This window comes from Methylobacterium crusticola (genome assembly GCF_003574465.1).
GTDB classification, from domain to species: Bacteria; Pseudomonadota; Alphaproteobacteria; order Rhizobiales; family Beijerinckiaceae; genus Methylobacterium; species Methylobacterium crusticola.
This window is the reverse complement of sequence record NZ_QOWC01000024.1, coordinates 1-55,410: the sequence shown is the minus strand read 5'-3', so window position 1 is coordinate 55,410 and position 55,410 is coordinate 1. Positions and strand designations below refer to the sequence as shown.

Below are 55,410 nucleotides of genomic sequence, written 5' to 3'. Positions count from 1 at the left end.
GAGGCCGGGCGCGCCGGCCGGCCGTTCGCGCCCGGCGGCCTGCTCTGGCGCCGGGACGCGCCCGAGGAGGCTCCCGGCTGGCCCGCGCCCGCGGCGGTGGCGCCCCTCGACCGCCGCAAGTTCCGCGACCCGGCCGCGACCGCGTCCGGCGAGCGGCGGGCCCGCGTGGCCCTCGGGGCCTTGCGCACGCTCTGGATCAATACCGGCACGCTGTGCAACCTCGCCTGCGCGACCTGCTACATCGAGTCGACGCCGCGCAACGACCGCCTCGCCTTCATCTCCGCCGCCGAGGTCCGGGCCTACCTCGACGAGATCGCGGCCGACCGCCTGCCCGTGCGCCAGATCGGCTTCACCGGCGGGGAGCCGTTCCTGAACCGCGAGGTCCCGGCGATGCTGGAGGACGTCCTCGCCCGCGGGCTGCCCGCCCTCGTCCTGACGAACGCCATGCGGCCGATGCAGCGCCGCCTGCCGGCGCTGGCCCGCCTCCACGACCGCTTCCCGGGGCGCCTCTCCGTCCGCGTCTCCCTCGACCACTACGCGCCGGACCTGCACGAGCTCGAGCGCGGCCCGCGCAGCTGGCAGCCGGCCCTCGACGGGCTGGTCGCGCTCGCCCGGGCCGGCATCCCGGTCTCGGTCGCCGGCCGCCTGTTCTCGGGCGAGCCCGAGGGCGTCGTCCGGGCCGGCTTCGCCGGGCTCTTCGCCGCCCACGGCCTGCCCGTCGCGGCCGACGACCCCGACGCGCTGGTGCTCTTCCCCGAGATGGAGGCGGGGCGCGACGTGCCGGAGATCACCGAGGCCTGCTGGGGCCTCCTCGGCCGCTCGCCCGACGCGATGATGTGCGCCTCGTCCCGGATGGTGGTGAAGCGGCGCGGCGCGGCGCGCCCGGCGGTGCTCGCCTGCACGCTCCTCGCCTACGACCCGCAATTCGAGCTCGGGGCGACCCTGGCCGAGGCGGCCGGCCCGGTCGCCCTCAACCACCCGCACTGCGCGCAGTTCTGCGTGCTCGGCGGGGCGGCCTGCAGCCGGGCGTGAGCCTGCGGCGGCGCGAGGGCCCCGGGCCGAGGGACGTGGTGCTGGTCGGCGCCGGCCACGCCCACGTCGAGGTGCTGCGGCGCTTCGGCCTGCGGCCGGTCCCGGGGGTGCGGCTGACCCTCGTCACCCGCGCGCGCCACACCCCGTATTCCGGCATGCTGCCCGGCCTCGTCGAGGGCCGCTACGGCTTCGCGCAGGCGCACATCGCGACCGTCCCGCTCGCCCGCTTCGCCGGCGCGCGCCTGATCGAGGACATCGCCACGGGCCTCGATCCGGCGGGCCGCATGCTCCTGCGCGCCGGCGGTCCCCCGGTGCCCTACGACCTCGTCTCCCTCGACGTGGGCTCGGCGCCGAACGCCGTCCCGGGCGCCGCCGCGCACGCGCTCGCGGTCAAGCCCGTCGACGGGTTCCTGTCGGGCCTCGACGCCCTGCTGGCGCGCGTCCGCGCCCGGGGCGGCGGCGCCCTCGCGGTGGTGGGGGCGGGCGCCGGCGGGGTCGAGCTGTTGCTCGCCCTCGAGCGGCGCCTGCGCGGGGAGATGCCGGCGGCGGACCTCGCCTTCACGCTGGTCTCCGGCGCGTCCGAGGTCCTGCCGGGCGGCCCGGACGGCCTGCGCCGCCGCCTCCTCGCCATCCTGGAGGCCCGCGGCATCGCGGTCGCGACCGGCGCGCCGGTGGCGGCCGTGGAGTCCGGACGCCTGATCCTGGCGCAGGGCGGCGTCCTGCCGGCCGACGAGGTCGTGTGGGCCACGCGGGCCGCCGCCCCGTCCTGGCTCGCGCGGACGGGGCTCCTCCTCGATCCGGAGGGTTTCGTCGGGGTCGACGCGCACCTGCGGGCGTGGGGCCGCGACGACGTCTTCGCGGCGGGCGACTGCGCCGCCTTCGCGGGCCGGCCGGTGCCGAAGGCGGGCGTCCACGCCGTCCGCCAGGGCCCGGTCCTCGCCGACAACATCGCCCGCCGCCTCGCCGGCCGGCCGCTCCGGCGCTACCGGCCGCAGCGCGGGGCGCTCGTCCTGATCGGCACCGGCGACGGCCGCGCGCTCGGCGCCCGCAGCGGGCTCGTGGTCGAGGGCGCCTGGGTCTGGCGCTGGAAGCAGCACGTCGACGCCCGCTTCATGGCCCGCTACAGCACCCTGCCGCCGCGCCGCCGCTCCGCCCCCGAGGCCTGATCCCCCGCCCGCCGCCCTGCCGCCGCCCGGTCCGCGTTTGGCGACGCGAACCCGCAGGAGGTGGCTGGACAGCCGGCCCCACCCTGACTATACCCCCGCCCAACGCCGCTGCCCCGCAGCCCGGCGCGCCCAGGTAGCTCAGTTGGTAGAGCATGCGACTGAAAATCGCAGTGTCGGCGGTTCGATTCCGTCCCTGGGCACCATCAACCCTCTAAGTGGTTGAGCCGCAAAGCGCATCAGCGAAATCAGTGACTTAGACTGCCCGAGTGGTACAAACGGGTGGTACAATGGCGCTGATGACGACGCGGCCCTTCAAGCATCCCAAGACCGGCGTTTATCACCTCCGACGGGGGGTGCCGCTCGATTTGCGCCTCCTTGTCGGCAAGCGCGAGGAGAAGCGTAGCCTCGGGACTAAGGATCCGATTGAAGCCAAGCGGCTGCACGCTGTTGCGCTGGCCGAGCTGGAGCGGCGGTGGGCGCACCTACGCGCGGGGCTTGGCCGCAACCAAGACGTACCCTTAGAACCGGAAGCGCCGCCAGCGCCGCGTAGCTTGAGCGAGCGTGAGGCGCATGAGCGCGCTGCTTGGATCTATGCCAACTGGCTCAATCGGCACCGCGAGAATCCGAGCCAGCAACGCTTTTGGCCAACCGACCTGTATGAGCATCTCTGGGCGGTTCACACGCCGCGACTCGAGATTCGAGAGGATGGCAAAACCACCGTCCGGAGCGTTCTCAATCTCGTACAATGGGAAAGGGTGAGCGAGCTGGAGGCTTGGTGTGTAGACCAAGCCGAGACTCTCCTGTTTGTACATGACATCGAGACCGATGAAGCCAGTAAGCTCAAGCTTGCTAAAGCCATCGCGGCTCAGGTGCAGCGAGCCAGCCTCACGCTTGCGGCTCTCGTGCGTGGTGAGCCTGAGCCGGATGCCGCGCCTTCAGCTGCATCCGCGCCTGCCCGTCGGCCAACCTCGAGCAGGATCACACTCACGGGCCTCGTCGAGGCGTGGTGGCAGGAGGCGCAGAAGGCCGGCCGAGCACGCTCCACCTATGAGTCGTACTCGGGCACGGTGCGAGCCCTGAGCGAATTCCTGAAACACGACGATGCGACGAAGGTGACGGCTGAGGACGTGATTGCCTTCAAGGATCACCGGCTCGCCAGCGTGAAGCGGAACGGGAAGCCGATTTCCCCAACCACAGTGAAGAACAGCGACTTGGCAGGCCTGAAGGCGGTGTTTGGCTGGGCGGTGGCGAACCGACGCCTGCCGGAGAACCCCGCTTCGGAAGTGACAGTGCAGAAGGTTGCCCGTGTCCGAACCCGAAGTCCCGATTTTACGCACGAGGAGGCGGCTAAGCTTTTGCGAGCAGCTTTGAACCACAAACGCGGAGGCGAGCGACCACAGACCTACGCGGCCAAGCGGTGGATTCCCTGGCTCATGGCCTTCACGGGTGCGAGGGTCGGTGAACTCGTGCAACTCCGGAAGCATGATGTTCGCAAGGCCAAGGTGGAAGGCCATCCCGACGGCGTGTGGGTGCTACGGATCACACCGGAGGCTGGAACGGTGAAGACGAAGCAGGCCCGTGAGGTGCCTCTACATCCGCAACTCGTCGAACTCGGCTTTCCCCAATTCGTGGAGGGTGTCCGTGAGGAGCGCCTGTTCCTGGTGCCTGATGATGATGGAAATGTATCTGGACGGCTTCAGGCTGTGAAGAACCGGCTGGCCGAATTTGCGCGCGAGCAAGTGGATGATCCAAACGTTAGCCCCAACCATGCTTGGCGTCATCGCTTTCGCTCTGTAGCAACCGACGCTGGGATATCGGGAAACGTTATAGATGCCATTTGCGGATGGTCGCCGCGCAGCGTTGGAGAGCGTTATGGCACCGTGCCGTTGAAGGCTCGGGCGGATGCGATTATTCAATTGCCGAGAATTGTAGTCTGATGTCAAATTTTAACGAGTCTCATTCCGAGTATAACCCGAAATTGCGGCTCAATTACTAGAGGGGATTTTTTTCGATTGCTATCGTGAGTGGGTCCGCATAGGTTTTAGCGCGTACGGCAAAAGTCGAGCCAAGCAGCATCACGGCCGAGCTCGCGACAAGGTGGAGGTGTGCTGGGCGGCGCTGCGAGTTGGAGAAGATTCCTATTCAGGGAGCGTAGATGTGTCGAAACTGGCCTGACAGGGGCATGTCTAAGGAGCCCTCGAGGGTTCGAAGCCCTCCGTCTCCGCCAGCGATTTTCCTAAACCCATGTGAGATATGAGAAAATCGGCTGGTGCGGGCCTTCACCCAACAACACGCCCAACATTCCTGATCGGTATAGGCTGGAACGCCAAGGAATGCTCTGACCAGTTGGCCAAGCGCCGCGCGGCGCGCCGACGCGCGAGGGGGCGAGCAGATCATGGTCGCGCATCAGGCGCAGCACGCGGTGCTTGGAGGTGCGCACGCCCTTGTGACGCAGGCGCGCCCAGACCTTGCGGTGACCCTCGCCGTGGAAGGGGCTGCCGGTGAGGGTGGCGCGGATCGCCTCCAGCAGTGCCGCATCCGGCATCGGCCCGGCTGGGCCGGGACGCCGCGACGGTTCGGACCGGGCGGGTGAGAGATGCCGGTGGACGGTGGCGCGCGACACGCGCCAGATCCGGCACACCCGGGCCAGCCGGTAAGCTGTGCCGCTGGACGGCGAGGCGGCCTGGCTCATGGCCGCGACCTCCTGCGGGCCAAAGGGCCGGGGCCGCGCGCCTCTAGAGCCGCGATCTTGGCCGCCAGCAACTCGCGCTCGCGCAGCATCTCACCGAGCTTGGCCTTCAACCGCCCGCTCTCCAGCGCCTCGCCATCGGTGGGCCGGGTCGCCAAGCTCGCCCCACCTGCCGCCAGGAAGGCGTCGTGCCAGCCCAACAGGGTCGCGGCGGTCACGCCCAGGCTGCGCGAGACAGTCTCCAATTCCTCACCGCGCAGTAGCCGCAGCACCGCATCGCGCTTGCGTTGCCGGGACATCCGTCCGCCGCGGCCCAGACCGGCCACGTCTGCACCAGCCCTCGTGTTAGTCGTCATCTTCCTCACCCCTGTCGCGGAGACCGTCCGCTACGGGGTGTCTCAAGCAATCGTGGGACGGAGGAGAATGGAGGTGACGTGACAACGAAGATCGACCCCACACGGGCCCAGGTGGATTGCCGCCCCGAGCCTTCGTCAACCAAGCTGTCACCGCCCGAGAACTTGCGTAGATCATGAACCACAAGCCTGGTCAACTCCAACCGACCCTACACAAATTTTTCAACCCGACATCGACGCGAGGGCAGATCCTCTCCACCCCAGACCTTGCCTACATCGATTGCGAAAACGCTCGGCAGCCGTATATTCGCTGCGTTTGTTAAGTTTCTCTCATCCGTTTGTTGTTTTGATAGATCGAACATTGATTCGCGGCGGGCAGGATAAAAAAAGGTGAAGCTGTGACACTGGAACGTGGGATATCGATGGGAGTGCCAGGGCTTCGTGAAACCGCCTTCAGCCGACGGAGATTCCTGCTCGCTGGACTGTCGATGCTCAGTGGCTGCGCAACGTTGCTGCCGCCGAAGGAGACTAAGCTTATCGTGCGGATCGGCACTGCGGCCAACGTCAATCCGTCGCTCACGGGCGTGCCATCGCCGCTGTTGCTGCGAGTCTACACCCTAAGAGCCGACACCAAGTTTCTTCAGAGTGATGCTCAGTCCCTTTATGACAACGATGCTGCTGTCCTCGGGACTGACTTGCTGAGCAAGCACGAGTTTCTATTGCCACCTTCTGCCAAAGACGGGTTCACCGCCACGGTACCCGCCGAGGCCTCGGTCGTAGCAGTGGTGGCCGGCTTCCGTCAGCTCGACATGGCGCAATGGCGAGGCGTGGCTCCGATTAAGTACGCCGACATTAATACTGCAACTATAGTAGCAACTGATGTCGCAGTAACGTTAACTGTTCAGACGGAGCCCAAAGCTTGGCCGCTCTGATGGGTAGTCGTCCTGATTCTCCTCGCGAACTGTCATGCTTGGGGAGAGTGGTCTCATGCGCTCGCTTGTCGATCACATAATCGACCACTTCGGCTCCGGCCGTCTCTCCTTCGCTGACGCCGTGATTGCCTTGCGACAGGGCGAGGGAGCACAGGTCGGGGCTGCAGCAACGATACTAGCCCTGCAACGGGCCATCGATGACCGTCGGCTACCCTATAGGATTGCCTGCCTATTACATGATGCGGTCCAAGCGTCGGTGCCTGCCTCTACATCCAGTGAGCGTTTGCCCGGTAGCCGCGTCGACGCTGCGGAAATTGATTGTCTGGTCGCACGTCTCCGGACCTTGCGACAGTCCCCTGAATTCCGTCCTGCATACGCAGAGGGGCGGATCGGGCAGGTGTTACGTAACCGCTTCGTGCTCGATGCCGAAATTGGGCATGGCGGGATGGGCGTGGTCTACCGCGCCGTAGATCGCCGCCGCCAAGAGCTCGACAGCATCTCGCCCTACGTCGCGATCAAATTGCTTGCCCCGCGCTGGGTAGGCGACAGGACAGCGATGCGGGCTTTAGAGGCGGAAGCGCGCCACACTCAGGCGCTCAGGCATCCCAATATCGTCGGGGTCCACGATTTTGATCGCGAAGGCGCCGACACTTTCATAGTGATGGAGAACCTTGTTGGCTACTCGCTTGATGTCATGTTGCTCCGCCATTTGGACTTCGCCGGTAGTGCATTGGCTCGTACTAATCTCACTCATTTTCTCGCCGGCCTCGCCGCTGCACACCAGCAGGGCGTAATTCACGCAGATCTAAAACCCTCGAACCTGTTCATCTGCACTAATGGTCAGCTTAAGATCCTGGATTTCGGCATCGCTGCAGTCCTTTCGGAGACCAGTGCTGACGACGCTATTGAGCGGGCCGTCACCCCTGCCTATGCAAGCCCTGAGCGGCTGTCCGGTCAATCCCGGTCTCTGCGCGACGATGTTTATGCCCTGGGCTGTCTGATACATTTGTTCTTAGCCGGCCGACATCCTTTCGATCGCGTTGATGCTGTTGAGGCGATGCGGCGGGGACTTGTTCCGTCCAGGATTGACGGATTATCGTCGGACGCGAACACGATCGTAGCCCGTGCTCTGTCATTCGATCCGGCCGTGCGGCCGGTCGATGCGCGCGAGGTTCAAGCCATGATCTGCTTCGCTTGAGCTGTAGGTTTGGCAGCCGTCAAGTCTCCACCCAGCCTTCCTCGAGCAGCCTTTTAATCCGGCTTAGGCCGGCCGTGAACGCGGCCCGGGACAATGGCTCGCCCGATGCTGGGCCTTGGCCTGGCGGCCCTAGTGTCTCGCAGCGGGGCAAGACCGCGGCAACCGACCGGCGGCATGAGACTGCCGCTTCGTCGGCGAGTGCTTCGGCGTCGAGCCAAGGCGCAGCTTGGTTGAGGACGATCAGCATCTGGGCCGGTCCGAGCCTTTCCAGCAGCGTGAGATCGGTACCAGCGCGACGCCGTGGCTCCGCGTGCAGCAGCACGAGTAGGCAGTCGGCGAGGGCCGCTGCCAGCAGCGCTTCCTCGCCGAATCCAGCCGGCGCATCGAGGATGAGCAGGTCGAGAGCCAAAGCCTCGGCTGCGTGGCACAAGCCTCGGGCCAGCCTACTAGCATCCAGCCCCTCGTTCAGGAGGCGGGCGATTTCCGCCGGCGCTGGGCTGGCTGGCAATAGGTACAACCCGCCCTTCTCCGGCAACGGGGCAGCGAAAATTCCACCGAGATCTAGTGTGACTCCGGCGATCCCGGTTCGGTGCCAGAGATAGTCATTCAGGCAGGCTGCTGCGTCGATTCCAAAATGCGCGTGCAAGTCTGGCGCCCGCAGGCAGCAGTCAGCGAGGCCCACCCGCCGACCGCCGAGCGCCAAGTGCGCCGCGAGATGGCTAGCAAGCGTGGTAGTGCCCACTCCGCCGCGATGGCTATGGACGGTGACGATGAGCGGCACAGCGCGAAGGAGGTCAGCGACGAATAGCCCACAACTCCATCCGTGTATCCGGGAAGTCTCCTGATAGGTGGACCGCAACACCGCCTGAGGTTGAAAGGCCCGCCCAGAGCGGGCTATCGGGCTTAAGCTCGAAGTAAACTGCGCCCGCATGGTAGGGAAGTTGGCGCGGCGCCACCGACAGTGGCTGCACCGAGATGCCGGGGAGCTGCACGTTCACCAGCTCGCGGATCTGCTCGACCGGACCGATCTTAATCAGAGCGGGTAGCGATCGCCGGATTGTTTCCTCTGGCATCGCTGCCTTGACCACCAGCACGAAGCCTGAATTTGTCAGTAGGGTCTTGTCAGGGATTACTCCGACGCGGATACCGTACTTGCGATCCTGCAGCGGGATTTGAACCGCAGATTGCTCAATCACGGCGCTCAAGGAGCGCCGCAGAGCCAGCATCACTCCGGCGAAGACGTGCTCCAAGTCGTCGTGCTGGTAGGCGACGAACTCGTCTGGGCGCTTGCGCAGGGCAGTGAAGGTCGCGAGGTCGCCTGCGAGGTCGAGGAATGTGGCGTAGAGCCGCTCCGGGTGCAACGACGGCAGCCGAGCAAGGTGGGCGAGCAGTGGTTCAGCCCGGTTGACGACTTGAAGCAGCAGGAAATCTGCGACCTCAGCAACGCCGTGATTTGCCGCGCCGCTCACTCGAGGGGCCAGTGCCTCGCCGCGGTGGTGTAGCATCGCCAGTACCTCGCCAACGAAGCCGGTCAGCGTGTCAGAGGCGGCCATCGCCATCACCGGCGGGATGTAGGCAGGGTCGAGCCGCGCCCGCTTGTCAGCGCCAACTTCGGCGATGCGGGCGAGACCGAGACTATGAAAGCCGCTGCGGTCGGCGCTCTCCAGCATCAGGCTAAGTCGCAGGCTCGCCGTGCGGATGCGGGCGCTGGCATTCGAGCCGCTGATCGCGTCGACGACCTCGATGTCGCCGCCGGCATAGCGAGCCGAGGACGCGAAGGCGCTGCCGACCTCGATCTCGGCCGCGCCCGGATGCTGCACCGGTAGGCAGAGGTAGACCATGGTGTCAGTTAGGCCAACCGCGAGGTCGAGCGGGGCCGGGTGCGAGAGGTCGAACGGCACGTCGAACGGCGTGCCATCCTCGAACACCCCGCCGCAACGCTCTAGCGAGAACTTGCCGAGGTCGAGCAGCGCCCGGTTGAGGCTCAGGTGCCGCAACCCCCAGGGAAATGGCGTTAGGCCCTCGGCACGCTGGCGCACGAGGCGCTCGGCATAGCGATCCTGCTGCTGGAAGTGCTGGGGCCGGAGAAACATGCCCTCGGACCAGACGACCTTGCCGGTGGTGCTCATTCCTCGTCTCCCGGCAGCGATAGGGCCCTGGCGCCGGCGGCCTGCTGGCCCGACGTCTGGTCGTGGGAAGGGAACGCCGCGGGGGCGGGGCGTTGGGATAGGGCATCGATCCGCTCCGCTGCCCGCTCCGCGATCAGCACGATGGCCCGGTTGGCGAGTCCTAACTCGGTTGCGCGCAGCCGGTGCAACACCGTCTCGGCCGGGCCCTGCATCAGGCCGACGTCGGGTCCGAGCAGTGCACGCTCAATGCGCGCCAAGGCTGTGACCAGGGCGAGCAGAAGGGCTTCGTCTCCATGCACAGGGCCGGGAGGTGCAAGCCGCGCGGTGACGGGCCTCGGCGGCTCCAGCGCCTCGTCCGACCAGTCGGGGGGGATCACCGATGCGGAGTCCGTCTCCGGCTCGGACGCCGCAGCTACAACCGGGCGGGGCTCCGGCGGCGCGTCTAAATCCCAATCCTCCGGGATCACCGTCTGACCCGGCAGTGACGAAGCGAAAGCCTGATGCTCAGGCTCACTCCGGTCGCCGAGGCCGAGCCGCGACCATGCAGTGGAGGCCGGTGCAGGGGCCGCACGGCTTTCCTGTGTCCAGGACATGGCGCGGCCGTCGATGGCGGAGGTTGCGAGCGATAAGGACGAGAATGGACCAGCCCCGAACGGCAGTCCTGCTTCCGGCGCCTCGGGCAAAGCGGTGTCGTCCAGCGGGTCGGCGCCCCAATGCGCCGGCGGCCGGGCGAGGAGGTTATCGAGCGGATCGGGCGACGGACCGCCGGGCAGGAGGGGAGGGTTTTCTCGACGCGGCGGCAGCACCGCGCTGAACGCGTCTCGAGCGTCCCTGTCCTCGATCAGCGTGATCGCGAGCGTCACGCCGGCAAACCGAAGCACGTCGCCGTGGCTGAGGATGCGGCTGTTACCCCGGCCGAGCGGCTGGGATGCGTCGTTGTGAAAGACACCGTTGGCTGAGGTGTCGATGACAACGTAGACGCCACCCTGGAAGTCGATCGTGCAATGGTGGCGCGACATCCGCCGCGCCGGGTCGGCGAGGATCCAATCATTGTCGCCGTCGCGACCAATGCGCAACGGGGTACCGGTAACCGCGCGCACCCGATCATGGGCTGGAATGTCGTCAGGTTCGGTGACGGTCAAGCGCAGCGTCGGGATCACGATGCGGTGCCTGCTAGGCCGCTGCCGCCGCGCGCGATGTCGAAGCCGGCCTCAAGCACCAATCGCTGCCGCTCAGCGGTAGTTCTCGCCTCACCGGGCACGCACCGCAGCATCACCGAGGCGCCAACCGCACTGCCGGTGAGTCCGTCTCCCGGCGGAACGTGCTGGGCGGACTCCGGCGGCGCGAGGCTGCCGCCGGACCAGAACACGCCGAGCGCCGCGTAGGCGCCGGCGGTTTCGAACCGCAGTCTCTCGGCATGGGCGTAGGTCGCTCGGCGGTTCAGCTCGGTGGGCTCGTAGACCCAGGCCTCGGCGGCTTGCCAGGCGGCCTGTTCCGGCTCGGTCTCGACGACTGGCATCCGGCGGCGGGTGGCGCAGGCCCACCACACCGCTTCCCGGCGCGGCAGGGCGACCGCGAGATAACGGATCGCATCGACAACCAGGCCGGCGGCCACCAGAGCGGCGAGGAAGTCGGCAGCGCCAAGGCGCGGCTTGAGCAACGCCTCGGCCTCCTCGCCCGGCACCAGCACGGTGCAGAGCTCTTCGGCCGAAGAGAAGCGCAGCTTTGGGAGGGATCCGGGAGCCATGCGGAACATCAATTGATCGTCACGAGGCCGCCCGTCACCTGCACCATGCCGCTCCCGTCGACGTTCACCATCGCGCCGTTAGCTTGGATCTTTGCATCGGCCTTCAGAGTGATTTGGATCGCCGTGAGGGTGATACCGGTCTGGTTGACCACGATGGTGTTCTCGCCGACCTTGAGGGTTATAGATTGCGCCGCCTCCAGCGTGATGCTGCCGGCTTCGCATTGGTGCAAGGCATTTCCTGACCCGAGCTTAACGGTGTAGTTCCCGCTGGTGACCTCGGTGGTGTCGTTGCCGGCCGAGACTGTAAGGCTGCGGTTGCCCTTTGAGACAGTGACCTTCTCGTTACCCTCCTGCACCGTCTCGGTGCGATCGTTCTTGATCGTCAGCGTCTGATCGTGTTGCACAGTGAGCGTGTCGTCGTTCACCACCTCGCGGGTGAAGTCCTTCTGCGCGTGCATGTACACCAGCTCGCTGCCCTTCTTATCCTCGAAGCGCAATTCGTTGAAAGTGCTGGCGCTGCCTTGGCTGCTGGAACGGGTCTTGATCCCACTCTGGGTCTTGTTGTCGGGCAAGACATAGGGCGGCATGTTCTGGCCGTTGTAGACCGTGCCTACGACGAGCGGACGGTCGGGGTCGCCCTCGAGGAAGACGACGATCACCTCCATGCCGACCCGGGGCACGAACTGACTGCCCCAGGTCGCGCCGGCGATCCACTGGCCAACCCGGATCCAGCACGAGCTGTTCTCATCATTCTTGCCGAGCCGGTCCCACGGGAACTGGACCCGAATGCGGCCGTATTTGTCACAATAGATCTCCTCGCCCGAGGGGCCGACCACGGTCGCGGTCTGCGGCCCCGAGATCAGCGGCCGGCGCGTCACCGGCGGCGGCCGGAACGGCGTGGCGGCGGGCAGTGCCGTGAAGGTGTTGCGGTAGCGCGGCGTCTCCGCCTGCCGGCCAAGATGGGTGCGGTCCTCGGCCTCGTGGTGCACCCAAGCCAGCACGTAGGATTGGCCCTGCTCGACGGCGACCTCGTGCTTGGCCATAGTAATCTTGGCGCCAGGCATGAAGCCGCGATAGGTCGCCTCGCCCTCAGTGATCGCGTAGCGGGCCTCGACCTCCTCCATGCGGGTGCGCGACAGCGTGGTGCCATCGCCCTTCTGAGTGTAGTCGCCCGGATAGTCAAACAGCTCCCACTGCTTGAAGGCGGAGTTGCTCAGCACCGTGGCAGTGGTGGCAGAGAGATCAGTGGTCGGTTGTTCGAAATTATAGTCGCGCAGGGTGACCTTGCCCGAAGAGAAGTGGTCTGCGACGCGCCAAGTCTGTACAGCGATCGTATCGGAGGCGCTCGGCGGCGCGTGCTGCACCGACTTGTCGATACACTCGCAATAGCCCGCAGTGCTGTCGCTTAGCACGAGGGTGTGCTGGCCGTCGCTATGCTGAAAGTAGTAGTAGATGCCCTCCTCGGCCCACAGTCGAACCAGGAAATCGAAATCGGTCTCGCGGTACTGCACGCAATAGTCACGCGAAGGATGCGAACCGTTCAGGCCCTGCTTTTTGGTGTCGGTGACGCCGGCCTCGGAGAGAAGGGTGTCGGCGATCTGCGGCACAGTCTGATTCTGGAAGATCCGGCAGTCTGCGGTACGGGTGAGAAGCCACAGCTTGGGCCGTAGGACCATGTGATAGCGCCGCAGCCCATCCACAGTCTGGTCGGCCGCGGCGAACGAGGCGATAATTCCGTTGATAATCCGTGGATCCGCGTCCGGCCGCCGGATCTTCAGCGTCGCGCTCTTGCCGAGAAGCTGGTCGGCGGTGATGCCGGCATTGGTCGAAGTCATCTCGACCGTGAAAGCGAACAGCTCGGAGAGACCTTCGGAGCCGTTGAGTGCGATGGGAATCAGCACGTCCTGGCCCAGGGGAGTGATGAGTTGGAGCAAGCGGTCGGTCTGGACGGGGGGCGTGGCCAATGAAACTCACCTGCTCTATGCAATCCGGGGACGATTTGATGCGGGAGTTGCTCTTAGTTATTTACTACCCTATCAATATCTCTTGCGCTCACCAATCATATGTATCTCGATTCTGATATTGTAGTACATATATCACCTAATTTGATTTTCGTATCGCTCCACTTATAAAATCCAAGTGTGATACGGCTAATATCAACTGTATAGACAACAAATATGCAGAATACAATTAACATCGCACGTTCCGCATTGCTGGGATTGTTTTCCCAGCGCAGCTTTCTCAGAGCAGCCATCCGTTGCTTCTCAGCCGTGCTGACCCGAAATGCACTGTACCGATGGATGAACCCGGCGGCGACCAAAACTTCGATGTACTTGTCGGGAACGGTGGGAGCGCCTCCAGATTTCGTGGCTCCCCGGAAGAAATCACGAAAGCCGGTTTGCATCTTGAAGCGGTTGTCGCGCACAGCGTCATTGACAATCAGCGACGATACGATGTAAATACTCCACATTTCCTTGTAATCCACATCAGACATCGTCCCTCCTGGATATGTATTGTTAAGTACTGTATCAAAATCAGCGACGAGGGCAGCTTTGAGATTCTTGAAGTACGAAATGGCGTGAACGGAGAAATTTCTGAGAGACTCATAGTCGCGCTTTTGGCCTGGTTTGATATGAAAAGGATCAAATCCAAGTTGTTTAATATCGGTCTTTCCAGTAAAAGTTTTTACCTGATCAAATACGGCTTGTCCAGCTAATCCAATGTTATTGTTCGTCGGAACCATGCTGCCAAACACGCGCGGCCTGTTGCCGCTCTCGTCTCTGTCTGCCATTGCGAAAAGTTTCTTGGCTTGCTCGCTGCTCATCTGACCTGCTTGTAAACGCCCGCGTACATCGTCAGCCATCGCGCGTCGGCCGCCGTCCCAATCCTTAGCAAAGTAGTACCCAATAATGAGAAGTGCTGCTTTAAGGCTATCATTATTTTGATGTTCCGGTAGAAGATCAATCTTAACCGTATCCGATATAAACGATTGCTTTACGCCAGAATTTATCAACTTGTCAAGTAAAGCAGAGGCATCGGCCAATATCGTCTTCGATCTTTTTCTGAACTTATCCAACGTGTCTTGTTTGTTAAGGATATTGTCGGAGCTCGGCATCAGTGACGAGCTTTGGCTTGCAAACAAATCGATTTTGCTTTTATCAGAACTTGCGATGTTCGTCTTAATAACACCAGCCGCGATTTGGTTTTGTGATTGTTCTGTGCCTTGAACGATCTTGGCAAAAGACGGGCCGCTTAAATCGCCTTTTGCGAGAACGTTGTTCATATAGGCATCCTCAAGTGCCGCGATGCCTCTGCAACACAAACTGACTACCCCTGCCGATGAATTTGGTGTGTTGGTAACGGCGGAGCTGACGCCCCCGACCAGAGCGGATGCACCGGCCGCTGCGGCCGATGAAGCGATCTGTGCAACGGTCGCGGACATGGCGACGCTCACGGCGGGCCCAACAACGGGTATCAGGCTCAAAGCCGACATAAACATAATGTCGCCGGCTGCCATAAGGAAATAGGCGATCGGGCTCGTTTGATCAACACTCAATTCCTTGAGCGCGTCTTGCATGTTGTCGAAGCTGCTATCATATTTTCTGATGATCGAGGCCAGTGAGGTAGTGCCACCGTTAGTTGCCTGAATGCTCGTCGCATTGATTTCGGCAACGATAGGGCGTATAAGTGCCCAAAACTCATTGTTAAGATTGCCTGGACCCTTTAGATACAGGTCGTAAATTCTTTGAGCCTCGTTTGCCGACTTGTTTTTCATGACTTTATCGACTAAAGGCCCATAAAGCTGCAGCAGATCGGTCCTCGGTTTGGACATGCGGGCAGACAAGTCTTGCCCTTTGTCGGCCGCTCTGCGTTTGGCTTCAGTCATGACGTGTTGCAGAAGATCATTAAAATCGCTGCCATTCATACCTGCCTCCCTAGTAACTCTCTTGAGTGAGCGCCGTCGCGGGAAATTGTGCGCCGCTGGAGGCGTTTATTGATTTGATTGATGCAGGTTCTGCTGTCGAGGCTACTGCCATCGCAACAGGAGCACGGATGGCGCATATGCCTGCCGCTGTGCGTCGTCGGCGCCGGACTAACAGAACACCCTCCACATCTGAGTGTATCGGACTCCCCCGGCCGGTGCCGGTCACCTGAACGACAGACATTCAGCGTCGATGCCGTCTCCTAGAATGCCGCCCTGTTCAAACGTTCGGTCCTCTCGTTCGAGGCTGTCGGTCTCAGGAGGCAGATCATGCCTAGCGCGGTATAAACCCGGTTATACCGCATAGTCCTTTCTGGGCGTTCGTCGAGGGCGATCACTATCGGTGCTCCAGTCGCTGTGGTGCCTCATGCTGCCATCGCTACTTATTCAACCGCCAACAAATTCGAGCAACTGACCCGTTCCAGAAGGGTAGGATGGTAACAGGATCCTCGCTGTGTTTTGACAAAAAAGTGCTTGTCGCCGACGAGGCTAGGTCATTCGATAGAGCCGGCGGCGATGCTTGATGCGAACCGCCGGCCGAAGGCTAGCGAGCGAAAAGAGCGTCGGCTGACACCTTGCACGCTAAAGCCAGTATTCGCTTTCTGCTAGCGTCAGCCAGATTTGGTGGTCGACATATCGTACGAGACGGTGACCGGAGTTCCAGCCTTGTTTTTATCGTCGTAGGGTGTGAATTTGAACTCAAGTTTGGTGAAGCTAATTGAAATCGACTCGGTTGGGCGGTCACCTCCGGTCGAGACCTGGTAGGAAGAGATCAGCGCATTGGTCAGCGTATAGGTGCAGTAAGTTACGCCCGGGCTGCCGGTGGTGGTCAGGTCGATCTTCACCGTCTTGCCGGCATTGCCGGTGCAGGCCTCGGTAAACAGCTTGGGCGAGGAGCTGTCGAACGCCTTGACAATCGTGACCTCGCTCACCGAAGGCTCTGACGCCTCGCGGTTGTTGGTCGAGCCGGACACGGTCGAGATTCCGCGACCGACGCCCCAGGACAGCGACACTACGTCGATCCACTTGGTGTGGTCCTGCTGCGTCGCCTCGCCTGGGATGCCGTCGTAGTTCACGTAAATCGCCATGGGTCGCCTCCGTTCGCGCGATGTCCCGGCCCTTTGCCGGTGCCAACCTTGACGGCCGCCAGCTTATAGGGGAATCGGCGGTCGAGTGATGTCAGCTTGATGAAATATATTTAATGTTGCCTGAAAGACTCTCCTCGCTGGTCCCGGTCTATGAAGCGTCACGAATCTCCTAGTTGACATGCAACGTCGAACTCCGAAACGGTGCTCGCTTCGACGCCAGAATCATGCTTAGATGAAAACCCGGATTAGATTGTCCTGCGCTGGTCTATGGATTCATTCTCTTCAGTCTCTCGTGAGGTCCGACCCGAGGCCGGATCTGATTCTTGTGAAGTCACGTCGGGTACTGGCCCGGTCAGGGTTCGCATCTGGCTCTCTCATAGGATCGCGAGTCGGCGCCATAGTGGCAGGCGGTGTGCGAGGCACCACGCGACGCCCTCCCTGAAGTGGCGGCGCAGCTCGTCCGGCCCGTCGATTAGCCGGCCGTCTTCGCCCATCAGCGCGCCCGTCGTCAGGCTACCCTCGAGATGCGCAAGCAGGGCGCCACGTTCGGCCGGCACGCCGTCGGCCAGTGCGGCGTATATCAGGGCCTCCAGGGTGGTAAGGGTCACACCGGAACCGGAGCCGGGTGCTGCCAGCGAGGCGGTCGCGGCGTGGCGGTCGACGACCGGCTCCACCGCGGCACGGTTATAGGCCCGTGCCGCCGGTGCGACGGCGACGTCGAGGCCCCAGGGCAAAGGCAGGGCTTGTCCAGTCCCGACCAGAATGCCGGCGATCTCGACCATGGACGGTGCGCCCGCGAGGTCGCGTAAGGCCGGCAGGCCAGCGAGCTCGAGCAGCGTGTGCGGGCGTTCGGCGAGAGCATCAAGGATCGGCCGGTAATGGTGATCCGGCAGCTGCGCCTTGCCGGCTGGAACGTCGAGTTCAAGCCGCACCTCGGGACGCGGCACACTCAGCGCGAGACCGATTCTGGCGAGATGGCCGTCGCGTTCGCTGTCAGGCATCGTTCGCGCGCCGCGCACGAACACGTCGCGGCGGAACGGCCGGGACGACAGGAAGTCCTTCATCGTCTCCCGCTGAGGTCCGGCCGGCACCTCGGCCAGGAGCGCGCGCTGCGCCGGCTTGAGCTGCAGATCGGGAAAATTGTCGGTCAGGGTTGACGAGCCGGCATATGTCAGCTTGGCGTTTGCGAGCAGCCGGGCTGTGTCGGCGTGATAGAGCGGCTGCCAATTCTCATTGAGGTACTCGTGGGCGAGGTAGACCGCCCGGTCGTCGCCTGCGGCCTTGCCGCCCTTGGCGAGTAGCTTGTCGAGCAGCGCTCCATCGCCGAGCACGCCGGAGCCGGCCTCCTGCATCCGCCGGACGAAGGTGAGTCCCTGGAGCACCCGCTGGTCGCTGCGGCCGTGGCCGAGACGGGCCTGCTCCAGCAGCAGCCGCTGCAGAGGGATCATCGCTGTCCAGCCCGGCATCGCGTTATAGCTGATCGCCGCGAGCCCGCCGGGTTTGACCGCCCGACCGAGGAACTTGGCGATGTCGAGCCGGTCCCTATGGGCGATCCACGACCAGACCCCGTGCGCTGACACCATGTCGAAGTCGCGAAGGGCCGGCTCTCCGGCGAGGTCTGCGAAGCTGAGTTCGAGGAACTCTACGTTGGTCAATCCGGCCTCCGTCGCGACACGGCGAGCCCGAGCGACATGAGCCGGATTGAAATCCATCGCCACCACCCGGGCGCGCGGGTTGGCGGCGGCGATCACCGCCGCGGTGACCCCCTGGCCACAGCCGAGCTCACAATAGCGGAAATTGTCGCCGCAGTCCGGCGGCTCGATGCCGTTGACGAGGCAGGCCAGCAGCAAGTGCCCGGGTGTCTGCTCCAGGTAGAGACCTGGGAGATACGCGACGTCGCTGACGTAGCCGTCGGACCAAAGTGACATGCGCAGTTTTCCTAGGTTGCCAGGGCGAAGACCGCGTCATCGCGGTCAATCGGACTTTCCGCGGCTAGGAGCCACGAGGTGTATCCGAGCCGGACATCGCCGTCCTCGTCGCTGGCGGGGGCAAGCCGGGCCCGTGGCACCGCGGCGGCCTCGATCACGAGGTTGAGGTCGACCTCGTATTCGAGGCCGCTGTAGAGGCCGACGAGATCGGCGACCATGCCGGCGTCGCGCCCGCCCGGCAGAAGCAACGCAATCCGCTCGGCGTCAACCGGTCCAACCACGACGCGGAAGTTGCTCTGCACACTCCAGGTGCGACTCCCCACCATGGCGCTCGACCCGAGCACGCCGTGCTGGCCCTGGGCACGCCGGCCCTCGTCCCCGATGCGGGTCTGCTCGCTCTCCGTGACTGCGAGCCAGCGGCCGACCAGCGGAACGACCTGGACCGGCGCCGCGAGGGCGTCGGCAAGGATGGTTTCGAGCCCCGCCACGGTGCGGGCCTTGCTGGCGAACAGCCCGGCGAAGTGCAGGATGGTCTCGTCCGGCACTGCGAGCCGGCCGCGTAGGCATGGAAGGCCGAGACCGATCAGGTGCGCGAGGGCGTCGCCAAAACGGTCCGGTCCGCCACGACGCATGCGGTCGTAGCTTATGACGATGCGGTACTTGCTCGCCGCGCCGTAGAACAGCGTGACCGCCCGGTGCTGGAATAGGTCGACGAACGCCTTCAGCCCCGGATTATTGGCGTGTAGACTGTCGGCGACGATCGATGTGTAGCTGTATGGCAGCACCCCAATTGGGCCGAGCAAACCAAAACCCGACACTGTGACACGCAGCGCCGCGCCTTCGAGGCGCGCCGCCGTCAGGGTCGCGTGCGGGTAGCGCAGGCGCGTCTCGGTCACGAAGCGCGCGGTCGGCCTCGCAGCATCCGCCCGGGCGGCTCCGGATGTACTGTGACGATCGTCGTCGAGGCCGTCTTGGGCCTCGATCAGGCGGAGCGCCTGAACGAAGTCGAAGGCATGCGGCGCGCCGGTTAGGCGCGCAATCAGAGTACCTGTCGGTCGCCGACGCGGGCTGGCCATGCGCGCAAGATCCCCGGTTGCCCCCGCACGGTCGCGGTAAGGCGGGTGAAGGAATTTATGCTCGCGTAGAGCGTCAGGAAGTGGTCGAGCACCATCGCGAACAGGAACAGGCTGCCGCCAACGAAATGCGCCGGATCGAAGGTCAGCCCGACGTCGATGCCGCGGCAGAGAGCGTCTGCCCACGGCGGATCCTCCGGCCGGGTAGGGGCCCGCGCAGTGCCGCGCTGGGCGGTGAGGCCAACTAGGCCATCGATCTGCCGCAAAGTCTCAGCCGAGTTGCGGAAGTCGTAGAGGCGCAGGATGTCCTTCAACGCCTCTAGGCCACGCTCGCCGGTCAGCGACAAGTGATTGAGGCTCAGGTGGCAAAGCAGGCTCCAGCGATGGCTGCCGGACAGCCGGCCGTGCAGCGGCATCGTTGGCGGTACCACGCAGTCGATGCCTGCGACCGCGCTTGATCCGTCGGTCAGGCTCAGCCGTGGATGGCCACCGCCGTAGGGAAGGCGGGTTGGCAGGTCTCGGTTGCAGCAGAGTGTTTCGAGCGTCACCGCCCATTCGGCGTGCTCCGAACTCGCGCCGGCCAGGTCGCCACCAGTGAAGGTGAGGAACAAGTCGGTCCCTCCCCTGCGCCCCGGCGCCGGCCGGCGCGCCCCGTGCCAGAACAGACCGGGTCCGTCCACGCCGCGGCGGTTGGCGTAGAACGGCAACACCTCCCGCTGCTGGCCGGCCGCATCGGTGACGAACATGCCGAGGATGGAATGAACCTCCATCACGTCCTCGCGCCGGCAATCGGGGATCACCTTGTGCTCGAAGCGATTGGCCGCCATCAGGATTGGCTCAGCCCGCTGGGGAAACAAATTGACGACAGGCGTGCAGCCGAGGGCAAACAAGCTCTTCGTCACCGCCCGTTCGAGGCTGGCGTCGCGCTTGCGGAAATATAGGAAGATGCGCAGCTCGCGGCCGGCCGACGCCAGCACCTTCTGTAGGACCTCCACGTCGAAGAACAGGAACTTCTCAGGAAAGACGAAGAATTCGGTGAGTATGCGGTAGGCGTGCTGTGAGCGCGCCGGATAGGGCAGCAGCGCCTCCTCCGGCGCAAAACCCACCGCCGACAAGGCGCTCGGTGGCAGGATCACCGGGCGGGGATCGGTAGCGCTGTCAGCCAGCGCCACCGAGATGGTGTCGTTCAGGATCATCTGCTGCAAGGCGTAGACCTGAGACACCGGACCGCGCAGGTAAAAGCGCAGACGGTCCGGCTGCAGCTCCGAGAAGGTCATGCCGTCCGGCAGGCAGTGCAGCGTCAAGCTGAGCGCGGCGCTCGCCCCCTCAGCGTCCGAATTAGGCGGTGCCGCGAGCGGCTGGCCCAGCATGGTGGCATCGGTCAGCTCGATCGGCCAGAGCGTAACCGGGTAGCAGGTGCGGAAGCGGCAATCCTCGCCGTCGACGGCCTCAGTCTCGAGCATGCTGCCGGCCGGGATTCGGTGCGGCCCAGTCATCTCGGCCGAGGGACTGAACCGCACCACCGACATCGACGGGACTGGGGCAAGGTAGTGCGGGTAGAGCACCTCCAGCAGGGTGTCCACGAGTTCAGGGAACTCGTCGTCGAGCTTGCGCGCGGTGCGGGCATTGAGAAAAGCCACACCCTGCATGAGTCGGGCAACGTGAGGATCGTCCATCGCATCGCCGCTGAGCCGCAGGTGCCCAGCGATACGAGGATGCTCGGTCGCGAAGTCCTGCGCCATCCGGCGCAGAAAGTCGAGCTCGCGATTGTAGTAGTCCAGCAGCTCGTCGCTCATCGCGCGCTCGCCAGGGACACGGTGTTGGTGAGAGGGTCGATCACGGTGTCGAACACCATTGGCTCGGGTGCAGGCTCGATCATGATCTCCGCCTCGATGCGGATGCGCAGCGACCGGTCGGTGGGATCGGCGTTGGGCAGCGCGACCGCCGTGAGGTTGGCGAGCCGCGGCTCCCATTCCCGCACGATCTCGCCGATTACCGCAACCACCGCGGCGCGGCGCTGCTCAGTCGCAAGATTGGCGGTGGCGAGGTCCATGATGCCGTAGGAAAGCAGTGAGTGGTCGAGCTCGCTCAAGTAGGAAGGCCAGCGGCGCACCCGCGGGTTGGTGTTCAGCAGATCCTCGAGGTCGCGACGCAGGCCGTTGCGTAGGGCTGTGAGCGCGCTCTCCTCGGGATCGAGTAGTCGGTCGAGGATCGACAACCGGATGGCCCGGCCCGCAGAGGCCATCATAGTCCCTCGAACGACAGCGTTCCGAGGTCGCGGATCGCGACACTCTCCTCGCCGACGAGGAAGCAGCGCAGGCCGCGACCGCTGACCCAGCCGCCGGGGCGCTCGATCCAATTGGTCTCGCGGCCTAGCCTCGCACCGTCGTCGACCCCCTCGTTGGGATCCACCGGGTAGATCGCCGGCACCACGACCCGTCCGGTCGGACCGTCCTTCACCGACAGCTCCATGGTGCACCAGCCGGCGTCAATGGGACGACGCGGCGGCTCGACCACAGCCTCGTTCACTTGCTCCAACGCTACCCAAAAATACTTGCCGGTCGGGCTCATCACCTCAAGCACGCCGCCAATTAGGTCGTCCATGTCGCGCCAATCGTCGAAGGGCCGGCCGTCCCGGGTGCCGGCCACCGCCGGTCGCGCAGCCTCGGCCTCGCCGACGCGGGCCGCTGCCCGCTCCGCATCACCCTCTCGCAGGTGGATCAAGGCCTCTAGGCGCAGGCGGAGATGGTCGGGCGCTGGACCGAGCAACTCGGGTGCGCGCCCGTCGCGCCAGACTTCGTCGCGGGCGAGGCCGGCGCGCACAAACTGGCGCAACTCGGTTACCCGCGGCGCTGTCATCGGCGCCTGGGCCGCGATGGCGTCGAACTGGCGCTCGGCCCGCTCCAACTCCCCGGAGAGGCACAGGAACTCGGCGAGTTCGCTGCGCAGACCGATATCACCTGGGGCGGCTCTGACCCGATTGGTGGCCGCCGCGAGCGCCTCCCGCAGGCGTCCGGCCTCGAACAAATGGATCGCGGATTCGGTCATAATCGGCTCGCGAAGCTCGGCAGGCCCAATGGAGCACGGCCGGTGAGGGACATGTCGGTGACCAGCTTGAATGTGGTCGAGATCTGGTCGAGCTGGAAATGCGGCCGCAGGTGCATGATGCAGGCATAGGTGCCAGGCCGGCCGGGAATCTCCCGCACCTCGACCCGTGCCTCGCGCAGGGGGTAGCGGGCCTTGACCTCGGGCGCGGCGTCGTCGTTGCCGATGCTATAGGAATGTAGCCATTGCTGGAGGGCACTCTCGCAGGCCTGCGCTGTGGCGTAGCTGCCGACGCGATCGCGCACCTGGACCTTCACGTAATGGGCAAAGCGCGACACGCACAGCATGTAGCGCAGCATCGCCGAGATCCGGGCGTTGACCACGGCTGGGGAAGGGGCGGCCGGCGGCGTCGCCCGGATCGACACACCGGAACGGAAGACGAGGTAGGGCGTGTCCTTGCAGGCATTCAGGTTCATCAACCCGAGCTGCCAAAGGTCGTACTCGACATGAGCCGGGATCACGACCTCGCAGCCTAACCGCTGGACTACCTCGGGCGCGTCAGGTTCGGTCGAGGGCGCCGGCACCCCAGTGACAAGGCCGTGATCGATTTCGTCTTGGCGGGCTCCGCAGATATCGGCGAACCAGCCGTGCCGGTCGAAGGCGCGGACCAGCACCTCGCCAAAGGCGTAGACAGCGCTGCCCCAGCACAGAGCCTCGGGCCCAAGGCCGCAGCGGTCCTCGCGGTAGCGGAACGGCATCGATACGTCATCGTAGGGCGGCCGCATCAGGATGCGTGGCAGGACCAAGGCGAGGAAGCGGGTGTCCTCCTGCTGACGCAGGCGCTCGTAGCGGTGGTATTCGATGCTGCGGAAGAGCTGGGAGAGTCCGTGGAGGCGGTCGAGGTCGGCGAAATCGTCGAGGCCGAGGAGGTGCGGCGAAGCGCTCAGCACCGCTGGAGCGAAGGCCGCCGCTGCGACTCCCGCTAGGCTCGCCAGCGCTGCGACATCGTCGATGGGGTGCGACGGCACTGGGCGGTGGCGCACCTCGTAGTCGCACAACAGCACACCGAAGGGCTGGCCGCCGGGCATCCCAAACTCTTGGTTGTATACCTTGTCGAACAGCGCGCTCTGCTCAACGTCAGCAGCATGCTCGAAATCACGGGCGATCTCGGTCCAACTCGCATTGAGCGCTTTGACCTTAACGGCGGGAGCAGAGCCGACGCAGCGGCACAGGTACGCGAGGCCGCGCCACGATGCCTCCAGCGCGAGGAAGCGGGGATGATGCAGGATCGCGTTGAGCTGATCCGTGAGCATTTCGTCCAAAATCGCGATCTCGCGATCGATGGCGCCGCGGACCGACCCAGGCGGAAGGTCCGCCAAGTCGTCCCCGAACCAGGCGAGCAGGGCCGCGGCCGGATCGGTGGCGGCGAGAAAGTGGTCGAGCCGGTCCGAGGATTGTCGACCGAGCGCCATGTCGACCGCCTGCCGCCTCAGAGCCGGAGCCTCGCGCTCGGGAGCCGCCTCCCTCAGGAGGGCTGCTGGCTGCGCGGGCGCGCTGGCTGACGCCTGGGCTGGGATCGACACGGACGTCCTTTGCGGGCCGATGCGGCAGAAGGGGAGGCGCCTGGGGGCGCAGCCTGCCTTCGGCGCGCCGTGCAGAGCACCGGGCCCTCCCGGAACTGGAGCGCCGGCCCGTATGTACCGCGTGAGCGGCGAAGACGGGCCGGCCATGCGGGCGACCGAGGCTACGAGGCACTCGGAATGCGTGCGACCATTCGCATCGAGGTCGTGAGCTCCTCGAGTTGCAGCCACGGCCGCAGCCATGCCACAGCGTTGTACGAGCCCGGGCGGCCGGGGATCTCGCGGACTTCGACCTTCGCCTCGGCGAGCGGATACTTGGCCTTCATGTCCTGGCCAGCATCCGGATTTCCGTTGACGTAGTTGATGATCCAGCGATTGAGCCAGGCCTCACAATCCTTCGCCTCCATAAAGGAGCCGATTTTGTCGCGGGCCATGATTTTGAGGAAGTGAGCAAAGCGGGCCGTCGCCATCATGTATGGCAGTCGCGCCGAAATTGCAGCGTTGGCGGTCGCCTCGGGGCGGTCGTACTTCTTCGGTTTCTGCGTGGTCTGCGCACCGAAGAACACTGCGTAGTCGGTGCCCTTGTAATGACACAGCGGCAGGAAACCGAGCTTCGAAAGTTCCGCCTCGCGGCGATCGGTGATGCCAATCTCGGTCGGGCATTGCTGATCGGTGTCGCCATCGTCGGAGACGAAGACGTGGCTCGGCAAGTTCTCGACTTTACCGCCGCCCTCAGCGCCGCGGATCGCGGTGCACCAGCCGTGCTGAGCAAAGGCATCCGTGAGACGGGCTCCAAGCACGTAGGCCGAATTCATCCAGCAGTATTCGTCATGGTTCATGCCATGGGCGACGTCGTTCTGGATGTTTCCTTCCTCGTAGGCAAATTCCTCGACTGGCTTGGTCGCGGCGCCGTAAGGGAGGCGCGCTAGGGTGCGCGGTAACGCCAGTGTGACGAAGCGGCTGTCCTCCGAATCACGGAAGCTGCGCCACTTGGCGTATTCGATGGTGTCGAAGATCTTTTCTAGATCGCGAGGTTTGGACAGCTCGGTGTAGTCGTCGAAGCCAAACAGCTTCGGGCCTGCCGCGGCGATGAACGGCGCGAAGGCTGCTGCCGCCACGCTTGACATTTGGCTCAGCAGTTCGATGTCCTCCGGGTGATTGGTGAACTCGTAATCACCAATGAGGCAGCCATAGGGTTCGCCGCCGGCACTGCCGAATTCCGACTCATAGATCTTCTTGAAAACCGTGCTCTGGTCGAACTCCGAAGCCTTGGTCAGGCTCTTATAGAGCTCGCGCTTCGTGCAGTTGAGTACCCGGATCCGCAGGCTGGTGCCGGTCTCCGAGTTCATCACCAGGTAATTCAATCCCCGCCAGGTGCCTTCCAGCTTCTGGAAATCGGGGTTATGAATGATCGCATTGAGCTGGATCGACAGCTTCTCGTCGATGCTTTTGATCGCGGCGTTAATTGTCTGAGTGAGATTCTTGGAATATGTGACGGTGCCTGACAGTGCCTCCCGGGTAAGGGTCCGCAACAGCTCGGTCGTCCGGTCGGGATCGGTCTGCTTGGTGGCGGCGATGGCTTGGTCGAGAAACGACAGCTCGGCAGTGCCGGCTTGCGCCTCGGCGGCGGTGGCAGACGCGGCTTGCGTGCTCATCAGTGGGCGCCCTCTTCCTTGCCGACGCCGAGCTGCTCGCCCAGCGACTTCAGGTCGGTTTCGTTCGATAGGATCTGTTCGAGCAGGCTCTCCAGGTTCTCCGACCTATCGGCTTTCGACAGCAGGTCGCGAAGCTGGTTGCGAGCCTCCATCAGTTTGCGCAACGGCTCGACGCGCTCGACAATGGCGGCCGGCTCGAAATCGGCCATCGACTTGAACGCGAGTTCAACCGACATCTGGCTGCCGTCGTCGGCCAGAGTGTTGTTGACCTTCATCTTCAGGCCAGGAGTCATCCGGGCCAGGACTTGATCGAAGTTGTCGCGGTCGATTTGGATGAACTTGCGGTCGTTGAGTGGCTTGAGCGGCTCGCTCGGATCGGCCGAGAAGTCGCCGAGCACACCGACCACGAAAGGCAGTTCCTTCTGGACGACGGCGCCCTCTGTCTCGACGTCATAGGTGATATGGACGCGCGGCTTGCGCACGCGACTCAACTTATCGTGAATGCTCGGCATGGGTCAGCGCCTCTGTTTCGATTGGCCTCGGTAAATTTATGCGGGTGATGGCCGTAAATTGGCCACCTCATCCTACTTCCTCCTTCGGCTTTACGCCCGAAGCAATAAAGAAAAATCGACGGGCATCGTTGTCCATGATTAACTCGTCGAGAAGCTGAGGCAACGGCAGTCGGCCGCGGCGAACGACCTCCTCGAGCGAGTAGGAGATTGGCGAATGCGGTTCAGTCTCACGGAAGTAAGACGCGATGTGCAGTAACTGGCGAAACGCGTCCTCACGTCCGAGGGGCCTGCCGTCAGGCATGGACCTAGCCGGCGCGGATCCCTCTTCGCCGTCAGCGGCCGCGTCGCCGGCCACCGGCGGTTCCGCGGCGTTGTTCGATAGCGGATCGGTCCTCACCTGAAGCAGCTTGTCTGCCGCGATGACGCGCACGGCGTCCTCGACCTCCTGGAGAATCGCCCGCAGGCCGCCAGCCGGCGGCGCATCGCGGCCGACGCGGATCGCGAACGCTTCCGAGAGGGCGTCGAGGGAGCGCCGCGCCTCGGCGACGTCGTCGAGCAGGTTGGCATAGAAGGCGGCAGGTGTTTCCCGCATCGCCTCTAGGAGCTTTTCCATGCTCAGCCCACCATCTGCGAGGCGGGCCTCGCGCTTGCCGGTGTCGCTCAGGGTCTCGATGTCCCGCGCCTGCTCGTATTGCCACAGGGCGTAGCCGGCGCCCGCGGTGAGCGGGATTTTGCGGAGGGCCTGGGTTAACGTGCCGTCGCTGCCGCTCCCATTGAGGGCGATGAAGGGCGACAGGCGCGGCTCATTGCCCTCCTCGTCAGGAAGCGGATGAATTTCGTCCCAAAAGCGCTCGACGAGGCCCTGGGCCACCTTCAGCCCGGTGAACAAGCCGGGCACGCCGTCAAGCCGTAACAGAGCCTCGACAAGCCAGGCCGCGACTTCGAGGTCCTTACCCTCCTCGGACAGGATTATACACGCGCTCTCCGCAACTTCCGACCATTCATCAGTCGGCAGTGTAGCGTCCGCGTCGACATCAAGAGCACGCTCCTTCCGGCGCGCGCTCGTTCGGGCATCCTTCATCTGCAGGAAGCGCGACGACGGTGACATGTCCGAGCGCGGATCGCGTCCAGCCGAATGCTCGCCCCCAAATGGGCCAAGGAGAGTTTGTGGATCGAGGGTCGGCGGGCTGATCATCAGAAGCTGGTCATCGGCGGGTGGGCGGGTTGCCGTCCGGCGCTGGAACACGGCATTGCGCCCAAGCCCCCGCAATTGTTGGAGAGAGCGGATTGTCGGTCAAGAAACGGTCGAGACGCGCGCCCGACCTGTAGGTCGCATATATAAATGGACAACTAAGCGAGTGTTTGAGTTTCGCATAGATCCCAGCACCTCCGATCGGGTGAAACAATGTCATGACGAGGATGAGCCGGACACGAGGGACGGCAGGCACCGGAATCCGGCAGTTGCATTCTGGTTGAACGGGTTGTCCACCGTCGTCGGCTGGAGCGAGAAGCTCGCCGTTCGGGCACCAAGATGAAAGGCGAAGCTGAACGTGTTGCCGGCTGTTCGCCGCAGCGAACGGGTCCCGAGGAAGCGGAACAGTGCCCACGAGCCGTTGACGGTGACGAAAGACGGCTCGCCCGGTTCATTTGCACCGAAGCCGACCCGGACCCCGGCGCTCGTGCCGGGCCACTGCATGGCGACGCTCTGCTGGGGTCCATACTGGTAGGTAAGTGACTGGCCATCAATGTCGAGCGTCACTCGCATTGCGCCAGGATCAAGGTCGAGGGGCGTGACCGCGAACGAGACCAAGGGTGCCGTTGCCCCACCAGGGAAGAACACGGTTCGGATTCGGTTTGCTTGCTCGAACAGGCGAAGGGCCTGGGGCGTGACGTCCGGGCGCGCGCCAGCATTGGCCAACAGCTTCCAAGGGCTAGCGCTAGTGTCGACGAAGGGTTTGAGCTGACGGGTAAAGAATTGGTCGAGCAGTCCGCCCGGGGCGAACATCCGGGTGAAGTCGGCGACGGCAACGTCGGTCGCCGACCCGCTGAATGGATAGCGGTTGGCGATCGCCGCTTGGCAGAATGGCAGCACCTGAGCCTTCCAGGCTGCGTTGAGGTCGGTCCGCACACTCGTATTAGCGATGGCCGAAGTCCGACGCACTACGGTGAGCACCGAATCCGAGACCGGGGGGGGAGCGCTCATGCCGCTGAGCTGGATCTGGCCTAGGGTCTGGGTGAAAGCCGGGGTCGCAGTCATCTCGGTGGCGAGCGCCGGAACTGCCCCGCCGGCGCTCGCCACCGGGCCGATCATGGCCCGGAGCTGGTTGAGCTGGAGCATGAGCCCATCGAGGGCGCTCGGCGCGCCGGCAACGAAGCGGTGCAGTACGGCGAACTGACCGGTGACCGCCTGGGCCGGCGCTGCCATTTCCTCAGTGATCGAACTGACCTCCTGCTTGACCCCACTGGGCGTTTGGTCTCCACCAGGCAGCGGACCGGTGAGGACGGTGTTCTGTGCCACCGATTGCAGGAACGCGACGTAGGGCGAGGGCGGTCCCGACAGGGTCTGGAGCACCCCGAACTCGGAGGGGAAACTAGAGAACGGCGCGATATCGATGTCGTTGAGCTGAGTCTCCCAGCGCGAGACGTACTCGCCGACGAAGAGATCGATCATCTCCTTGCGCAAGTTCTCGACGAGGATCGGGGTCCGGCTGCGGTCGGCATTCGGGTAGCGGACCCAATCCTCACGGATGACACGTTTGGCAACCTGACCGATTTTGGTCAGCACTGCCGGAAAAGCTGCGCGGGTGTAGATGCCCGGGATCGTCTCGGCCAATGGCTGGCCGGAGCGGCGTACCATCGCGTAGGAGGCGAGCGGCCCGGTGACCGCGGTCAGCTGCCATGGCGGCAGAGCTGTCATGTCGCTGGCCGCCTTGAGCAGAGCCATGCCGCGCAGGGCTGGCGACAAGACGTTGAGCGAGGTACGCGCCTGGGTCAGGAGGGCCTGGTTCAGCGGAGGAGGATCGAACCCGACCTTCAGGAGATTCTGCACTTGACCGTGAAGATCTGGACAGACTTGGCCATTCGCCACGCCGGGATAGAGCTGCCCGCAAAGCTGGTCGATCCAGCCGATTACCACGTCGTCCTCGATCGCGTGCTCGCCACCGAGCATGACGTAGATCATCAATGCGCCATACAGTTCGTTCGGATCGCGCAGGCTTGTGCGGATTTGCTCTTCCAGCAATTGAACAAGTCGCGGCAGCAGAATTTGCCGCAGTGCCCTAACGTACTCGCCGTGGGCCGCTCGGGCGAGCCGACCGCGCTGGGAGAGGCCGCCCTGCTCCTCGAGCGGCACTGCAGCGTCATGAGCGTCCCAGCCAGTCGGCAGGGCCTGGAGGCTGTTCATCGCCGCCAGCGTCGCCAGGAGGTCAACCGGCTGGTTCGGGCGCCCGGTCGTGTCGGCAGCGAGGGATAGGTCGGAGCGGGCCTGGACCGCCTGAGCTCGGACTGCATCGATCAACCGAGCGTTGCCGAGGAAGCTGACGGCCCACCAGGCTACCATCACGACCGCCACTACCGCGGCGGCCCCGAGCAGGCCGGTGCGGGTGACCAGGGCAGTTCGGCGCTCCTTCGCATTGAGCCCGGCCAGCCCGGCTTCGGGCAGGATTACCTTCTCGAGCAGGTCGCGGATGAACATGCCGGATTCCGGCATCGGAACTTCGGCCGGCGCACCCGGCTCGAGGGGCGTCCGGGCCAGTGCCAGACGCCCGGCATCGGGGCGGGCGCTGGTAAAATAGACTCCTCGCAGGAGCAGCGTCTCCTCGAACTGGCTCGGGCGGAACACTTCGGCGACGAAATCGGTCAGCTTGGTTTTGAGGGCAGCGAATTCCGGCAGAAACATGAAGGCGTCGAACCGAGCCGCTGCCTGGGCCTCCGCGTTCACCCGCTCCAGCGTGCGCGGCGTATGCCAATGCACCAGTTCGTCGAAACCGCGGCTGACAAGGCTCGCCACGTCGTCGGGGTCGGCACCGTCGCGCGAGCCGTCGAGAAGCGGTAGGGTGAGGCCGAGGACGCCGTCACGGGGGAACGCCGATGCGCCGCTGAAGAAAGTACGGAAGCCTGGTAGCTCATCGAGCTTCGTAAACACGATGTAGACTGGAAGCCGGACACCGAGATGTGCCACCATCTCGCCGAGCTGCTGGCGGATGTCGCCACCCATGGTCACCGCCTGCCCGTGGGCGGCAGCGCGGAACTCCGGCAGGCTGAGCGTCAGGATCACGCCGTTGGCCGGCTGCTGCTGTCGCGCGCGTTTGAGCAGGCCGAGAAAGTAGCGCCAGATGCGCCGGTCAAGCTGGCTGCCAAGAGCGCCGGCGCTGTCAACGAACACCGCCCGGTCGGACAGCGAGAGCGTATAGGCGGGGCCGGCCACGACGTTCCCACGCCGGTCGGCACCGCCGAAGCGTAGGCCGGACGCTTGGATCAGCGAAGTCTTGCCGGCGCCGGTCGGTCCAGCGACGAGGTACCACGGGAGGGCGTAGGCGTAGGAGCGGTCGCGCCAGCTGGCACCGCGCATCTGGCGAAGCATCAGCATGAGCCGCTGCATTGCCCGGTCGAGCATCTGGCTCTGGCGGCCGTACTCGTCGGAGACCGACGCTTCAGCGACCGCCGGTCCGGCCGTTGGACGTCGCAGCAGCAGCGCCAGCGCCGCAATGACCCCGAGCAGCAGGATTACCAGCGTCACGAACAGCCGCAAGGCTGTGTCCTGGAGCATCGGCTGACCGGCAATCCTCAGGGTCGCGCCGAGAAACCACGCTGCCGCCGCAAGGCCGAGACAGACGACAGCTAAAACCAGCCAGGGCCAGAAGGCGGTGAACGGCTTCAGGCGGCTCATGGTGCGGCTCGGAGCGCAGGGGAGGCGGGTGCCTGGGACGGGGCTGGCGGCGTTAGCGTGATCTCGACCCGCCGGTTGGCTTGCCGGCCTTGCGACGTGCCATTCGACTCGAGCGGGTCCGCCGAGCCGAGGCCGGTTGAGGTGACGCGGCCCGGATCCTTCAGGTCCGCCGCGATCAGATCGGCCACTACCTTCGCGCGGGCCTTCGACAGGCTGACATTATCTGGGTAGGCAGGCGTGCGGATCGGCACGTTGTCGGTGTAGCCGACAACGTGCACGGTTCCGGGACTGGACTCGAGTGCCTGAGCGACAGCCTTGAGCGTCTCGGGATAGGGGTCGCGCAGGGTGACCGAACCTGAAGTGAACAATTCGCGCGTCGTGGTGATGACCGTCGCGCCATTGCGCCCGGAGACAGTCAGGAGGCCGGCCCGCTCCTGGGCTGCGAGGAGGCTCCTGATGCTAGGCGGCGGAGGGGACGGAGCCGAGGGCGCGATCACCCGCACGATCGGGGGCGGGGGCGGCTGCGGGGCAGGCGCGAGCGGCGTCCGTGTCAATGCCTCGACTTCGCCCACCGCCACGGAAGCGTTACGGTGGAGGAGAGTGTTCAGGACGATGTAGATGCAGGCGGCGGCGAGCACAATGCCGAGGCCCGCGAGCCAATACGGCATCAGGTCCCGGATGCGGCTGCTCTGCACTACGAGGCCGCGCCACGATGGCGACAGCTCGGATGGCGGATCGCCGCGAAGTTCGCGCAGGAACAGGTACAACTCCTCGCGAATGCGCGAAAGTTCCGCGGTCCCCTGCGGTTCCAATCGGTAGCGCCCCTCGAAGCCGAACTGCAGGCAATGATAATAGAGTTCAATTTCCTGAGCGAACGAGCGCGGCGTGCTCATCATGCGGCTCAGAAGGACGTAGAACCGCTCACCGCCCCATGTCTCGCGAAAGAACATCGAGATCATGCTCTTGTGAGCCCATGGGCTGTCGGCACCCCAAGCGGTCTTGAGCACTATGTCATCTACGGTGGCAGCAAGTCCGTATAGCAGAACTCGGATATTGACCGGCGTCAGGCCTCGATGCGCCGCCTGAACCTCATAGCTTTTGAGCTGCGAGACGAGATCCTGGTGCAGGGCCTCGACGTCCATCTGCGGCTCGTATTGGATGCGGAACAACCAATCGAAGATCGGCGCCGCCAGGGCGAGTCCGATGTTGTCGCTGTAGACGTCGAAGACCGCCGGCAAGGCGCCACTGCGCTCAGATATTTGAGGAGCGGCCCGCGCCATGTCGGGACTAGCCCGGCGAGGCAATTCGACCGCTGGTGTCGAACGCGGCGGCGGTCGCAGCGGACTCGGGCCCGTTTCGGAGACAGGAGAGAAGCGCGCCGTATCGCTCGCGGCAGGCTTGGACCGTGGAGACGGGACGGCCTGGCTCCCCGGCGAAAATATCGTGGCGTCACTATCGGCCGCTGCGGTGCTTGAGGCCATAACTCATCCCCTAGCCGGACGAGGTCATCGGCTGACACCCTGGCCCAGCCGCCACCAGGCATCCGCATCGCGCCATGTGTCTCCAACCGAACACAACCCACGTCTCAGATGTGAGTCATGCCGATCATCAGGGAATAACCCTGATCGGAGTCACGAGGCTGTCTTGCCGACTCATGCAGCCCACGCTGCGTACTCCTGCCCACCATTTCTGAGAGTGTAGATGTTGCTGCGATGCGTGGCAATTCTCTATCATCCAGTCCCCGTCGATTCGTGATGTTATCCGGCCATGCGGCATGGCGGCGCTTCGGCTGCGACCCGATGGACATCGCGCGTCTCGTAGGCGTGCGGCCAAAACGCTAGATCACACAAGCGTTTACGCTTCGGCAGGACTCGCTAACCACGTCGCGCAATCGCCTCGCAGGCGAGGAAAACAGACTCCTTGCCGAGTTGGTACGATCAGGTCTCAGCAGCTGTAAGCGTCAGCAACTGCGTCTTGTAGGTAACAGTGGCATTGTCGTGCAGGCGCACGGCCCAAGGGAGGTTGAAGGCCGGTGCGAGCGGCGTCAGCGGCTTGGCGCCGGGCGCTGCGCGCGAAGCCCGTGCCACCATGTTCTCGAAGGCGGCCGGGCTGTCGAGCCAAGCGGGATAGGGGGTCGCATGAGGCGCCCAGTCGAGGGGGGCTGCGAGGGCGACACCGCCACCTGGCGCCGCGACCCGGCTGATCTCGACGACGAGCTGCGTAGGGTCGGGCACGCAGTCGAGCACGTTGAGCGCCACGACGAGATCAAACGTATTGTCGGCGAACGGGAGGGCTTGGGCGTCGATGACCCAGAAATCCACTCGGGCGCCCTCTGGGGGCGAGAAGTGTGTGTCCCGGCGGTCATACCGATTGCCGAGGCGTCGGAGAGGGTAGCGCAGCAGGCCGCGGTCCAGCACGCCACGGCCGATGCGCAGGAGGGGCCAGTTCAGATCAACTCCTAACACGGGTCCATCGCACGCTGCCGCTATGTCGAAGCTGGTGCGTCCGACGGCGCAGCCGACATCGAGGACTGGGCCGCGCACAGGGCCGAGGTGCCGAAGTGCTCGATCCAGGCAGCGCCGCACTCCACCGGGCGACACCGTTCCGGCGTCGGGGTCCGCCTCGAAGAGGTCGCCATAATGATCGTGAGCGTAGCTCGATTGCTGCTGCCGCGCGATATTGTAGGCAGATTCTGGCCCGACCACGGCGCCGACCACAGACTCCACCACCGCGACATCGATGTCGCTCTCTAACATGAGGTGGAGATTTGCTGACAGCCATCCAGCGAGGTTGGGCACCAACACCGGGGTGCCCGCGATGATAGGGAAACGCTCGCCACAGGCATTGTCTTGACAGCGAAGCAGCCCCGAGCGGATCGTGTCGTCTGCGCTCTCTGCCCCCGGCTCCAAGGCTAGAAGCGCCCGGCGGCAAGTCGGACAGGCCGGCTTCAAAGCATCGAAATGCAGGCGGCGCATCGCGTCACCCGCCAATGATCACGGTGATACAGCCCGGCGGCAGAATTTCGCCGGACGGACTCGGGATCGGCGCGACGCAACTCGCATGCAAGGTGTTGTCGCCGACGCGTGCCGCCGGCATCTTGCCAATCAGCACTGTAGCCGAGCCTTTCGCGATCATGCCCGGCCCCGCCGGGATACAACCGGCGAGGACGCAAGGCACTGTGGTGTCTGTCACCCGCGCCGCCGGCATCTTGCCGATCAGCACCGTCGGACAGCCCTTGATGATGGCGAGCGGCATCGCTGGGTGAGGGACGGGCGTCGGCACTGGAGCAGCCGGGTGAATCGGCGCATGACAATGCGGTGTCGCTTGCAGCACATTATCCCCGATGCGAGCGGCGGGCGGCATGGAGGGCTCCAGTCGGCGAGATCAGCTCACCTCATATACGAAGCCTCCATCGGTACCAACGGTGGCGTAGATGCGCTGGATCGGTTCCCCACGGGCGAGATGTTCGAGGACGCGAACCGACAGTTCCGGCAACAGGGTGCGCGACAGGATGTTCTCTACGTTGCGGGCACCGGACGCGCTCTCGGTGCAGCGGCTAGTGATGGTCTCGACGAGGTCCGGAGCATAATCGAACACCGCTTTGTGGGTCTCGGCGACCCGATTACGGACACGCTGTAGCTGCAGCACGACGATTCGGCGCAGGGTCTCATCGCTGAGCGGTATATACGGCACCAAGGTGACTCGGCCGAGGAACGCATCCTTGAAGAATTTTCCGAGCTCCGGCCGCAGGGCATGCTCCAAGGCAGCTGGGTCCGGCATCGTCTCGGGGTCCGCGCAGAGCTTGGTGATCAAGTCTGCGGCAGCGTTCGACGTCATGATAATGACCGTATTCTTGAAGTCGATGTCGCGGCCTTCGCCGTCCTTCATCTGACCTTTGTCGAACACCTGGTAAAACACGTCCTGGACGCCGGGATGGGCTTTTTCCATCTCGTCTAGCAGAATCACGCTGTAAGGCCGCCGCCGAACCGCCTCGGTCAAGATGCCGCCCTCGCCATACCCAACATAGCCAGGCGGGCTACCCATAAGCAGGCTAACCTTGTGCTCCTCCTTGAACTCAGTCATCGTGATAGTAGTGAGGTTTTGTTCGCCGCCATAAAGCAGGTTTGCAAGAGTCAGGGCGGTTTCGGTCTTTCCGACGCCAGAGGGGCCGACCATCAGGAATACGCCGAGCGGTTTGCGCGGATCAGTCAGACCGGCCCGCGAGGTAACGATCGCTTGCGCCACAGCGTCAATAGCGTGGCTCTGGCCAATGATGCGCTCCGCCATCGCCGCCTGCAGTGCCAGGACCGAGCGAATCTGGGTTGATTGCATGCGTCCGGTGGGAATACCTGTCCAGTTCTTGACCACCTCAGCAATCGCCTGGGCGTCGACGAGCGGAAACACCAGCGGCGCTTCACCTTGAAGCGCTTTCAGGTCCGCCGAAACGGACATGAACTCCGTCTGTTCTTCCGCTGCCGGGCTGTTTGAGTCCGCCGCCTCGATTTCCGCCCGTAGAATGTCGAGGCGGGCGATCAAAGCTTTTTCCTGCTCCCAGCGCGCCGTTAGGTCGCGGAGTTCGTCGGCAAGGGCGGCGCGCTCTTCGGCCAGCGTGGCAAGGCGCGTTGCGCTCTCTCCGCCGGTTAATGCCTCGCGGGAGAGCATTGTGGATTCCGTGTCGATCATGTCGAGCCGACGCTGGCGATCCTCAATCGCGCCGGGAAGCGTCGACTGGCTCACAGCCACGCGGGCACACGCTGTGTCAAGCAAGGAGACCGACTTGTCGGGTAACTGGCGTGAGGGGATGAAGCGGGCAGCGAGCCGCACCGAGGCCACTACGGCCTCGTCGAGAATTCGCACTTTGTGGTAGCGTTCTAGGGTGGCGACGAGGCCACGCATCATCGCGATCGCGGCAGGCTCAGACGGCTCTTCGATCTTAACCACTTGGAAGCGACGTGCCAATGCCGCGTCGCGCTCGAAGTACTTTTTGTACTCGGCCCAAGTGGTAGCTGCAACAGTGCGCAGTTCGCCGCGAGCGAGGGCTGGTTTGAGCAGATTGGCGGCATCACCTTGGCCAGCGGCGCCACCCGCCCCGACCAGAGTGTGCGCCTCATCGATGAACAAGATTACCGGTTTTGGCGATGCCTTTACGGCGTCGATCACCTCGCGCAGGCGACGCTCGAACTCGCCTTTCATGCTGGCACCGGCCTGTAGCAGGCCGAGGTCGAGGGAGCGTAGAGTGACGTCTTTCAGGGACGGCGGCACGTCGCCAGCGGCGATGCGTTGCGCAAAGCCCTCGGCTACGGCGGTCTTGCCGACGCCAGCCTCTCCGGCGAGAATCGGATTGTTCTGACGCCGCCGGATCAGGATGTCGATGCATTGCCGGATCTCGTCGTCGCGGCCGAGGATTGGATCTATTACTCCTTTGCGGGCCTGATCGGTAAGGTCAACAGTGAACTGCTCGAGGGCATGGTTAGACTGAGAGGGGGCGGCCCCGTCCAGCTCGGTAGCGCTGCTCTGCGCCGTTGTGGCGGCTTCGTCGCTCGCCGCCGTGAGCACGGTGAAGTCCCGCTTGAGGCTCTCGGCAGAGAGGCGGCGGAACTCGCCCGAAATTTCGCTGATGCGCCGGGCCAGCATCTCGTCGGCCAACATGGCTAAGAGCAAGTGGCCGGAGCGGATGGCGGCAGCGCCGGTGTTGACCGAAGCTACGAGCCAAGCCTGCTTCATGAGTTCCACCAAGTCCGGCGCGAAGCCCGGCGGCCGGGCGTTGCCACTGCGCAGCCGGTCGAGGACGTGGTCGAGATCGGCGGTTAGACGGCCGGCATCGATGTCGGCTTGCACCAGCACCGCCGCCACGTCCGAACGTGGATGCCCGACGAGCCGGAGTAGCCAGTGCTCGATCTCAACGTTGTAATGCGTGCGTGTCAATGCAAGGCCAGCCGCCGCCTCAAGCTCCTGCCGGCACACGTCGTTCAGCCGACGGACGAGTAGACGCAGATCAAGCGACACCATGTGATTGGTCCCTGTGGCCTCGTGGCTGCCTTCGTTCCAGCGGGATCTCACGTTTCAGGCTCACACTCAGCGCCCGGTCGCGCGGATCCCGGCCTAAGGCAGGATGGCTCGAGCATAGACGGAACGTGCCGGCCACACTGATAGCCTTTGGCGGTGACTTGTCGAGATGGTTGAGCATTTCGTGCCATGTCGGGCGGAGTGAACTGCCCGTTCGAGTTTAGAACCGGGTGCACAGCAAACCTTTCGTTGTCAAACCCTTGCCTTGATGCCGAAGCCAGCTTGCTCGTCCATCGTGTCGTGGGCATGAGCCGAAGTTACGGGCCGAGCCACAGCGAACTGGTCTGCGCTGAGCGCAAGTTTTCCGGGCATCCTGAATCTTGAAGGAGGATGGGGCCATGCCTCGCAACGCCTCACGAACGAACAAATTTTCCCTGCTCTACGGCAGATGGAGACCGGTGCGACGGTGTACGAAGTTTTTCCATGCCGGTGTGTCCGAGCCAATCTTCTATCGCTGGAAGAAGGAGCTCATCGGCAGAGGGAAGCTGGAGATCTGGCGCTTGTAGCTATTGAGGAACGAGAACTGCAAGCTCAGGCTCTTGGTCGCGGGTTTGACCATGGATCGCTCGATGCTGCAGGATGTAATCAAGCGAAAGCGGTGAGGCCCGCCGTTCGCCGCAACATCGCCGGTCACTCGCAGGTGGCATACGGCGTCAGCGAACGACAGGCCTGTCAGTCCAGCGGCTTTGGGCGATCGCCCCAGCGCTACCGCAAGCGCTTGAATTCGCAGGTGGCGCTGCGCATGCGGCTGAAGGAGTTGGCCGCCGCACGCGTGCGCTACGGCTGTCGGCGGCTGCACATCCTTTTGCGACGAGAGGGCTTGACCTTGAACCACAATCGCACCCACCGGATCTACCGCGACAAGAGGCTGTCGATTCGGCCCAAGTTAGCCATGTACAAGCGGGCCTGGAACTCCCGACAAGCGCGGCCCGCGATCGGTGATCCCAACGAGGGCTGGGCAATGGGCTTCATGGCCGACAGTCTCTTAGCTCGACTTTGGCCATTCATGCGGCGTGGCAGAGGGCATAGGCCCAGGGTGCGGGCAAACGGAAGCGGGGTTTTGTTCGGGCGGGCCGACGCGGTGATGTTGCCAAAGTCCGCTCGCGCCAGATCGCACAGCGCACGGCGGCCAGAGCATCGGCGAAGGTCGGACGCGGTTTGGGGTACCACGCGGCGGCCGCGATCCGTTGTCGTTGGCGGGCCGGGAGCCGTGCAGCCAGCAGCGTGACGATCGAGAACAGGGCGAGCAGGCAGGGCGTGGTGCGAGCAATCGCCGTGTTGGTCCACTGCCGCTGCGTCTCGACACCGAGATGGGCGCGCACCTCCTGGAAGGTGACCTCGACGGTCCAGCGCCGCACGAACCACCCCACGATCTGCGCGGGCTCGCGCGTCGGATCGGTGCACAGCAGGGCCTGGGGCGGGAAGCGCGCCTCGGGATCGCGGATGAGCACCCAACGGATCGGCACAGACGGGCAAGCCGCCGTGCCGCCACACCGCGGTGCCCGAGGCGATCTCGATTGTGCGCTCGCCCGCCCCGTACCAGCCCGGCACCACAACCGCGTGCCAGCGCGTGTCCTTGGCCACGAGGGTCACGGCGAGCGTAGGCAGCCGCGCACCTTTGGTCCGCGGGCGTCCGATCGTGCCGGGCGGCCGCGGCGGGGCGGGATCGTAGAGTGCTGCGTCGAGCCGCAGGCGGGTGATCGCCGTGATGCGGGCGCGGCGCATCGCGTCGAGGAACAGCAGGGCGGAGAAGCCGCTGTCGCCCACCACAACGAGATCGCGGCCTGGCAGCCAGCGCCGCGCCTGGAGGGCGAGTTGACGCCCGACGTCGAGCAACGGTTTGTGCCGACGGCCCCGTTCGTGACAGGCGCGCTCGGACGGCACCAGCGCGGTCAGGAACGGCAGCGCCCAGATGCGCCCTGCCCAGGGGATTGGGGCAAGCACCATCAGGCTCATCCAGCGCAGCCCGCTCGCCTTGACGAAATGGCTGTCGGAGGAGCGAACCGGATCACGATAGATGCCCTTGGCGGCGATGCGTTTGCCGCGGCGGCGCTCGATCGTGTCGTCCAGTCCCAGGACCACGGGGCCGCGTTGCGCGAACGCGTCGACGAGGAGCCCGAGCAGGATACGGCTGCCGCTGCGCGGGCACCACGCTGCCCGGTTGAGGATGCGGTGGGCGTTCACGAACCGTCGCTCCTGTGCACGGCCCATGATGCGCAGGACGCTCGTCACCGTACGGCGGCCTGGCGTCAGGATCGCGCCGGTCAGCAGAAGCTGAGCATGGCGCCACGAGCGTTGGACGAACAGCGGCGCGAACGCCAGGATGATCCCGGAGAAGCGGGTGGGCAGGGGCAGCATGGCGGTGTCTCTTGGCGGGGACGCAACCAGCCTAACGCCACGCCTGCTTCGTCACCTCACACCCTCAATGACCCGCCCAATTGGCCAAAGTCGAGCTTAGACGGACGTCCGTTCCAGATCCCGACGGTGGTGGCCTGCCACATTCCAGAGATGCTCTCGCTCACACCAAGAGCCAAGTTCCGCGCTTTCCAGGTCGTGGAGGCCTTCGATGCGCTGATGCGGCAACGAGATCGGCCGAAGAGCCTACGGGTGGATAACGGGCCGAAATTTGTCGGGCGCATATTCGATCAATAGGCCTACCTGACCGGATTCGAGATCGACTTCCCCTGAAATGGCAAGCCGACCGGCGACGCCTACATCGAAGCCATCAACGGCTGCTTACGGGCGGAGTGCCTGAACACTTCCTGGTTCTTCTCGCTGGCCGAAGCCAGCGCGCGCACGAGGAATGGAGGTGCCACTACAACGAAGACCGACCTCAAACAGCCTTGGGCAGCTTGACGCCCAAAGCCTTCGCCGACCAAGCTGTCACAGCCCGGGATTTTGCATAGGCCTTGGAGCATAAAGAGGGGCGGCTCCATGAGACCCGGAGGCTCACTCATCAACCGGACCAAGATCTTGAGGACTGTCACGTCCGCATCGTGTATTCGGGACAGCATCAGACACTCCCGCGACGCTCGCCACCCACCTCATCATTAACCCCAGCAACTCGTCATGAAGCTAGACTTTAGACAGGCATAGCTCGACAAAAGCGACAATAAACCCTCCAAACTAGCCAATGATTATAACGTTATAGTAGGTGTATGTGCATGATATTTATCCAACTTACTGGGCGGTATGGGCAGCCTGTTCCGGCAAACTTGGAGCGCTTATTGGTAATTACCCCTCGATTGCGGGACGGTTATGCGGCATGAGACGTCGAACTAGTAGTTCGTGGCGGTAATTAAGTTGTTTCAGTTTTTCTGCATCAAGCACCCGTCGCCGATGATGCGCGACTTACGCATGCTGATGTTGTGCGATGATTACAGAAATATAGGGTAATATCATGATTAGTTTGAGGCTTTTGTTCTGCGCCAGCGCGATCCTGCTTCACTGCGCTCATTCGATTGGTGCCACGGACCATGATCGCAGTGACCCCGCTGTTGACCAGTCGTTCGAACGCTTCGTTGAGGAGACGCGCCTCAGCTTCGACGTGCCGGGTGCTGTCGTTGTCGTTGTGAATTCCAAGGGCGTAATGTCAATCAAAGGTTACGGTGTTCGCGAGCGAGGCAATTTGGCGCCTGTCGACGGAGATACGCGATTTCAGATTGCCTCGATGAGCAAATTCTTAGCTGCCACGGCGGTGGGAACGATTGTCGACCGCGGAATTGTCTCGTGGGATCAGTCTGTGCGTGAATTCTCACCGGAGACCATTCTATCAATACCCTATGCTACTGAAAATGCGACATTGCGTGATTACTTCGCTCATCGCACTGGTCTGCCTGCGTATGCGGGCGATTTCCTGACCGGACTCGACCTGACCGCCGCTGAACTCGTCCTCCGTGCCCGCCACTTGCCCTTCGATCATTCGTTCCGATCAGAAATGGCATATTCGAACTACGGCATCTTCCTTGGGCAGCAGGCTGCCGCTACGGCCGCTGGCTTGACACCCTCCACGTTGCTGCTGAGCGCGATCTTCAAACCGCTTGCAATGGCTCGAAGTGGTCCGGGGCGGTCCACCTTGTTCGAGGACGACAATCGCGCCGCCGGGCACGACCGCGACGGCACTGTGATGGCCTACGAAGATGTCGACGCGTTCAGCGGCGCTGGCGCCATCGTATCGACCGGTGCAGACATCGCGCGCTGGATGCAGATGCTGCTCGCCCAAGGAGTATTCGACGGCCGGCGAGTACTGGCGAGCGCCACAGTTGCGCAGATCATGGCTCCCAGCATGGTCGAAGGCCCGAGCGGCCCACTGCGGGACAAGAACGCCGCGGCAGGGCTCGGGTGCGATAGCTACCACTTCCTACGCTATCGGATTATCGAGAAAAACGGAGCTCTGAACGGAGTTAGGACCATTGTCACCCTAATCCCAGATCTGAAGGTTGGCATCGCTGTATTAGCCAACAAGCAGCTGACTGTGTTCCCCGAAGCTGTGCGCGCGGAATTTTTAGAGCGGCAGGTCGGCCGATCAGGTCTGGACCTGCAGGAGCAAATACGGTCCGAGCAATTCGCCTGGAACGCCCTGCTTGATATTCCGAAGCCGCCCAGCGACGCGGCTCCCGCCGCGCATCCTCTCGAAGCCTATGCGGGAACCTACGAGAACGCCTTCTACGGTCCACTCCATATCAGGCGCGATGGAAACGACCTAGCGATCACCCTCGCGGGCAAGCCGGGCATGCTAAAGCACTGGTCAGTCGACACATTCCTTCTAAACTTTCCCAACCCGGACACATCCCCGGGGTTGCTCACTTTCAGCTTCGACACTGATGTCGAGCACGCCACGCGCATTGAAGGAAGAAGCTTACCTGGTGCGTTCAGTGTAAATTACGGCACCTTCGTTCGCAAGCCATGACGACTTGGCCTGTTAGGCAGCGGGAAGCATCCTGACAATCGCAACCGCGTAGTCTCTGCCCCGATTCTACTTCCCGTATATCCCATCTTTCCACAGGTCGTGTCCCTGATGGCGGCGGTGTAGTTCGACCGGAGCGAGAAAGCCCTCCTGCGCGCCCTTCCCAATGCTGAAGCAGGCGGGCTCTCTCGCAAGGTGGTCATCGGCGGTTGCCGGGTAGGGTCGGGTTGCTACTCGGCCACCAGTTCAGATGCTCCCCGGTCGCGGCCTTGAACTGATGCTGATCGTTGGCCTCGATGTAGCGCCACACGCCTTCGATGCCGCACCGGCTCACGATCTGTCGGAGCCGCTTGTAGCTGCCATAAAACTTCAGAGGCATCGTTGCGTCCTCGTTTGGCGAGAAGTCGCCAACGAGTCTTTACCGAGTGCGTGTTCTGGCTCCTGAGGGACCCTGCGGGCGCGCGCTCGAGAGTGTGGCCGATGCGGCTCGGCACACACGGGCGACAGTGGCACCAAACGCTGATACAAGGCTAAGACGTTGATCTTGCTTGCGTTTTATGCGACATTGGCAGCGTTGATCAGCCAACCGGTGCGCCGCGTCGGTGCTGTCGACGTGAGCCATGGAGCTTGTTGATGCGCCAGCGACCACCTCCTTCCCGGCGGCATCGACCGCCGCCGCTGCCCGACGGGCGTGCTCTCAGCACCAACCTCTCCACCAAGGCCCCCACCACGGGGGCCTTCGTCGTTTCAGGAGCCCTCTCATGAGCCCCGATCCCGCACCCAACCTGGTTGCCGAAATCCCCCTGCGACCGATGACACCGGCCCTGGTGCTGTTCGGGCGCGACGAGAGCGGCCGGCCGCGCGCCGCTTGGTTCGACGCCAGCGAAGCCAAGCTCGCCGCTCAGGCCGCCGGGCTGATGAAGCTGCGCGTGCTTCACCTTGCCAATGACGAGCAGCGCCGCTTCGCCGACGAGTTCACGCACGGTCGCGTGTTCAGCAGCGGCCGCGCGTTCGTGCCCTACGTGCGACGCGAGTTGTACCCCCGCCTCGTCGAGATCGCGGGCGGCAGCAGCCCCAGCCTGGTTGAAGGCGGCGCAAAGCCCTCAGGCAAGCCACCAGCGGCCGTGAAGCCGCCCGAGGGTCCGGCAGTCGCCCAGCCGGCGAAAGCAGCTGCCAAGCCGGCTGCACGGCCGGCCGAGCGAGCCTTCGTTGGCAACCCTCAGCCCCAGGATCGGGACGAGATCGGCCTGGGTAGCTTCGTGCTGGTCACCGAGGGTCCTTCCGAGGGCTGGTGGGAAGCCGAGGTGATCGGGATCAACGGCGGGGTGTTCTCGCTGCGCTGGCGCGACTACCCGACCGAGCCGACCCTGCTGCGGCGCGCCGGCGAAGTCGCGCTGCTGCCACCCGGCCACGCTTAGCCGACCCCGCCCCAAGCTCAGCATCCGAGTCGAGGTCTGCCCCGGCTCGGGTGCTCGCCGGCCTCACGCCTCCCGCGGCGCCGGCACCGTTCCTTCCCACAATCTGAGGCTTCGATGACCACCACCCTCCTGGACGTGGGCCGCACACGCGCGCTCAACGACATCCTGCGTCGCTCGCTCTCAGGCGGCGTGCTGATGCTGACCGCCGGCATCATCGCGCTCGGCCGCGAGCGCCAGCAGGCCATCCTCGACGCGATTGCGGCCTACGACGACTTCACGCCCGACAACGACCCGCGCGGCGAGCACGACTTCGGCGCGCTCACGGTCGGGGGCGAGCGGGTGTTCTTCAAGATCGACTACTACGACCGCGCGCTGAGCGGCGGCTCGGCCGATCCAAGTGACAGCAGCATCACGACGCGGATGCTCACGATCATGCTGGCGCACGAGTACTAAGCGCCGCCGCCTGCGGGCCCCTCATTGGCCCGCGGGCACCAGACCGGCCTCGCGCGTGGCGCGGCTTGCGACCGGCGCACAGCGGCTAGGGCGAGCCATCGCCGTCGCCGGAGACACGCAGCAGCACATCGATTTCGACGCCGAGCGCAGCTGCGAGCTGGTCACAGCACATCGATGGTCGGGTTCAACGCTGCCGCGTCCGATGCGGCGGGCAGATGGCGCAGTAACGCTGGTGTCGTCGATCCCCCGAAGAATCCTCTCGGATTTGCTCATTTCTCTACAAGAAAGTGAATAGGGAAGACTATGAACGAAAATTCGGACTCGACGCTGGTGTGGCTTGTCGGCCTCGCTTTGTTTGGAGCCTTCCTGGGCTGGGACATCGCTAAACGAAAGGGGCTGGAGAAGAAGAAGTGGGCAGCGATCTGCTTTTTCTTCTTTCCAGCCGTGCTCGGCCTGGCGTTTCTCAAGAGTCAGCGCCGCCCAGGCGAAACGGAGGCTTTTCGAAATCGCTGGCAGTCTCTGGCTGCCTACGACCCGGAGATCAAAGCGGCGGTTGAAAAGCTGTCCCAGCTCGGCCCACGAGCGGTCGAGCAATTCCGCCTATCCTACGGCGACGTGCAAACGAAGGAGGCGATTCCGTTGATCGTGGCCGACATCGAACGCCGCTGGGCGGCCGGCGAGCGTTTCAAGAAGCTACGCTGACTGGCGAGCCGGCGCGTGCGCTCCGAGTCGATGCGCACGCGCCGGCATGGAGGGAAATCGCAGCACCAGAACAGCAAATTTCCCGTTCGCATTTGGACAGAATGCGTTAAGTCAAATCTTGATCATGCGCAGCATTGTCAATGATGTTCAGGACGCTCTCACGAAAATTGCTCGGCCCGCTACGAGCATACTCGGAAAGCTCAACAAGAACTTCCCCCGCAAGCTCCCCACCAAGTGTAATGATAAGCTCTCTTAACGCGACGTGAAACAGCATCGCCACGGCATCAATGTCATCGACGCAGGTCGGATCATCCGAAGTTGCGAGCACGTGAAAGCCGGTAGCGCGATCAAGACACTGCTTCACCTCCCGCTCCAGCAAGACGCCGCGCATGTCACGGCCGACGCAACCATCCTCCTTCAACAGCAGCCGCCCTTTTGGTGAGTTCGGAGCCAGAGGCTCTTTCCGCTGATAAACCTCCTCGACCACGCCACGCACGCGGCGTTCCAGACGAACATATTCCTTGTTGATCATTGTTGTCTCCTGCAGATTTGATGTGAGTGTGAGTGAATTGAGTTGGCGGCGCGCGGACGTTCCACCAAGTCAGTACCGTTTTACCAGAACTAGTTGGTTGCTTTTATTTGAGCTAAAACTGAAGCTCACAACCGATTTGGAGGGTGTCACCGGCGGCTTCGGCGAGGGCTACCGCGAGAACATCCTGCTCCGGGCGATGGTGTTACGTAATCTGCTCAAGCGATGGCGTCGCGCTGGTGGCCGGCCGCAACGTCGAGCCCGTTGGCGTCCACCGGGATTGGATTGAGCGAAAGCCCGCAGCCTCCAACGACCTACGAGCGACCGGGTAGCCGGGATCCTCAAACCACACGCCATCGCCAGGACGCAGCAGTGCCTCCGCGCACAGGCGCAAACCCTGCTGAGTGTTGCCGACGATGACGATGCAGCCCGGGTCGCAGCGGATGTTGCGGCTCGCGGCCAAGTGGGTCGCCACCTGCCGGCGCAGCAGCTCGCTCCCGCGCGGATCACCATAGCCAAGCTCGGCATTGCCGGTCGCGATGGCGCAGGGCGGCTGCCAGACGGCGAAGCAGGATGGGATTGGCAATAGGACTGGCCGAGCGCGAAAACGCCGTGCCGAGGCGCTCAACGATGCTGAGGTGAGGGGGGCACACTGTCCGAGGGCGTCGGTAGACGGGCGGCCACAAACGTTCCCGCACCAACCTGCGCCTCGAACAGTCCGTCCACCTGCAGGTACTCGTAGGCACCATGACCGCGTTGCCGCCGACCCCATTCTGCTCGGCCAACCACTCGGTCGATTATCGCTCGGCGATGGCCTTTGAACGCGCCCACCTGATCGAGGACTTGGAGAAGGCGCGCGCTGGGCATGATGGTCGATCGCTTTTTCCCGGTCGCACCGCACCGCCGGGCTGCGCGAGTACGACGCAGGAGATCAAGGCGGCGGCCGTCGTCAGCATGGAAATACGAGCGGGCCTCGGCGAAGATCCGCACCCAGGGTGTTGCGGACGTTGAGGAGGAGTACGCCCTGCCGATCTACGCCGAACGCCTGCCGGTTCGCACCGTGCTCGGTGCTGCGGAGCCCGTCCGTGCCTGCCTCCGACGTCGGCCGGCCGAAGCCCCTCGACGGTTATCGGTCCGACCGCCGCCTGGAGGAGGCACTGGCGGGAGCTCGCGCCGCCACCTACGCGGACTGGCGCGGGCAACACCCTTTCCTACCTCGGCGGGGCGGGACTCACTTAGGAAGTCGGCGTCAGCGAGCAAGCAATGATCGCACGCCAACTCCGACCTCCCCATCTGACGGCCATGAATACGTTTTCAGGTATTGCCGAAGAGGGCCATCATCTGAAAGGCCTCGCCGCGAACATTCGTTGTGTACTTCAAAGCCTCATCCACTATCCGAACGATCCCGATCGTAAGTTCCTCTTCGGGATGACATGTCATCATGTGCAACTGCGTTCCAACAATGATTCGTACCATTTTTGACATGCTTCCCACAGACGACGCCCGATTTTCCAGCAAACAGTAGCACATGATTGCCAATGCTTCCGCAAGCTTGACTCGTGTAGGATCTTTATGATCCAGAAAAAGATCTGTGTATACGGCTGCTTGAAGCGCCGAGTTCAGCTGCCTGTGAAACGACGGGGGGAAGTGATCTGGCGCTAGATAGCTCGCGCGCTGCAAAGCCCCCCGCGAGTTCGGGACCGCTAGTTCGATCCTCCAAATTGCCTTGATATTCTGGAAAAGGTCATCCTGAAGCTGCGAGCGAAATTGATATCGAAGCGATTGCTTCTGAAGTTCGACAAAAAATTGCATGACACCGTCACTTGATAAGTAAGTGACTACGTGGCTTGCTATGGCAGTGAGCAGGAATATGTTGGTGTTGAATTTCTCCCATGCGTTTGGAAATTGAGTCTCAAGACCAGCGAACTCGGCGATTGTCTGGCCCTGTAAGCGACGAATTGCGTCCTCGAACATCTCGCGGCGTACACGGGCTACGGTGACGCCGCCGTCGCGCAGCATCACGCGCCCAGCAGGTGAGCACGCTTTGCGACGGAAGTTCCCCGCGTAGGATCTTTGGATCATGCGACGGAGATGAGCGGTAGATGAAGTGGAGTTCGTGCTGGGCATAGCAAATCCTCTTTGACAAAGCACAGGCGTGTGCCAAAGCATGATTTACTGGATAAGCAAATTGGCTCGTGCACACTGAGCCCTGGCACTGCCAGAAAGCGTCGGTGCCGCCGCTGGCCCAGGCCGTCCAGCCAACAGCGAAAAATGGCAGCTAGTAAATAGTAATTTATTCAACACTCGGCCGTGCTCGCTGGATCGCCACAGCACGGATCGCGCTTACGCGCCCATAGTGCAAGGTCTGATGCTTGCATATGGTGAGGTGTGTTTAAATAGAGCCGCTATTGGCCACTTCATCGTCAGATGGTCCCGGCCAATGTGATTGCTTAAGCAATGCCAATTGAAAACACTGATCATATCTACTCAGGAAAGCGTGACTTCATACGAAGTGTGAGCGAAAAGCCGCAGGAGAGCTGCAATGGGAACACACGTACACATGGACAGCCTGGTAGGCTTGGCCGGGCTGAGCCGGAGCAACCAAATCAACCAACTCACGATGGGCTGGGGCCAAATCGCCATCGACCGGGTGGGCGAGGGCTGGCTTCCCTACCTCCTCGTGCTCAAGTTTCACCACATGGCAGGCCGCCCGGACACCGTGCTGGCGCAGATGCAGCGGGAGGCCGAGCGGGTCTACGCGAGCGTGCTCACGCGCGTGTGGCGCCGGCCGCACACCGCCACCAATCGTGCTCGCCTTCCCGTCTGGATCCTGGTCCCCGATTTCCCCGTCCCTAAGCGGGCCAAGGAGCGGCTGCGGGACCTGACACCCAATGGCGGGCTGCACCTGCAGGGAGTAGCAGTCGTGCCGCCGGGTAGCCGCCTCGTGGAGGGGCTGGACGGGCACTTGGCTGACGACCGGCGGTACTGCGGCGCCGGCTCGCCGCTCGCTTCGGTGTTCGCCAAACGCATCACCAGCAACCTGGACTACGTGCACGGCTACAACTTCAAGGCCCTGGCGCGGGGTCGGGCCGACTTCGATGCTGTGCTCATTCTGCCCCGGACATCGAGTGAGCTGCGCTCGGTGCCGCGGCTGGCTGCGGAGCCCTGGCGCCGCCCTGTGCTCGACCGCGGATAACGAGGCGGCGGGGGCGGCGTACCGCCCCGGCCTTGGTCGCGCTGGTATGCTGGCCGCTTCAGCCCCGCTCGTTTCGACGCCACACCACCTTCTTCACGCCCAGTCGCAGCCAGCCTTTCGCGTCCCGGCCGAGGCTCTCGACCTCAACGGTCGCCCTACGGCCCTTGTCGAGGGCCAGGAAGCGGTTCAGGCGCCCCTCAGTGACCTCAAACTCCACGGTTGACTGCTCGCGGTTGTCGCGACCGTGACCACTCAGGGGCTTGCGCTTGCTGCCGTCGTTGTCGTTGTCACCTTCAGCGTCGCTCATCGCGGTGTTGTCGTTCTCCTCGTCCGGACCGTCCTCGAGATCGTCGAGGGGCAAATCCTTCGACTCTGCCGAGGAATCCCGTACACTCACAGGCGCGGTCCCAAACAGCGTTTCGTTCTCCTCCGCCAGCTGCTGCGCGCTACGCCGCTTCGGCAACGCCGCCTTCGCGTCGAGGCTCTTCTGGTACAGCGCCTCGATCCCACCGTCGTCCTCGATCATCTTAGCTATCCGGTTCGCCGGCACCCCAATCTTCATGTAGTTTTCCAAGCCCGCGGCGTACTTGCCGGTGCGGTTACGCATGTGCTTCGACTTGGCGTCGAAGACGTAGTTCAGCACATGCCGCAGCGCGTGCAACTGCTGCTTGCGCGGCTTCAGGGTGTATTTGCCGCCCTTGAAAAACTGCAGCCCCAGAAACTCCTTGTAGGCTGTCAAGTTGTCTTTGAAGTGCAGCGCAACACCATAGCCGTCTGCCAGCACCTCATAAAGCTCGCGGCGATAGCCGCTCTGCAGGGCGTGCAGCTTGTACTTGCACTCACCGAGAACCGAAATCGGGTTTTCGGCGATACGACGCTTCATCTCAGAGCGGTCGGGCGGAAACGGGCCCCGCCCACTAAATTCGTGCTCGACGTTGAAGGTTGCCCACTCGCTGTCGCGCTCGGGCTGCTTTTGCGGTCTCAGTTTCATGTTGTGGTGATCCTTGCTGACAGGAGCTCAGATTTCTTCGTTACGAGAAAATTCGATCGGGTTGCGCTGTGATAGTGATGAGGGCGGTAGTGGCTGCGAGGGAGCAGAAAGCTTCCCCGCAGGCCACTTGCTGTGGCTCAGCCCGCGCGCGTGAGCGGAACACGCTTGACCCGCGGCGAGGCGGTAATCAGAGCTTTAAGGACATCCTTGTAGAGCCACTGAGCGAACCGAACGTCCGACTCCATCTCACCGTGTCGGCCCAGAAGCGGCGTCGGCAGGCCCTGCCCGGTTGCCATCGCCAAGATCTCCAGCTCGGGAAGGCCAAGTTGCACGGCCAGCGCGACGATCTCCTGGAAGCTGATGACTAACGGCTGATCGGCCGTGTAATGAATACGCCAACGCGGCCTATCATCGAAAAAAAACCGCTGATTGATGTCGTACATATGATGCCACTTCTTAGAATTTGGGCTGAAATTATGAGTAGAGATGTTATCATCCAGCTGATCGGTCAGCCAAATGCCGCAAGAAGGATCATTGTCAACGTGCATTTCGGATGTATAGCTCTTATTCTTGCCCATTTTTACCTCCTGAAGATCGCAAGACGCTGCGATCACCAGGGTTATGGAGTGATTTAGATTGATGCACAATAAGGTTAAATTATAGAAGACCAGGTTTAAAGGCTTTAGACCTGGTTTAATAATCTTAGGGCAGGATTGCTATTCGACCGAACAACAGCGGCACATGATACCCTTCGCTCTTGTGCTTATGATCTCCTCTTACGTGCCGCCAAGCCCCCGTGTTTATAAATATCTTTAATATCAGTTCCGTTATTCAATATATATTCAGGAGGGCCAAAAACTTCAGGCTTATGTCCGGCAAGACAGTTAACTATAAATTCAGCTTGCTTGGCTTCAGCTTCACGGCTATTCAGGCGAGTTGCAGTTTTTGCATCGGCCTCGCGGTTCAAAACGTGATTTGCCACGTAAAGTGTACGCTTGAACCACTGTAAGCAGACGGCTGAAAAATCGCGTACGTGCAGATCTCGTTCGAACATCGCATCAAACAAGGTACGCCCATCATCTAAGATGATGGATTTGGCCGCATATGAAAATGGTAAACTATCTAGTACAATTCTATAGTGCTTATTTTCAACATTCTTGGCATCTGGAGCAGATTCCCCCAATTTTTCATGGATTGATTGGACCAATTCGGATGACTTTCTGATGCTGGCAGAGCCAAATCCTTTTGTGTTTGACAAATTATCTCGATGATAATGATCAATGCCCATCATTGTACAGGCAATATTGTGATGTCTTAAGAAAGGCGCTCTTTTTTTCACCAATCCCGTGCGAGATGGTGTGCTTATAATCCGCTGTAAACCGCCGATTGGAAAATATATTTCGTTATAAAAACTAGGAGACAAGGCTGTGACCAGGCCGTAATCTTCTGATTTAGTGCGACGCCTTTCTCGGATTGCCCTTTTTTCAGCACCAGATAATAGTCTGGCGACAGCTAGAGTGATTGAATTTTTGCGTATCGTTGTGTTTGATTTCGGATCAATCACCCATGCACAGAGGGCAGAAAATATCACATATTCATGACCACGGAAAGAAGTCTCGCCGCTACTAAGTATATTTATACACTGCATTAGATCGAGTTTTCTCCAGGCAATATCAAGGAATGAGTCCTCAGTTGAAACAAAATTATATTTGTATTCTCCTTTCACGTAGGTTGTGACTTTAACATTTTTTTTCGTCACAACATTGGTCTTTGTCCACATAGGATATAAATCGTCGTTTGAATTATTACTAGCCATTTGCCACCTGGTTTATTATATAAAAGCGTTGATCAAGACTCTGTGGAATGTCAGCGAAGGTCATCTCCCCCCATTCGACGGCGGTGATGCTGGGCGATACCATCACGATCTCCGGCGTACCCACCCTGCTATGCATCCCATCCGCCATGCACTCCTCCCAGTCTTCCCACAAAATGCGGCTCGCTCTCAGACCCAGAAAGGATACGAGCCTCCGCGGCATCGACGAAGAGCGGATATTGCCATTGCGTTAGTCAGGACTTACTGTAAGCTATGGCTAACACACAGGCTTTCCTCGCCATCGCGGCCCTCGGCGACCCGACGAGGCGGCAGATCTTCGAGCGACTCGCACATGGCCCAAGCCCTGTGGGTGAACTCGCCAGCACCATGGCGGTCAGTCGGCCTGCCGTCTCGCAGCACCTCCGCATCCTGAAGGAGGCAAGCCTGGTGACGGAAACCGCGCAGGGTACGCGGCGCATCTACCGGATTGATCAGCGTGGCATCAGCGCGATCCACGCCTGGCTCGACGAGAGGTGGGCCGAGACGCTCAACGCCGCAGGATCTACCCTCGACCAGGACTTCTGACGGTCCGCAGGGCCGTGGAGAGTGCCTGAGGAGTTGCTCCAGGCGGCTTGGGCGACCGGAGCAGGCGTGAGCGCGGCCGTCATCTGCCTGCCTGGGGGCGGCGAGGCCGATCTGGCTCGTGGCAACCTCCGATGCGCTTGTGGTCGTGCTGCCCTGAAGGTTGCCAACGCGACTTCAACTCGTGCCACGATACAATTTCAGCTAAATCTATGAAAGTATTGCGATCGGAATGCGCTCTGCATGGTCGCGCAACCAGTGGTGTTAAGGCCTTTGTGGGTTCTGGGAAACCGCCAGTATACACAATGACATGCATCTTAATGACCATCTGGTCATGCAAATCCAGGGGTGTTTCGACATCTGAGCGGGTTTAATTGCACGGCAGGCCTGCTTAGGATGTCTGGAGCAGCAGAAAACAGGCGCACCATCGAGTGAAGACGCGGCATATGCTTTCTCGGATGAGGGGCAGATGATCTATGCTGAGAAATTGTGCATCAAAGCTATGCAAAGATGCTCAGGAAGATAGGCCGACTTATCGCGCGTACCTGATCGGCGCGAACAATCATATCTTCGCGGCCCACGTCATCGAGGCACGAAGTGATGATGAGGCGGCGGCAGCGGCTCGGGCGATCGCCGGGACCTCGCGGGTCGAGGTGTGGGAACGCGGCCGTCGGATCCTGAAGCTCAAGCCCGATTTGCCGAGCCACTCAGGTGCCCTGTGACGAGCTGCGACACCCGGGTGTCGCAACCACGCGAGAAAGTAGGGGATGGCGCTAAACTTCGACCGGTGGCTGCGCTTTGCGAAGCCGCCTGCGGCTCCCCGACTTTTTTCGAGACCGGCATTCTCCCAGAGCCCGTTGGATCAGCACCTTCAATCGTTGAGTGCTGCTACGGTCGCGTCGAGCCAGCTCGCCGCCTCCTCGAAGCTCGGGAAGGTGTGAATCTGATCGGTGAATGGCGGCGGCCGCTTGGCGCGTGGTGTCGCCTCGAGGAGTTCGACGTGCCACCTCGCCATCGAGGGTGTTCGACCGGGCTCACGGACGAGGCTCGCGACCACATGCCCATTGCAGTCGACATCGTAGCTGCCCGGAGCAAGCTGCACGAGCGTGTAGGCCATCAATTCCTCCCAACTCCGTATTCGGGTTCTCCTCGCTGCCTGCAGCCATGAGGAGCACGGCCCGCCGCACCGAGAGGATGCGGCGAGCCGTGAGTGACGGGCCCGGGGGAACCAATCGCGGCAAGCGACACCGCAACAGGGTTAACGTTTCGTTGTCGTTCGCGTCTCGTTCCCATTGTGGAAAACCCGCGAAGCAGCCAATCCTGCCCTTGGAACGGGGCAAATCATGCACATGCGAGCCGGGGAGCGGCTGCGCCTGACGATGTCGGGCGCGGGGTGCCGCGCTGTGGTCAGTCTCAACACCTATGCGCTGACCCAGCCGGCGATCGAGGGCTTGGACCCGTGCGAGGACGGCTTCGGCTACGACGTGACACCCTGGCTACATCCTGGTCGCAACGTTCTGAGCGTGGTGCTGATTGGGCCGTCGGGTGAGCAGCCGTTCCGGCTGGTGGCGGAGCGCGCTGGACAGGCGCTGCTCCTGCTCGACGAGACGGAGTTCCTGCCGCTCTCCACGCCCTGGCGGCTGTGGACCACGACGATCGCGCTGGCCGCGTCGTTGCCGTTGCCGAGGTCCGTCATGGAGCGAGGGTTCGAGCGGCGGAGCCTGAGCCGAGGTCCCGATCTCCACTCCAGCATGATCGCGTGATCTGGCCGGAGTGGAGGGGGGGGGCAACTCGGACCATGCCGATGACGAAGCGCCAACTCGCCGGAGCGCTCCTGGCAGCCCGTCACGTCGCCGAGCGCGAGCAACTCGCCGCCTTCCTGCTCGATGAGGTGACGGCGTTCGCCGCCAACCCGTTCCCCGCCACGAGCTCGGGCGCCGCCCAGCAACTGTGGAGCACGCGCTCGATCGAGTTCCGGGCCATGCAGATCGCCTCGGCGGGACTGCCTTGCCTGCTCGCGGCACTGGCACGCTTGCCAGTTGGTGAGCTGCTGCGCCAGGAGATCCTGCGAGCCGGGCCGCACAGCCTTTACCTCCTACATCACGGTGACGGCTGCCGCATCGTCGGAGCCGTCCTGCACGGCAAGCCGCGTCAGGCGCTACCCGTGATCAGCAGACCGCCGAGACCTCGTGGGCGGCCGCGGCGCGCGCACGGCGGCCAGCAGCTCGATTTGTTCGGAATGGGCGTTGCCTGAGGTTCCGGGAAGGAGTGAGTGAGCCCCATAGGCTGGTGGGAAGAACAAGTCCGCCACCAACCCGTCTCACGCCCTCCCACGCGATCCGCCTACAGGCAGAGCCGGACCGCCACAGGAGTACGTTCGCGAGAGAGGGTGCCCGTGGACCAGCATCAGGCCTGGTCACAAGCGCCCAGGCGCTCACCCTGTCGCGCTCTTCCGTCGCCCCTGCCCAAGCCCGATGCTCTTGGCGAGTGCGGAGCGGGTAGCGGCGTAGTTGGCTGCCACCATGGGGTAGTCGTGTGGCAGGCCCCACTTCTGGCGGTACTGCTCGGGGCTGAGCCCGCGGCTGTTGAGGTGGCGCTTCAGCGATTTGTAGGGCTTGCCGTCTTCGAGGCTGATGATCGCGTCAGGCGTCACGGACCTTCTGATCGGTACAGGCGGCGTCAGCTTCTCGGGCTCAGGCGTGGCGGGCTGGCCCAGGCTATTGAGTGCGCTGTGCACGGTCTGGAGCAGATGGGGCAGCTCGGCGGCTGGAACATTGTTCCTGGCAACGTACGCCGAGACGATATCGGCTGTGAGGTCCGTCAGATCGACAGGTGTGCCAGTGTATTCATCTGACATAAGATAGTCCTCTTGGAAACCGCTGGCTAGGAACACGGCCGCGCTTGAGTTGTCAATGGTGCAGAACTCGTTGCTGGCCATCCATCTGCTTGCTTAGCGCACAACCTCGACGCGGACCTCGACCTCCAGCTTCGCCCAGGACCGGTCGGTGGTGAGCGCGACAGCACTGCGGCCCGCCGCGAGCGCCAGGCATGCGCGATCCCCGAGCGACAGACCTGCCTGGCGGGTGCTGGCGCACAAGGCTCCCATCGCCTCGCCCTGCGCACGATCGAGGGGCGCGACGTCGAGATCCAGCTCGCGCAAGTCTGCCACCGCCTCCTCGGGGGCCTGTCCGCGATCGACCAGCTTGCCGATCACCTCGGCGTAGTTCGCCGCACCGATGCAGGCGTCGTGGAGCACGGCCTCGACGCGATCCGCTCCCGGCTCGTTGAAGAGCAGACAGAGCAGGGCAGAGGCATCGAGGACGTATCCTCCCTTACTCACGCTCGGCCTCCTCACGCCGGTCGGCGATCAGCGCGTCGGACACTAAGCCCTCTTCTGGTGCGAGGGCGCGCAGCTTGGCCTGGATGCGACGCAGGGCGGATCGCGCGGGGCGGATGCGGAGCTCGACGCCGTGCAGCTCCATGAACACGGTGTCGCCCTTGCTCAAGCCCAAACTCTGTCGAAAGGCGGCTGGCACGATGATGCGGCCACCCTCCACCACTTTGCCCTTCACCGCTGCCATGACGAGATCCGCTACGAGGCTATGAACGCGCAGAAATGTAGCAACCGAAGCTTGGTGCAGGAAGCCTCTGGCAGGCATCAAGCTACCCGTCTGCCGTGTTGTTGCAGCAGTGCACGTGGCGCGCTTGCCGGAGCTGGTTACCACTGGTCCGTCATTCGCTCGTTTGACGGCCAAGC

The 55,410-nt window shown here is 63.2% G+C and carries 46 protein-coding genes, 1 tRNA gene and 4 pseudogenes; 17 read left to right on the top strand and 34 right to left on the bottom strand.

Annotated features, from left to right (window positions below; all coding sequences use genetic code 11):
- Nucleotides 1–96 precede the first annotated feature (96 nt).
- The 4 genes from DT057_RS13970 (at nt 97) to DT057_RS13955 (ending at nt 4,135) form a co-directional block, all read left to right on the top strand.
- Entirely contained in the window at nt 97–1,032 is a 936-nt protein-coding gene (locus DT057_RS13970; RefSeq protein ID WP_244937379.1) for a radical SAM protein, read from the top strand.
- Nucleotides 1,029–2,198: an FAD-dependent oxidoreductase gene (locus DT057_RS13965; protein ID WP_203236275.1), complete on the top strand. Its 1,170-nt coding sequence runs from the start codon at nt 1,029–1,031 to the stop codon at nt 2,196–2,198. Before DT057_RS13970 ends, DT057_RS13965 begins: the two co-directional genes overlap by 4 nt.
- Before the next feature lie 127 nt (nt 2,199–2,325).
- Nucleotides 2,326–2,401, top strand: a tRNA-Phe gene (locus DT057_RS13960).
- Between the two features lie 84 nt (nt 2,402–2,485).
- Nucleotides 2,486–4,135: a DUF6538 domain-containing protein gene (locus DT057_RS13955; RefSeq protein ID WP_128562708.1), complete on the top strand. Its 1,650-nt coding sequence runs from the start codon at nt 2,486–2,488 to the stop codon at nt 4,133–4,135.
- Between the two features lie 419 nt (nt 4,136–4,554).
- Here DT057_RS13955 and DT057_RS13950 read toward each other — a convergent pair.
- Nucleotides 4,555–5,243, bottom strand: a pseudogene (locus tag DT057_RS13950) (IS3 family transposase); the annotation flags it as partial.
- Between the two features lie 425 nt (nt 5,244–5,668).
- Between DT057_RS13950 and tssJ the strand changes: the two are divergent.
- Nucleotides 5,669–6,172: a type VI secretion system lipoprotein TssJ gene (gene tssJ, locus DT057_RS13945; protein ID WP_162501405.1), complete on the top strand. Its 504-nt coding sequence runs from the start codon at nt 5,669–5,671 to the stop codon at nt 6,170–6,172.
- A gap of 55 nt (nt 6,173–6,227) precedes the next feature.
- Nucleotides 6,228–7,370 (top strand): serine/threonine-protein kinase, encoded by a 1,143-nt coding sequence (locus tag DT057_RS13940; RefSeq protein WP_162501404.1) that lies wholly within the window; start codon nt 6,228–6,230, stop codon nt 7,368–7,370.
- A 19-nt stretch (nt 7,371–7,389) separates the two neighbouring features.
- On the opposite strand, the gene DT057_RS13935 is transcribed toward DT057_RS13940, so the two are convergent.
- From DT057_RS13935 to tssH, 21 genes are all read right to left on the bottom strand, one after another.
- Nucleotides 7,390–8,151 carry a tyrosine-protein kinase family protein gene (locus DT057_RS13935; protein ID WP_162501403.1) on the bottom strand — a complete coding sequence of 254 codons (762 nt, stop codon included), beginning with the start codon at nt 8,149–8,151 and terminating at the stop codon, nt 7,390–7,392.
- Between the two features lie 13 nt (nt 8,152–8,164).
- Complete coding sequence (gene tssK, locus DT057_RS13930; protein ID WP_128562704.1) at nt 8,165–9,499, bottom strand: type VI secretion system baseplate subunit TssK; 1,335 nt, start codon at nt 9,497–9,499, stop codon at nt 8,165–8,167.
- The gene (locus DT057_RS13925) at nt 9,496–10,659 is read right to left on the bottom strand and encodes an FHA domain-containing protein (protein ID WP_162501402.1); all 1,164 of its coding nucleotides are present in this window, start codon (nt 10,657–10,659) and stop codon (nt 9,496–9,498) included. Before DT057_RS13925 ends, tssK begins: the two co-directional genes overlap by 4 nt.
- Entirely contained in the window at nt 10,656–11,255 is a 600-nt protein-coding gene (locus tag DT057_RS13920) for a DUF6931 family protein (protein ID WP_128562702.1), read from the bottom strand. The genes DT057_RS13925 and DT057_RS13920 overlap by 4 nt, the downstream gene beginning before the upstream one ends.
- Entirely contained in the window at nt 11,255–13,210 is a 1,956-nt protein-coding gene (locus DT057_RS13915; RefSeq protein WP_128562701.1) for a type VI secretion system Vgr family protein, read from the bottom strand. The genes DT057_RS13920 and DT057_RS13915 overlap by 1 nt, the downstream gene beginning before the upstream one ends.
- Nucleotides 13,211–13,305: 95 nt before the next feature.
- Nucleotides 13,306–15,171: a hypothetical protein gene (locus DT057_RS13910; RefSeq protein WP_128562700.1), complete on the bottom strand. Its 1,866-nt coding sequence runs from the start codon at nt 15,169–15,171 to the stop codon at nt 13,306–13,308.
- A 668-nt stretch (nt 15,172–15,839) separates the two neighbouring features.
- Complete coding sequence (locus tag DT057_RS13905; RefSeq protein WP_128562699.1) at nt 15,840–16,316, bottom strand: Hcp family type VI secretion system effector; 477 nt, start codon at nt 16,314–16,316, stop codon at nt 15,840–15,842.
- A 374-nt stretch (nt 16,317–16,690) separates the two neighbouring features.
- Nucleotides 16,691–18,244 carry a class I SAM-dependent methyltransferase gene (locus DT057_RS13900; protein ID WP_128562698.1) on the bottom strand — a complete coding sequence of 518 codons (1,554 nt, stop codon included), beginning with the start codon at nt 18,242–18,244 and terminating at the stop codon, nt 16,691–16,693.
- Nucleotides 18,245–18,255: 11 nt separating this feature from the next.
- Nucleotides 18,256–19,320: a type VI secretion system baseplate subunit TssG gene (gene tssG, locus DT057_RS13895; RefSeq protein WP_128562697.1), complete on the bottom strand. Its 1,065-nt coding sequence runs from the start codon at nt 19,318–19,320 to the stop codon at nt 18,256–18,258.
- Nucleotides 19,284–21,113 carry a type VI secretion system baseplate subunit TssF gene (tssF, locus tag DT057_RS13890; protein ID WP_128562696.1) on the bottom strand — a complete coding sequence of 610 codons (1,830 nt, stop codon included), beginning with the start codon at nt 21,111–21,113 and terminating at the stop codon, nt 19,284–19,286. Before tssF ends, tssG begins: the two co-directional genes overlap by 37 nt.
- Nucleotides 21,110–21,535: a type VI secretion system baseplate subunit TssE gene (gene tssE, locus DT057_RS13885; RefSeq protein WP_203236274.1), complete on the bottom strand. Its 426-nt coding sequence runs from the start codon at nt 21,533–21,535 to the stop codon at nt 21,110–21,112. Before tssE ends, tssF begins: the two co-directional genes overlap by 4 nt.
- Nucleotides 21,536–21,561: 26 nt before the next feature.
- On the bottom strand, nt 21,562–22,365 hold the full coding sequence (locus DT057_RS13880) for a type VI secretion system accessory protein TagJ (protein WP_128562694.1): 804 nt from the start codon (nt 22,363–22,365) through the stop codon (nt 21,562–21,564).
- A complete protein-coding gene (gene tssC / locus DT057_RS13875) occupies nt 22,362–23,945 on the bottom strand; it encodes a type VI secretion system contractile sheath large subunit (protein WP_162501401.1) in 1,584 nt (527 codons plus the stop codon). Before tssC (DT057_RS13875) ends, DT057_RS13880 begins: the two co-directional genes overlap by 4 nt.
- 161 nt (nt 23,946–24,106) lie before the next feature.
- On the bottom strand, nt 24,107–25,597 hold the full coding sequence (tssC, locus tag DT057_RS13870; RefSeq protein WP_128562692.1) for a type VI secretion system contractile sheath large subunit: 1,491 nt from the start codon (nt 25,595–25,597) through the stop codon (nt 24,107–24,109).
- Nucleotides 25,597–26,109 carry a type VI secretion system contractile sheath small subunit gene (gene tssB, locus DT057_RS13865; RefSeq protein WP_128562691.1) on the bottom strand — a complete coding sequence of 171 codons (513 nt, stop codon included), beginning with the start codon at nt 26,107–26,109 and terminating at the stop codon, nt 25,597–25,599. The genes tssC (DT057_RS13870) and tssB overlap by 1 nt, the downstream gene beginning before the upstream one ends.
- 67 nt (nt 26,110–26,176) lie before the next feature.
- Nucleotides 26,177–27,304 (bottom strand): type VI secretion system protein TssA, encoded by a 1,128-nt coding sequence (tssA, locus tag DT057_RS13860; protein WP_128562690.1) that lies wholly within the window; start codon nt 27,302–27,304, stop codon nt 26,177–26,179.
- A 213-nt stretch (nt 27,305–27,517) separates the two neighbouring features.
- On the bottom strand, nt 27,518–30,997 hold the full coding sequence (tssM, locus tag DT057_RS13855; protein WP_128562689.1) for a type VI secretion system membrane subunit TssM: 3,480 nt from the start codon (nt 30,995–30,997) through the stop codon (nt 27,518–27,520).
- Nucleotides 30,994–32,235 (bottom strand): type IVB secretion system protein IcmH/DotU, encoded by a 1,242-nt coding sequence (icmH, locus tag DT057_RS13850; RefSeq protein WP_162501400.1) that lies wholly within the window; start codon nt 32,233–32,235, stop codon nt 30,994–30,996. The genes tssM and icmH overlap by 4 nt, the downstream gene beginning before the upstream one ends.
- Nucleotides 32,236–32,934: 699 nt before the next feature.
- Complete coding sequence (locus tag DT057_RS13845) at nt 32,935–33,972, bottom strand: methyltransferase domain-containing protein (protein ID WP_128562687.1); 1,038 nt, start codon at nt 33,970–33,972, stop codon at nt 32,935–32,937.
- Between the two features lie 4 nt (nt 33,973–33,976).
- Complete coding sequence (locus DT057_RS13840) at nt 33,977–34,252, bottom strand: PAAR domain-containing protein (RefSeq protein ID WP_338103508.1); 276 nt, start codon at nt 34,250–34,252, stop codon at nt 33,977–33,979.
- A gap of 129 nt (nt 34,253–34,381) precedes the next feature.
- The gene (gene tssH / locus DT057_RS13835) at nt 34,382–37,006 is read right to left on the bottom strand and encodes a type VI secretion system ATPase TssH (RefSeq protein ID WP_128562685.1); all 2,625 of its coding nucleotides are present in this window, start codon (nt 37,004–37,006) and stop codon (nt 34,382–34,384) included.
- A 445-nt stretch (nt 37,007–37,451) separates the two neighbouring features.
- On the opposite strand from tssH, the pseudogene DT057_RS13830 reads away from it, so the two are divergent.
- Nucleotides 37,452–38,048: pseudogene (locus DT057_RS13830) on the top strand (IS3 family transposase); the annotation flags it as partial.
- Between the two features lie 557 nt (nt 38,049–38,605).
- Here DT057_RS13830 and DT057_RS36805 read toward each other — a convergent pair.
- A pseudogene (locus tag DT057_RS36805) lies at nt 38,606–39,421 on the bottom strand (IS701 family transposase); the annotation flags it as partial.
- A gap of 99 nt (nt 39,422–39,520) precedes the next feature.
- On the opposite strand from DT057_RS36805, the pseudogene DT057_RS13820 reads away from it, so the two are divergent.
- Nucleotides 39,521–39,969: pseudogene (locus DT057_RS13820) on the top strand (integrase core domain-containing protein); the annotation flags it as partial.
- Nucleotides 39,970–40,463: 494 nt separating this feature from the next.
- Complete coding sequence (locus DT057_RS13815) at nt 40,464–41,972, top strand: serine hydrolase (RefSeq protein ID WP_128562684.1); 1,509 nt, start codon at nt 40,464–40,466, stop codon at nt 41,970–41,972.
- Nucleotides 41,973–42,168: 196 nt separating this feature from the next.
- On the opposite strand, the gene DT057_RS13805 is transcribed toward DT057_RS13815, so the two are convergent.
- Nucleotides 42,169–42,348 (bottom strand): hypothetical protein, encoded by a 180-nt coding sequence (locus DT057_RS13805; protein ID WP_128562682.1) that lies wholly within the window; start codon nt 42,346–42,348, stop codon nt 42,169–42,171.
- A gap of 382 nt (nt 42,349–42,730) precedes the next feature.
- On the opposite strand from DT057_RS13805, the gene DT057_RS36800 reads away from it, so the two are divergent.
- From DT057_RS36800 to DT057_RS13790, 3 genes are all read left to right on the top strand, one after another.
- Complete coding sequence (locus tag DT057_RS36800; protein ID WP_238313499.1) at nt 42,731–43,387, top strand: SH3 domain-containing protein; 657 nt, start codon at nt 42,731–42,733, stop codon at nt 43,385–43,387.
- A 114-nt stretch (nt 43,388–43,501) separates the two neighbouring features.
- A complete protein-coding gene (locus tag DT057_RS13795; RefSeq protein ID WP_128562681.1) occupies nt 43,502–43,840 on the top strand; it encodes a DUF3768 domain-containing protein in 339 nt (112 codons plus the stop codon).
- A gap of 303 nt (nt 43,841–44,143) precedes the next feature.
- Entirely contained in the window at nt 44,144–44,542 is a 399-nt protein-coding gene (locus DT057_RS13790; RefSeq protein WP_128562680.1) for a hypothetical protein, read from the top strand.
- Nucleotides 44,543–44,648: 106 nt separating this feature from the next.
- Here DT057_RS13790 and DT057_RS13785 read toward each other — a convergent pair whose 3' ends face one another.
- Together DT057_RS13785 and DT057_RS37510 are read right to left on the bottom strand one after the other, a co-directional pair.
- Nucleotides 44,649–45,074, bottom strand: coding sequence for a hypothetical protein (locus tag DT057_RS13785; RefSeq protein WP_128562679.1), 426 nt, complete (start codon nt 45,072–45,074; stop codon nt 44,649–44,651).
- Nucleotides 45,075–45,276: 202 nt separating this feature from the next.
- The gene (locus tag DT057_RS37510) at nt 45,277–45,843 is read right to left on the bottom strand and encodes an aminotransferase class I/II-fold pyridoxal phosphate-dependent enzyme (RefSeq protein WP_128562678.1); all 567 of its coding nucleotides are present in this window, start codon (nt 45,841–45,843) and stop codon (nt 45,277–45,279) included.
- On the opposite strand from DT057_RS37510, the gene DT057_RS13775 reads away from it, so the two are divergent.
- Nucleotides 45,819–46,082 carry a PNPOx family protein gene (locus DT057_RS13775; protein ID WP_203236273.1) on the top strand — a complete coding sequence of 88 codons (264 nt, stop codon included), beginning with the start codon at nt 45,819–45,821 and terminating at the stop codon, nt 46,080–46,082. The genes DT057_RS37510 and DT057_RS13775 overlap by 25 nt on opposite strands.
- Nucleotides 46,083–46,385: 303 nt before the next feature.
- On the opposite strand, the gene DT057_RS13770 is transcribed toward DT057_RS13775, so the two are convergent.
- Nucleotides 46,386–47,093, bottom strand: a complete 708-nt coding sequence (locus tag DT057_RS13770) for a hypothetical protein (protein WP_128562677.1) — start codon at nt 47,091–47,093, stop codon at nt 46,386–46,388.
- Between the two features lie 538 nt (nt 47,094–47,631).
- Between DT057_RS13770 and DT057_RS13765 the strand changes: the two genes are divergently transcribed.
- Complete coding sequence (locus DT057_RS13765; RefSeq protein WP_128562676.1) at nt 47,632–48,267, top strand: hypothetical protein; 636 nt, start codon at nt 47,632–47,634, stop codon at nt 48,265–48,267.
- Nucleotides 48,268–48,325: 58 nt separating this feature from the next.
- On the opposite strand, the gene DT057_RS13760 is transcribed toward DT057_RS13765, so the two are convergent.
- The 3 genes from DT057_RS13760 to DT057_RS13750 form a co-directional block, all read right to left on the bottom strand.
- The gene (locus DT057_RS13760; protein ID WP_128562675.1) at nt 48,326–49,258 is read right to left on the bottom strand and encodes a hypothetical protein; all 933 of its coding nucleotides are present in this window, start codon (nt 49,256–49,258) and stop codon (nt 48,326–48,328) included.
- Between the two features lie 137 nt (nt 49,259–49,395).
- Complete coding sequence (locus DT057_RS13755) at nt 49,396–49,836, bottom strand: hypothetical protein (RefSeq protein ID WP_128562674.1); 441 nt, start codon at nt 49,834–49,836, stop codon at nt 49,396–49,398.
- 185 nt (nt 49,837–50,021) lie between these two features.
- Complete coding sequence (locus DT057_RS13750; protein WP_128562673.1) at nt 50,022–51,038, bottom strand: hypothetical protein; 1,017 nt, start codon at nt 51,036–51,038, stop codon at nt 50,022–50,024.
- A 306-nt stretch (nt 51,039–51,344) separates the two neighbouring features.
- On the opposite strand from DT057_RS13750, the gene DT057_RS13745 reads away from it, so the two are divergent.
- The gene (locus tag DT057_RS13745; RefSeq protein ID WP_128562672.1) at nt 51,345–51,656 is read left to right on the top strand and encodes an ArsR/SmtB family transcription factor; all 312 of its coding nucleotides are present in this window, start codon (nt 51,345–51,347) and stop codon (nt 51,654–51,656) included.
- 868 nt (nt 51,657–52,524) lie between these two features.
- On the opposite strand, the gene DT057_RS13740 is transcribed toward DT057_RS13745, so the two are convergent.
- Nucleotides 52,525–52,770: a hypothetical protein gene (locus tag DT057_RS13740; RefSeq protein WP_128562671.1), complete on the bottom strand. Its 246-nt coding sequence runs from the start codon at nt 52,768–52,770 to the stop codon at nt 52,525–52,527.
- Between the two features lie 226 nt (nt 52,771–52,996).
- Between DT057_RS13740 and DT057_RS13735 the strand changes: the two genes are divergently transcribed.
- Together DT057_RS13735 and DT057_RS13730 are read left to right on the top strand one after the other, a co-directional pair.
- Nucleotides 52,997–53,416 (top strand): hypothetical protein, encoded by a 420-nt coding sequence (locus DT057_RS13735; protein ID WP_203236272.1) that lies wholly within the window; start codon nt 52,997–52,999, stop codon nt 53,414–53,416.
- A gap of 41 nt (nt 53,417–53,457) precedes the next feature.
- Entirely contained in the window at nt 53,458–53,907 is a 450-nt protein-coding gene (locus DT057_RS13730) for a hypothetical protein (protein WP_238313501.1), read from the top strand.
- Nucleotides 53,908–54,087: 180 nt separating this feature from the next.
- Here the strand turns inward: DT057_RS13730 and DT057_RS13725 are convergent, their stop codons facing one another.
- The 3 genes from DT057_RS13725 to DT057_RS13715 all read right to left on the bottom strand — a co-directional run bounded on the left by DT057_RS13725 (nt 54,088) and on the right by DT057_RS13715 (nt 55,234).
- The gene (locus tag DT057_RS13725; protein WP_128562709.1) at nt 54,088–54,510 is read right to left on the bottom strand and encodes a Ros/MucR family transcriptional regulator; all 423 of its coding nucleotides are present in this window, start codon (nt 54,508–54,510) and stop codon (nt 54,088–54,090) included.
- Nucleotides 54,511–54,603: 93 nt separating this feature from the next.
- Nucleotides 54,604–54,993 carry a type II toxin-antitoxin system VapC family toxin gene (locus DT057_RS13720; protein WP_128562669.1) on the bottom strand — a complete coding sequence of 130 codons (390 nt, stop codon included), beginning with the start codon at nt 54,991–54,993 and terminating at the stop codon, nt 54,604–54,606.
- On the bottom strand, nt 54,986–55,234 hold the full coding sequence (locus DT057_RS13715; protein ID WP_128562668.1) for an AbrB/MazE/SpoVT family DNA-binding domain-containing protein: 249 nt from the start codon (nt 55,232–55,234) through the stop codon (nt 54,986–54,988). Before DT057_RS13715 ends, DT057_RS13720 begins: the two co-directional genes overlap by 8 nt.
- Between the last annotated feature and the right edge of the window lie 176 nt (nt 55,235–55,410).

Excerpts from the sequence above, each read along its gene's own strand:
- DT057_RS13840 (WP_338103508.1), bottom strand. The coding sequence starts at position 34,252 with ATGCCGCTCGCCATCATCAAGGGCTGTCCGACGGTGCTGATCGGCAAG.
- DT057_RS13905 (WP_128562699.1), bottom strand. The coding sequence starts at position 16,316 with ATGGCGATTTACGTGAACTACGACGGCATCCCAGGCGAGGCGACGCAG.
- tssG (WP_128562697.1), bottom strand. The coding sequence starts at position 19,320 with ATGGCCAGCCCGCGTCGGCGACCGACAGGTACTCTGATTGCGCGCCTA.
- DT057_RS13900 (WP_128562698.1), bottom strand. The coding sequence starts at position 18,244 with ATGTCACTTTGGTCCGACGGCTACGTCAGCGACGTCGCGTATCTCCCA.
- DT057_RS13910 (WP_128562700.1), bottom strand. The coding sequence starts at position 15,171 with ATGAATGGCAGCGATTTTAATGATCTTCTGCAACACGTCATGACTGAA.
- DT057_RS13755 (WP_128562674.1), bottom strand. The coding sequence starts at position 49,836 with ATGGGCAAGAATAAGAGCTATACATCCGAAATGCACGTTGACAATGAT.
- DT057_RS13765 (WP_128562676.1), top strand. The coding sequence starts at position 47,632 with ATGGACAGCCTGGTAGGCTTGGCCGGGCTGAGCCGGAGCAACCAAATC.
- DT057_RS13740 (WP_128562671.1), bottom strand. The coding sequence starts at position 52,770 with ATGGCCTACACGCTCGTGCAGCTTGCTCCGGGCAGCTACGATGTCGAC.
- DT057_RS13920 (WP_128562702.1), bottom strand. The coding sequence starts at position 11,255 with ATGTTCCGCATGGCTCCCGGATCCCTCCCAAAGCTGCGCTTCTCTTCG.
- tssM (WP_128562689.1), bottom strand. The coding sequence starts at position 30,997 with ATGAGCCGCCTGAAGCCGTTCACCGCCTTCTGGCCCTGGCTGGTTTTA.
- DT057_RS13725 (WP_128562709.1), bottom strand. The coding sequence starts at position 54,510 with ATGTCAGATGAATACACTGGCACACCTGTCGATCTGACGGACCTCACA.
- DT057_RS13745 (WP_128562672.1), top strand. The coding sequence starts at position 51,345 with ATGGCTAACACACAGGCTTTCCTCGCCATCGCGGCCCTCGGCGACCCG.
- tssH (WP_128562685.1), bottom strand. The coding sequence starts at position 37,006 with ATGGTGTCGCTTGATCTGCGTCTACTCGTCCGTCGGCTGAACGACGTG.
- DT057_RS13785 (WP_128562679.1), bottom strand. The coding sequence starts at position 45,074 with ATGATCAACAAGGAATATGTTCGTCTGGAACGCCGCGTGCGTGGCGTG.
- DT057_RS13750 (WP_128562673.1), bottom strand. The coding sequence starts at position 51,038 with ATGTGGACAAAGACCAATGTTGTGACGAAAAAAAATGTTAAAGTCACA.
- tssF (WP_128562696.1), bottom strand. The coding sequence starts at position 21,113 with ATGAGCGACGAGCTGCTGGACTACTACAATCGCGAGCTCGACTTTCTG.
- DT057_RS13735 (WP_203236272.1), top strand. The coding sequence starts at position 52,997 with ATGCACATGCGAGCCGGGGAGCGGCTGCGCCTGACGATGTCGGGCGCG.
- DT057_RS13815 (WP_128562684.1), top strand. The coding sequence starts at position 40,464 with ATGATTAGTTTGAGGCTTTTGTTCTGCGCCAGCGCGATCCTGCTTCAC.
- DT057_RS13790 (WP_128562680.1), top strand. The coding sequence starts at position 44,144 with ATGAACGAAAATTCGGACTCGACGCTGGTGTGGCTTGTCGGCCTCGCT.
- DT057_RS36800 (WP_238313499.1), top strand. The coding sequence starts at position 42,731 with ATGAGCCCCGATCCCGCACCCAACCTGGTTGCCGAAATCCCCCTGCGA.
- tssK (WP_128562704.1), bottom strand. The coding sequence starts at position 9,499 with ATGAGCACCACCGGCAAGGTCGTCTGGTCCGAGGGCATGTTTCTCCGG.
- tssA (WP_128562690.1), bottom strand. The coding sequence starts at position 27,304 with ATGATCAGCCCGCCGACCCTCGATCCACAAACTCTCCTTGGCCCATTT.
- DT057_RS13880 (WP_128562694.1), bottom strand. The coding sequence starts at position 22,365 with ATGACCGAATCCGCGATCCATTTGTTCGAGGCCGGACGCCTGCGGGAG.
- DT057_RS13955 (WP_128562708.1), top strand. The coding sequence starts at position 2,486 with ATGGCGCTGATGACGACGCGGCCCTTCAAGCATCCCAAGACCGGCGTT.
- DT057_RS13730 (WP_238313501.1), top strand. The coding sequence starts at position 53,458 with ATGACGAAGCGCCAACTCGCCGGAGCGCTCCTGGCAGCCCGTCACGTC.
- DT057_RS37510 (WP_128562678.1), bottom strand. The coding sequence starts at position 45,843 with ATGGGGTCGGCGGCAACGCGGTCATGGTGCCTACGAGTACCTGCAGGT.
- DT057_RS13845 (WP_128562687.1), bottom strand. The coding sequence starts at position 33,972 with ATGCGCCGCCTGCATTTCGATGCTTTGAAGCCGGCCTGTCCGACTTGC.
- DT057_RS13940 (WP_162501404.1), top strand. The coding sequence starts at position 6,228 with ATGCGCTCGCTTGTCGATCACATAATCGACCACTTCGGCTCCGGCCGT.
- tssB (WP_128562691.1), bottom strand. The coding sequence starts at position 26,109 with ATGCCGAGCATTCACGATAAGTTGAGTCGCGTGCGCAAGCCGCGCGTC.
- DT057_RS13775 (WP_203236273.1), top strand. The coding sequence starts at position 45,819 with ATGACCGCGTTGCCGCCGACCCCATTCTGCTCGGCCAACCACTCGGTC.
- DT057_RS13805 (WP_128562682.1), bottom strand. The coding sequence starts at position 42,348 with ATGCCTCTGAAGTTTTATGGCAGCTACAAGCGGCTCCGACAGATCGTG.
- tssC (WP_128562692.1), bottom strand. The coding sequence starts at position 25,597 with ATGAGCACGCAAGCCGCGTCTGCCACCGCCGCCGAGGCGCAAGCCGGC.
- DT057_RS13795 (WP_128562681.1), top strand. The coding sequence starts at position 43,502 with ATGACCACCACCCTCCTGGACGTGGGCCGCACACGCGCGCTCAACGAC.
- DT057_RS13760 (WP_128562675.1), bottom strand. The coding sequence starts at position 49,258 with ATGAAACTGAGACCGCAAAAGCAGCCCGAGCGCGACAGCGAGTGGGCA.
- DT057_RS13715 (WP_128562668.1), bottom strand. The coding sequence starts at position 55,234 with ATGGCAGCGGTGAAGGGCAAAGTGGTGGAGGGTGGCCGCATCATCGTG.